Below are 57,671 nucleotides of genomic sequence, written 5' to 3' on the forward strand. Positions count from 1 at the left end.
ACGGAAAGAATCAAACCAGACGCTGACTTTTTCCAAATACAGGGCAATCCCGTGACTGAAGTCCGCACCCTGCTCCTTCGGTCGTCCATAACCTTCAACAGCATGACCGCCATGCGGTTGAACCCATTGATCATTCATTCGCTGCGCTCCTTTTTAAACCGCTCTAATAGCCCAATCAAACCTTTTGGCAGGAATATCGTTACCACAATAAACAGCGCACCTAAAATCAATAACCATGCCTCTGGATAAGCCACCGTAAAATAGGTCTTCACCCCATTGATTAAACCTGCACCCAAAATTGGGCCAATCAGCGTACCGCGTCCCCCTGCAGCCACCCACACCGCCATTTCAATCGAATTGACAGGGTTCATTTCACTCGGGTTAATAATGCCGACTTGAGGGACATACAAAGCACCAGCAATCCCTGCGATCACGGCAGACAACACCCATGCAGAGAGCTTGTACCATAAGGTGCGGTAACCTAAATATTGCAAACGGTTTTCACTGTCACGAATTGCACCGAGTACACGACCATAGGGTTTATTCATCAGGTGGCGTAAACCGACAAAACAGACCAGCAAAGTCAGTGCAGTGAGGAAACACAAGGTTGCGCGCATTGGTGCAGAGGTAATATCTAGACCTAAGATGGTTTTAAAACCGGTAAAGCCGTTGTTACCGCCAAAGCCGGTTTCATTGCGAAAAAATAGTAGCGCAGCGGCAAAGGTCATGGCTTGGGTAATAATTGAAAAATACACGCCTTTAATTTTTGAGCGGAAGGCAAAGAAGCCAAAAATGAAGGCAATCAGTCCTGGGACCAAAACCACCAAAGCCAATGCCCACACGATATGTTCAGTACCCATCCAGTACCACGGTAGCTCGGTCCAACTCAAAAAGCGCATAAAGTCGGGTAAGCCATCGCCTGCCGCTTCACGCATGAGATACATACCGAAGGCATAGCCGCCCAAGGCAAAGTACAGACCATGCCCTAAGCTTAAAATGCCGGCATAGCCCCAAACCAAATCTAAGGCCAATGCCACCAAGGCGAGACACATAATTTTGCCAATGAGCGTGACCCAATACGCTGATAAATGCAGTGCTGAATCGGCGGGTAATACATGTAACCAAGGTAAAATCAGCAAAATGGCAAAGCACACGGCAATCGCCATACCGCTATAGGGTTTATCTGATAATAACGAAGTGATTTTCATGCGCTTACTCCACAAAACGGCCTTTGATGGCAAACAAACCTTGTGGACGTTTTTGAATAAACAAAATCACAAGAACCAGTAGAATAATTTTCGCTAAGACTGCACCCATGCCGATTTCCAGCACTGTGCCACTGACACCTAGACCTAAAGCCGCCAATACTGCGCCCCATACTTGGCCAACACCGCCAACCACAACCACCAAGAACGCATCGATAATATAGTTTTGTCCTAGGTCAGGACCGACATTGCCGACTTGTGCTAAGGCACAGCCTGCTAGACCTGCAAGCCCCGAACCTAAACCAAAAGCCATCATGTCAATGCGGCTAGAACGGATACCTACGGCCTGTGCCATTTGACGGTTTTGCGTCACGGCACGAACAAATAAACCAAAGCGGGTTTTATTTAGTAAATAAACCAGCAACAACAGTACCGCAACGGTAAAGCCAATAATGGCAATACGGTTATAAGGCAGCATCAGGCTTGGTGTCACAGCAATGCCCCCTGACAGCCATGAAATATTCGACACCTCAACGTTCTGCGCACCAAAAACCATGCGCACCACTTGCATTAAAATTAAGCTCACACCAAAGGTGGCTAATAGTGTTTCCAATTGACGGCCATACAAGGGACGAATAACAGTACGTTCAATCAACATGCCGATCAAAGCACTTACAATAAATGCAGCAGGAATCGCGGCAATCAAGTACCAATCGACATAGCTACTGAGATGACTCTTAAACAGGCTTTGCACCACATAAGTGGTATAGGCCCCGATCATGATCAGTTCACCATGCGCCATGTTAATCACGCCTAGCAGACCATACGTAATGGCTAAGCCCAACGCCGCCAGTAGTAAAATACTGGCCGTGCTGAGACCTGAAAAGACATGTCCAGTCCATTCACTGGCCTGAATACGAGTTTTAATATTGCTCTTGGCTTCTGTCAGTGCGGCTTTTAACTCGGGATGCAGGTTGGCTTGTTGTAATTCCTGTTCCACCATCGCCAACACATCGGGACGGTTAGAATCTTGCAGCACTTTGGCCGCCTGTATTTTTTGTAAAACATCAGGGTTTTGATAATCCAAGCGTGCTTTGAGCTGCGCTAAACGGGCTTTAACTTTGTTATTTTTTTCATTTAAATACAATTGATTAATATTTTTAACATCCAACTCAGCCAAGTTATTTTCTAAAATATCAATTGCATCCAAACGTTGGTTTAAATCATCCGATTGCAGCTTTTCTTTCGCTTGCGCAAACGTTAAGGCTTTACGAAGGGTATTCACCAAGGTGACTTGAGATAAATCGGCAGGCCAATCCGTCACGGTTTGCAAATCTGGATAGCTCAATAATTTTTCGTCAGTTTCTAAAATATAGGTTTGACCGCTTTGACCACTATATAACTGGTCTTTTTCGACCAATGCGGCCAACTGATCTAAGGATTCAATATCGGCCGGCCATTGATTCAGTAAACTACGTCGCTCGGTAAAACTACCGCGAACAAATTGCTGAATGGCATCACCTTGCTGCACAGATTGCACCGTAGGCACGACATCCGCTGCAGTTTCTGCATGCACGATTTGCAGACAGAATAATTGGCTCAGGAATAGAAAAAGGATCGGGAAATTGCGTAATTTTTTCATCTTATAAGCATCCCTATTGAGTAATAGAACAACCCCTTCTAGGGATCACATCAAAAAATGCCTGTTACACAATGGCAGCAGGCATTCGGATTGAATTATTTAGGGATGTACGGGCTCCATGGCTCTGCAGCAATGGTTTTTGCCGTTTTGTGCACCACATCAAACTGACCATCGGCACGGATCTGACCAATCATGACTGGTTTATGCAAATGATGGTTCGACGCATCCATTTGCAAGGTATAGCCCGATGGCGCTTTAAATTCTTGGCCGGCCATAGCCTCACGCACTTTATCGACATCTGTGCTTCCTGCTTTTTCTACCGCTTGTTTCCACATATTGATACCGACATAGGTAGCCTCCATCGGGTCATTGGTCACAAATTTATCGGCATTTGGCAGTTTGTATTCCACGGCATACTGCTTCATTTTGTTGGTGAATTCAGTATTCACTGGATTTTTCACTGACATGAAGTAGTTCCACGATGCCAAGTGTCCGACCAGCGGCTTGGTGTCGATACCGCGTAATTCCTCTTCACCTACAGAGAACGCCATCACTGGAATATCCGCAGCTTTGATGCCTTGGTTACCCAATTCACGATAGAACGGCACATTTGAATCGCCGTTAATGGTCGAGATCACAGCCGTCTTTTTCCCTGCCGCAAACTTCTTCACATTGCCCACAATGGTTTGATAGTTGCTATGACCAAATGGGGTATATTCTTCCATGATGTCTGCATCGGCAATGCCTTTCGACTTCAAGAATGCACGTAAGATTTTGTTGGTAGTGCGTGGGTAAACATAGTCCGTGCCCAACAGTACAAAGCGTTCTGCCTTACCACCCTCTTCACTCATCAGGTATTCAACAGCAGGAATCGCTTGCTGATTCGGTGCCGCACCTGTGTAGAAAATATTTTTAGATTGTTCCTGACCTTCATACTGAACAGGGTAGAACAATAAGCCATTTAATTCTTCAACCACGGGTAGAACCGACTTACGAGATACCGACGTCCAGCAACCAAAAATCACGGCTACTTTGTCTTGGGTAATCAACTGACGGGTTTTTTCCGCAAATAATGGCCAGTCCGATGCCGGATCAACCACCACAGGTTCTAGTTTTTTGCCCAATACCCCGCCATTGGCATTAATTTCATTAATCGCCATCAAGGCCGTATCTTTAAGAGAAGTTTCTGAGATCGCCATCGTGCCTGACAGCGAATGTAAGATCCCGACTTTAATAGTATCGCCACTTGCTGCAGCCGCTTTTGGTTCAGATGCAGCACTTTCTGTTTTTTCTTCTGCAGGTTTTGAACAGCCCGTTAAAGCAATCGCCCCAGTCATCGTTGCCGCTAAAATACTTTTAGCAAATACATTGCGTTGAAACATTATTCACACTCCCAACCTAAGCTTGTAAGTCACATTTTTAAAATGCATTTGTTGTCTTTCATCACAACAGAGCAATTCAATAACTGTGCCAAGCCTTATTTTTTATTTTGATTGAGTGCTTTTATTTATTTTTAAATATTATTTTTCATATAGTTACAATCATAAAATCTGCTTTTAATTTTTTATGGGTCGATTCAAATACCATAAAATCACCGCAAAGATGCATACAAACTTGTATCCAACATTTGACCTATAATTGAACAATTTTGCGACGTTTTTCAAAAAATACGGTGTTTTAGCACACAAATCATGCAGCTTTTCCTACATTTGAAGCAAAAAAAAAAACCACTTGCGTGGTTTTTTTCTTATCGCAATTTTAAACCGCCAAATCGGCCAAATTACCCTTCTGTTCCAACCAATGTTTACGGTCTGAAGAGCGCTTCTTCGCCAATAATTTGTCGAGTAAACCTGAAGTAAACTGTACGTCATCCAAGTCTAGTTGCACTAAACGACGTGTATCGGGATCCATGGTGGTTTCACGCAGCTGACTCGCGTTCATCTCGCCCAATCCTTTAAATCGTGTGATTTGAGGATTTTTGGTTTTACATTTCTTCAAGATGCTTTCTAGTTCATCTTCATCCAAGGCATAGTGCACATCTTTATTGTCATCTATACGGAACAGCGGTGGCATCGCCACAAACAGATGTCCTTCCTCAACCAAAGTATGGAAATGTTTGACGAATAGTGCGCAGAGTAAAGTCGCAATGTGCAAACCATCCGAGTCGGCATCGGCCAAGATACAAATCTTGCCATAACGTAGTTCTGACAAATCATCACTGCCCGGATCTACACCAATCGCAATCGCAATATCATGTACTTCTTGCGATGCTAAAACTTCATCAGAAGACACTTCCCAAGTATTTAAAATCTTACCGCGGATCGGCATGATCGCTTGGAAGTTCTTATCACGTGCTTGCTTTGCAGAACCACCTGCAGAATCTCCTTCCACAATAAACAGTTCTGATTCTTCGAGGGTATGCCCCACACAGTCAGCCAATTTACCTGGTAAAGCTGGACCTGAAACAATCTTTTTACGTTCAACTTTTTTCGCAGCTTTTAAACGGCGACCGGCCTTGGCAATCACCATTTCTGCCAGTTGCATAGCAATATCGGAGTTTTGATTGAGCCACAGTGCAAAGGCATCTTTGGCAATATTTAACACCACACTAGAGGCTTCACGGCTTGAAAGTCGTTCTTTAGTTTGACCCGAAAATTGTGGCTCTTGGAATTTTAAAGACAGGATAAAGTTGACACCATCCCACACATCTTCGGCAGACAGCTTCATATTACGCGGCAATAAATTCCGTAATTCACAGAACTCACGAATCGCATCTGTCACACCCGAACGTAAACCGTTGACATGTGTACCGCCTTGCGCAGTTGGAATCAAATTGACATAACTTTCTTGAATCTGTTCGCCGCCTTCAACGTTCCAGCAAATGGCAAATTCAGCACTAGCACGTTCAGCTTCACCAGTCGCCACAAATGCAGGTACAGGCACAATGTCACGGTCTTGTAGCTCATCCATCAAATAGTCGACCAGACCATTTTCAAATTGCCATTCGATCTTTTCGTTGTTGATTTGATCGATATAAATAATCTGCAAGCCTGCCGCCAAAACAGCCTTGGCTTTTAAGTTGTGTTTTAAGGCTTTCAGCGCAAATTTAGGCGAATCAAAATATTTGGCTTCAGGCCAAAAATGCACGGTAGTACCCGTTGCACGTTTAGCGCATTTACCTTCCAACACCTCAAGCGGTGCCACAGGAACGCCATGTTCAAAGGCCATTTTATATAGATTGCCTTGACGCTGAACTTCCACTTCAACACGATCTGACAGTGCGTTCACCACCGAAATACCCACACCGTGTAAACCACCTGAAAATTGGTAGTTATCGGTACTGAACTTACCACCGGCATGTAATTTGGTCAGAATAATTTCAATCCCGCTTTGGCCATACTCAGGATGAATATCAACAGGCATACCGCGTCCATTGTCTTCTACCGACAAAGAACCATCTTTATAAACCGTCACAGTAATTTTGTTGGCATGACCTGCAAGCGCTTCATCGACGGAGTTATCTATCACTTCCTGCGCCAAATGGTTTGGTCGTGTAGTGTCTGTATACATCCCCGGACGACGACGTACCGGATCTAGGCCAGATAAAACTTCAAGTGATTGAGCCGTATATTGCGTCACGTTGCAAAATTCCCTGCTTTTTGGTTAAAACATTTCTTCGAGCGCTACAGTATATGCTTTTTTATTAAAATGCATATCTCTTGCGATCAGCCGCCATTTTCTTAAACAATTTAAACGTCAAATGATGTCGTAACTGCCTATTTGTGTATGTTGAATCTAGCTTTTCAGCATTTGTATTGGATCATTTTATTTAGGCATATTTTTGACAGCATCAGATAAAAACTGCAAGAGCATCGGTATTTTTTCTGCAAAATCATCCATGCCATGCGTTCCATCCACCTCAGTGATCAGCATAGCCGTGCCGGCTTGAACCGCACTATAAAACCTAGTGGCATCACGATAATCCAAGGTTTCATCACCTTGTTGGAGCAAGACCAACAGTTGATCTGCGTTCTCAACCTTAGATACCGCCAAAGCCTGCATTTGATTGAGCTGTGCATCATCCAAGCACCACGTTTCAGTCACCTGATAGGGCAATGCCGTCTCGCCAAATAAGTCACGAAATAATTGCCATGGATAGACCGCAGGATTGATGAGCACTGCAGGAATGTGATGGCATGCCATCAACTGCGTCGCATAAAAGCCACCTAAGCTGCTGCCCACTAAAACCACATCATCTAGACCGTCAATCAGCTCTGACATCTGCTGCATCACCTGTAGCGGTGGCATATTCAAATCTGGCAAATGCACGTGCACACCATTTAAGTCTGCGCAATGGCGCCGCAGTATCTGTCCTTTCACTGAATTTGAGTTACTTTGAAAACCATGCAAATACACAATATTCATCATTTTGATTCCAAATTGATCTTTAAATTGCTTTAAAAGTGGCATATAAGTGCTAACTGCGTCACATTTTCTAAATTTGAATTTTTAGTAAAATTGTCAGACAAAAGGCATTCACCGACAGGTCTGTTATCGGTATTGTAAAAGCTGTTCGTGAGAATTTGATAAAATAAACAATGAAACTTCAGGCTATTCCAGTAATAAATACAATCGAGGGATAGCATTGAATGTAAGGATAGGAACATTATGCCTAGCTTAACACCATTGCATGAAACCTATTGTAAATGGGACCGCACACCACCCAGTCAAGCAGATGTGCTGGAAGGTTTGGCACAACTCGTGACAATGCGTTTTAGTGATGTCGTGCATGACTTGATCAAAAACATTCAACGTGAAATTTTAATCAGTATTTTTGGAATGAGCGAACAAGGCTCGAAAGCCTTTCATAAGCAGCCGACCATTGCACGGATTTACGAATTTTCTTACAACACTTTTTTCAATTATGGCAATTATTTACTTGCACCAACGCTGCGTAGCATTATAGAAAAATTCCCACGCTTACACGACAAACCTCTCACCCCGTCTTTACATTTTTTAGTGGGCGCACTGAATGGGGTCTTAGGCGACTATTTACTGAAATATCACAACCCGATGGCCTTACCGATGGTGGTTTACGACCATTATGGTGCGGTACAAAAAGGCGAATTAAACGGTCGTATTACCCTGTTAATTCATGGGCTGTGCATGAATCATCTGTCATGGTCGACAGCCAAATATGGCGGCATTGGTGAAAAATTACTGTCACAACGTGACCACAACACCATGCTGTATTTAAATTACAACACGGGTCGTCGTATCTCGACCAATGGTCGCAGCCTTGCCAATACATTAGAAGATTTGGTCCGTCGCAACCCGGGTATTACCAGTATCGACTTAATTGGTCATAGTATGGGGGGCTTAGTGTCCCGTAGTGCCATTTTTTATGGCAAACAAAATATGTATCAATGGATTCATCAAGTCGAAAATCTAGTCTGCTTAGGCTCACCGCATCATGGTGCTGTGCTTGAACGTATCGGATTTCATCTGCAAGATCAATTGGGGCGTTTCCCCTTGGTCAAAATCGTGGGCCACGTGGTGAATATTCGCAGTAACGGCATTTTAGATTTGCGCTATGGCAGCGTGCGTGATGATGATTGGGAACATAATGATGTCCGTATTGGACTCATGGACGACAACCGTAAACCAGCCCCGATTCCATCGCATATCAATACCTACCTCGTTGCAGGGACCATCGAATATGAACATCGTCGCAATAAAACGCGACATGTGATTGGAGATTACTTGGTCAGTGTGAAAAGTGCGTTAGGAGAACACCCAAATGCACGGTATCAACTGAAAGTGCCAGATTCACATAAAGCAATTTTTTATGGCTTGAACCATTTTGAAATTCAGCATCATCCGCAAGTGGCCGAGCAAATCGTGCATTGGTTCTATCCAAATAATGACGATAAAGCTTGTGATCATATCTATGAATTTATGATGGACTTGGAAAGTATGGAAGGCATTGCCCTGACCTAAGGTAAACTTCCCCCATTCAGACTCATAAAAAAAAGCCCTCAGTTGAGGGCTTTTTTTGCATCATAAAATTAAAATTTATCACGTAAACGTGGCACTGGTCTGCTTGGATATTTACGCAATAACTGCCAAAGACTGAGCAAGGTTAATACCGCAAAAAACACCAATGACCAAACCGGTAACGATTGCCCCAAGAACGTCCAATCCACTTTGGCACATTCACCAGAACCCGTCAGTACTTGCTCAAAGACCGATTTTAAAGGCAGCGTTTCTACCCAATAATCCAGTCCCGGACCACAACTCGGTACTTTATCTGGCGGTAAGTTTTGCAGCCAAATATGACGCGCAGCCACCCCAGCAGACCATAGAATTGACAGTGTCCCCAACAATGCGTAAATGCGTTTACCCCAATTCGATGCTGGATTGTGAATCAACGCAATCAATGAAATGATGCCGAGTCCAATCAAACCAATACGTTGGAATACGCACAACGGACAAGGTTCTAAGCCTTGTACATGTTCTAAAAACAGCGCAAAAGACATACCGATCACGCTGGCTAAAAACAACAAACCACTCACGAAGCGGAAACTCCATTTCATGGTAAATCCTCTTAAAATTTTTTATCTAAAGTTTTTCAAATATTCTTCAAAACTCAAGGTGCAGTCTTGCTCAAGTTCAGCCTGTTTTTCTAAAGACTGCTCAGCAACTTGTGCAAAATATGCTGCAATTTCTGGGCTCAAGACATGCTGCTCATACACTTCAGCATGTTGTAAGGCCATAAAGCTACCAAAGCCCCAAGTTCCACCTTGTTCTAAAGTATCGCTAATCATACGTGCCGACAATGTTTCATCGACTTCATCGATGCGTGATTGCATCACAGCCATTGCCTGAGTGTAAATATCTGTATTGTAAGAATCATCCAGCAATTCAGCCAACGGTTGCATCGCAGCGACATGTGTACGACACCATGTTTCAATTGGAATCGCTTGCCCTTGCTGTAAAATCACTGCGTTTGGCGCACGACCACGGTTTACCACTTCCGCCTGATTTTTCTCAATTTCATTTTGTTCGGCATCTAACAACGCTGGACTGTCTTGCAATAAACAGTACAAAGCCACCACTTCGAGCAAGCCTGCCGTGTCTTCATTGATCCCAATCGAGCTATAAGGATTGACATCTACCGCGCGTAATTCAACATAACCTACGCCACGATTTTGCAGGGCTTCAGACGGTGTTTCACCATCCTGCGGCACTTGTTTCGGACGAACCAAACTGTAGTATTCATTTTCAATTTGCAATACATGGTCATTAATTTGAATCGGATCACCGTGTTCATCATTTAAACCTAAATGACTAAATGCGGCATACGGGGTATGGACCGCTTTTTGCAAACCTTCCAAATACGCCTGAATGTCGTTGTAGTGAATCCCTAACTGTTTTTGTGCTGAATTTTGATAGCCAAAATTTCCCATACGCAGTGCCGTCGCATAAGGTAAAAATAGCGTGCCTTTTAAAAGCGGTAACAGCTGATGTTCACGTCCAGTCATAAAACATTTACACACCGACGGACTCGCCCCAACCAAAAACATCACCAATGGCGTTAAACGAATAAAATTACGGATCAGGCCAAAATAACGATGACTGCGATAATCCTGTAAGCTCAATGCTTTAAGGGCATCGTCAGTTTCGTGTTGTTGTAGTGCTTCAAAGAAATGATCTGGGAAAGATAAATTATAATGCACCCCTGAAATGGTCTGCATCCGGCGACCATAGCGCACCCCTAAACCACGACGGTACAAGGTTTTAAAACGTCCTATATTCGAGCTGCCATATTGCGCTAAACGAATACTGTCTTCGTCTTTATCCAACATGCATGGCATCGACAACGGCCAAAGTTTTTCACCATGTTCTAAATGCGTATGCGCAACAGCATGAATATCTTGCAGATAGTTCAACGCCTCTGTAATAGTTTCTTTTGGTGGCGTGATAAATTCCATTAAAGCTTCAGAATAGTCTGTCGTAATATGCGGATGAGTCAAAGCCGCACCCAAAGCTTGGGGATGGTCGGCCTGAGACAAGAAACCGTTGCTTTGCATACGCAAGCTTTCACGCTCAATACCGCGCAACATTCCTTTAATCAGCGAAGAATCTACCCAAGTCGGTAAAATGTCTTGAGAGGTCGATTCGGGTTGACTCATTGCTATCTCGCTTAAATGGAAGAAACTACTAAAATAAAATCATCAGTTTATATCAGTATAACGCGATTTGAAGTGGGCAAATGACCCACTGTATAGTTTTGAGACAAACCGTGATTTTATTTTGGCAATTTTTTATCACAAACTTACTCTATATGACATTTGAAATTTGTGATTTTATAAACAAATATATGCTAATAATGCTTAAAACTTATGAATTATCAAGATATTCTCGAATTTTGGTTTAACCCAGAAAATCAGCCTAATTGGTTCGCTAAAAGCAATAATTTTGATGTTTTAATCGAAAAAAAGTTTAAAGACATCCATCAAGCGGCCAGTCAAGCAGAACTGTGGCAATGGCGTACGACTGCCGAAGGTCGATTGGCTGAAATTATTGTTTTAGATCAATTTTCTAGAAATTTATTCCGTGACTCTGGCTTGGCTTTTGCCCAAGATGCACTGGCTTTGGCGCTTGCACAAGAAGCCATCGCGCAGGGTTTAGATCTACAATTAAGCTCTGAACAGCGCTCATTTTTATATATGCCCTTTATGCATAGCGAATCGACAAAAATCCATCAAAGCACGTTAAAATTATTTGAGCAACTGGGCAATCCGATCAACTTAGAATTTGAGAAAAAGCATAAAGTGATTATCGATCGATTTGGACGTTACCCGCATCGCAATGCGGTATTGGGCAGAACATCTACAGCAGAGGAATTGGAATTTTTAACTCAGCCCAATTCTAGCTTTTAATTGACGGCTTTTGGCCAGTATCTCCCCTTGCCATGAACCGATTAAACAGGAGTATGCGCATGAACAAACTCATTATCGCAGCAGCCATAACCGCAGCACTCGGTTTAACTGGCTGTGCCACAACCCCATCAAAACCTTTGACCTTTGAACAACTCGGTCAATATTCTGCGACACCATTAAATGCTCAAAGCTATCGGATTAGCTTCCAAGCTAGACCCAATATGAGCTATGGTACTGCCGAAGAAATCACCTTGGTTAAAGCCGCTCAAACCACCCTACACAATGGCTTTCAATATTTTAAAGTCATGGATGACCCGAGTAATCGGAGTCAAAAACCGCCGCGCCAAGCGGTGATTTACCCAGACCCAATGCCTTATCCATATGGCTATTACCGTCGCCATCCTGGTTTTTGGCCAGGCCCGTTTTATGACGTTCCACAGGTGGTCACACTCGATCCAACTCAAGTTTCCTACAGTATTACTTGCTATAAAGATCGTGCCAAAGCCCCTCAGGATGCCTTTGATGCTCGCTTGATTTTGCAATCACTCGGGGCTAAATATGGTTTAGACAGCCAAGGAAATCCTTTACCTGTAGCCGCTGAGCCTACCGCCAAATAAGTCAACCCATAGAGACCCGATCATTGATGAACCCAACTGAACAGCCCGCTGTTTCACCCAATCTGCAACGCAGTAAACGCTTCGCCACCATTGCTTTGGTCGTGGCGGTGCTGGCGTGGATTGCATTGATGATCGCAGCTAAATTACTACCCGAATATGTTTGGCTCATTCATATTTTGATGCTTTCAGCAGAAGCTGGCGTGGTTGGTGGTTTGGCAGACTGGTATGCGATAACCGTTTTATTTCGCAATCCCTTTGGTCGGATTCCGATTCCTAAATTTTTACGTGACCACACAGAAATTATTCCTCGTAATAAAGCACGCATTGCCGAGTCGATGGGCCGCTTTGTTCAGGAGAATTTTCTTTCACCACAAGTGGTTGAAAAAAGCTTAGCGGAGACGGATCTCTCTCTTGCCGTCGGGAAATGGTTGGCCAATCCGCACAATAATGCGCAAGTGACCCAAGTCATTCAGCAAACGGTACCGAAAATTTTCGAATTTGTCGGTCAGGAACAAATTGGACAATTTATCCAAAATAACAGCGTGCAATGGGTACGCAATACGCAAGTCAACCATCTTGCCAGTGAAATGCTACGGGCAGTTTTAGAAAATGACTTCCATCAAGATGTCCTGCAACGTGGACTGGATTTAGCCCATGATTGGATGTTACAGCACCCCGAACAAACCCGTGATTTATCTCGTCAATTGTTTAAAGAACTCGGGGTTTGGAAGCTCGCCAAAGGTGCGAGCTGGATTGGTATTGATGTACAGCAGCGCACCATTGATTCACTGGTCAGTCGTGTTGAGTCCATGCTTGCTGACCATGAACATCCGTGGCGCCGTAAAATCGAAGACATGGCACAGCAGCTCATGCAGCAACTGGCGGACAATCAGAGTGTTGCCAGCCAACGCCTGAATAGCACCAAAGACGCCATGCTCGATAGTCCACAAATGTTGAATTTTATCAGTGGTGCGGTGGTGATTTTATGCGATGCCATTCGTTCTGATTTAGAAAAGCCGGACTCAGGTATTGCACAAAACCTACGCGTCGCCATTCAACAAGTGGGCGAAAATATTGTCTCTAACGTCGCTGTACGCCAATTGTTGAATGAAAAAATGAGTGATATTGCCATCAATCTCTCCGACCAATACAGTGAAAAAGTCATTCGGTTTATCAGTGAACGTATACATGAATGGGACTCACGTGAAATGATCGATAAGATCGAAAACGAAGTCGGTGGCGACTTGCATATGATTCGAGTCAATGGTGTCGTGGTCGGTGGTTTTATTGGCCTCGCACTAGGGATTATTCGTGCCTGTGTAGAATGGCTGCTTTAGCCGCCTGCAGCAGTCCTCCTCACAGGTTATAAGCCGTAGGTTTGAGCTTTATGCGTAGAACCGTTAAACTTTGCCGATCCGAAAATTTAATAGAACAATAAAATCTATGCACTTACCTGCCATCTATACACTACCATTCATTCTAATCATCAGTAGCTTAAGCGCTTGCCAGACCATTTCCAAAACCAGTAGCACAGTCAGCGACAAAGTGATGGGCATGCTCGGTAAAGAAAAAGCCCCTGAAATCGATAAAAAAGGCACAGTCGATATCAGCAAAAGTACCCAACAACAGTTAGAAACCCTACTGACCAATATGCCGAAAAATCAGTGGGTCTATATTGAAAATGATCAACAAGGCATATCTACCCTCAAAAATAAATCGGCAGACAATTTCACCTTGAGCCTCAAATTGAATTGCAAAATCAGCACTCAGCGCCCAACTTTCAGTATAAGCAACGCGGATGGCCAAGAGATCCTAAAAGCACATGATACAAATGTGGGGCAAATTCAAATTCTGCTCGACAATAAAAACTTTGGAAATCCGTTTGAGACAGCCCATCAGCAAAAGTTCCAAAGCTTTAAAACCGCTGTCGCTCAGGCCAAAGTCATTAAAGTGTTTAATTCCTCAAAACTCTATACCTTTCAAAACAACAAAGCCGAATTACTCTCTAAAGCAGTAAGTTGTCGCGATAGCCTATAAATATTTAAAGCGAAATGCAGTAAGTCACCGTTTTACTCAACTGTGACTTACATGCAGGCTTATTTTGCAGGTGGCTGTGGCCCTGACATATCGACCAACAGGCCTGTAAATTTTCGAACAAACGGCAATAAAATCAGCACAATGGGAAAAGCAATAGCCCAAGAAATCATCCAATTATGCAGCCATAGGGTAAGAAAACCCTCAAACCAACCTAAATTTCTGAGCATATTAATAAACGAAATAATGCCGCTCATGAGACAAGACAAAATAAACGGCACGATAATCAGCGCCCAGCGTGCAGCTAACTTCGGCACATTGCCAAAAATTTTAGGGGTGGGTTGTGACATGTCCATATACTCAAGCAGTGATCCTGAATCGCTAAACCACTTATATCGTTTTACTTCGATATAAGCAATGCTTCACTTTTATCGAATATTTTTTATTCGCAACAAATGGGTTCACCTAAAGAGCCTGAAATTTGCTATATTTACCGTTTTTCTGCGACATTTATTTTTCGACTGATTATGAATACGGCAATACAAGCAGCGCTCGATCATGCAGTGCAATCCCTTCAAGCTGAAGGTGTACTCCCAACTGACTGGAACAATACTAGCAATTTGACCCGAACCAAAGACCGAAGCCACGGTGACTTTGCGTCAAACATTGCCATGATTGCCTCTAAAGCTGCAGGTATGAAGCCGCGTGATTTAGCCGAAAAAATTCTGGCAAATCTTCCAGAAGTCGCAGATATCAGCAAAGCAGAAATTGCAGGTCCTGGCTTTATTAACTTCTTTTTAAATGCTGACCAACGTTTTGCTGTCTTAGACCAAATTCAAGCTCAGAAAGATCAGTTCGGTCGCACACAGGCCAATGCTGAAAAACGTGTTCAAGTGGAATTCGTTTCAGCCAACCCAACGTCTAGCCTACACGTGGGTCATGGTCGTGGCGCAGCTTACGGTATGACCGTTGCCAATCTCCTTGAGGCAACAGGTGCCAAAGTTGACCGTGAATACTATGTCAACGATGCTGGCCGTCAAATGGATATCTTGGCGACATCGACTTACTTGCGTTATTTAGAATTGACCGGTCAACAACTGGTCTTCCCTAAAAATGCATACCAAGGCGACTACGTTAAAGAAATCGCACAAAGCATTATCGACAAAGATGGCGATGCTTATGTACGCCCTGTTGCCGACATCTACAAAGATGTTCCTGAAGATGTGCAATATGCTACTGAACTCGATAGCGAAGGCAATAAAGTCGTTGTTTCAGGCGATAAAGAAAAACACATTGATGGTTTGATTCATAATTCACAAAACCATTTGGCTGTGGGTTACCGTGTGTTCCATCAAGCTGCGCTGAAAGCCATTCTTGATGACATTAAAGATGACCTCGGTGAATTTGGCGTGACTTTCAATCAATGGTTCAGCGAAGCAACCTTGACTGAAAAAATTGATGAAGCATTACAAATGCTCGATCAACGTGGTTTCTTATACGAAAAAGATGGCAACATCTGGTTCAAATCAACTGATTTTGGTGATGAAAAAGACCGTGTTGTGAAACGTCGTAATGGTCAAACTACATACTTCGCATCCGACATTGCTTATCACTTAAATAAACTACAACGCGGCTATACCGATATCATTGATATTTGGGGTTCAGACCACCACGGTTATATTGCACGTGTGAAAGCAGCGATTGATGCGCTTGGCTATGATTCTAAAAAATTGACCGTACTTTTGGTTCAATTTGTGAGCCTATGGCGTGGCGGCGAGATGGTTCAAATGTCATCTCGTTCAGGTCAATTCGTGACTTTACGTGACTTACGTAAAGAAGTGGGCAACGATGCTGCTCGTTTCTACTACGTCATGCGTAAATCAGAACAACACATTGACTTCGACTTAGACCTTGCTGTGTCTCAAAGTAAAGACAATGCGGTGTACTACATCCAATACGCACACGCACGTATCTGCCGTATGCTCGAAAAAGCTGCTGCGACAGACGTTCAATTCTCTGCTGAAGCTGCGCGTCAATTTGCAGCTAAACTTGAGTTAGAAGCTGAAACTGAAGTTCTTGCTAAACTTGCGGCTTACCCTGAAATTGTGGTTCGTGCAGCAAACAGCTATGAACCACACCAAGTGGGTAACTACTTGAAAGAGTTGGCGGCGTTGTTCCATGGTTGGTACAACGAAAATAAAGTCTTGGGCGATGATGCAGAACTGACTCAAGCGCGCTTATTACTGTCTGTAAACGTACAGCAAGTTTTACGCAATGGTCTTGAATTATTGGGTGTGAGTGCGCCTGAATCTATGTAAGCCATTCTTAGCATACATTAGAATCCGTCCATGTATGACCATATACATTGACGCATATACAGGCTCTTTATGAGCCTGTATTTTCATGGATATTCAGTCATCTTTTAATGAAAAATTGAAGATGTTGAAATTGTGAAAATTAAACATAAACAGCATGACAGTCATGTAATATATAATAATCAGAACTTGGTTTTGGGTCAGTTCCCACTAGGTTCGTAACAATTACAATTAAAGAGGTTTCCTCGTGTTTGGAAAAACGCAACGCGGTGTATCAGAACGGCCAAATCAGCCTAAAAAACCATTGATTCCTGTATGGTTAGGTACACTTGTGATCATTTTAATCGTGTTGAGTTTCTTAGTGGCCTTGATGTTATGGAAGCCATGGGAGCCGGTAAAACCGAAAGGTCAAATTACCTCTGAACACTACCAAGAAGAAACCAATAAAGATTACCGTTTTTATGATCTGTTGCCTCAGCAACAAGTCACCCCGATTCCAGATCAAGCTGTGCCTGAAACAGATACCAAAGAAACTGTGGTGATCGTTGAAGCACCTGAAACGGCTACCACCACGCCGACTGAGCCGGGTATTGAAGCCACAGAAACAACACCAGCTCCTGCTAGCTATATTTTGCAAGTGCGTAGCTATGATGACCCTGACCAAGCTGATGCCCGTCGTGCGGAAATTATTTTAAATGGCTTATCTGCCGATGTGATCCAAAGTAATGAAAATGGCAAAGTTTGGTATCGCGTTGTATCTGGTCCCTATGATTCACAAGAAGCTGCCGTGATTGCACAGCAAACTTTACGTCATAGCAGTATCGACTCGATTGTCGTAAAACGCTAAATATTGAAATTAAAAAAAGCGCCTGAAGGCGCTTTTTTTTATTCCTTCCTTTAATAAAGGGAGGTTAGAAGGGATTCTTTTTTGAATACATCAGCTTAGCTCAAAAACCTCTCCCTAACCCTCTCCTAAAAGGAGAGGGAATTGCTTAAATGGTATGCCCTATAGCTTCGCCCATCACCACAGACGAGTTGGCTTTAAAGGTCGCATCCCATTGCATTTTGTTTTCTTCAAACAACACTACCGCTGTTGAACCTAAATAGAAACGGCCCAATTCTGCACCTTTTTCTAAAAATAAATCGTGTTGATTCAGTTCCAAACGCCCTGTAGGTTTAACTTTACCTGTAGCCACGGTTTCAATACCTGCCACGATCATTGCGCCCACTAATACAACCGCCATACGACCGACTTCTGTATCAAATAAGCAGACCATACGTTCATTACGGGCAAATAAACCCGGAATATTTTCAGCAGTGGTCTGGTTTACTGAGAACAATTCACCCGGTACATACAGGGTTTCTGTCAATGTTCCTGCAAATGGCATATGTACACGGTGGTAGTCTTTTGGTGACAAATAAACCGTAGCAAACTGCCCATTTTTAAACGGCTCTGCCAATTGTGGATCGGCAATCAGGTTTTCAACAGTGAACTTCTGCCCTTTGGCCTGAAATACATCACCATTTTCAATTTTACCCAGTTGTGAAATCGCACCATCTGCGGGTGAAACAACACTGTTGGCATTTGCATCAACTACACGTACGCCTTCTTTTAAAGAACGAGTGAAAAATTCATTGAATGATTTAAATTTCAGGGCATTACTTTGCTCAGCAATCGACATGTCGATGCCATACTGTGCTTTAAATGCGGTAATCACAGCATTTTTCACCACAGGGTTTTCACTCGCAGCCAATTTACCGACGATACGTGATAATTTGTGCTGCGGAACAACACGCTGAGCTTGAATAAAAATTTGTTTTTTTAACTGAGATGTAAGGCTCAAGACGGCAACTCTCCGGTGATCACAGGACTATCGAGTCGGTTGCCCCACTCGCTCCACGCACCATCATAAGCTCGAATATTCCAACCGAGTAAACGTCCCAGTATATAAGCTAGGCCCGACCGATGATGGGACTGACAATATACCACCACAGGTTCGTTTAAATTGAATCCCAATTGTTCTAAGCGTTGTTGTGTGCGTTCTAAAGGATGCAATTTTAAATGATTTTCTCGGTTAAGGGCAGTACTCCATTCGAAATGTCGTGCCCCCGGAATGTGACCGCCGCGTCGCGCTGCTAATCGTAAGCCTGTATATTCATCTTCGGTACGGCAGTCCCATACTTGGATCTGCTCCTGCTGCACACGAGCCAATAGCTCATCATAATCTGTTTGATACTGAGCACGCGCCTCTGCACTGACTTCAACCAATGGGCTCACGGGTTCAAATTGCTCAATTTCAGACGAGGTCGGTAAGCCTGCCCCAAGCCAAGCATGGATGCCACCATTGAGGAGACTGGTATTTTCAAAACCGAGGCAATGTAAGTTCCAAATCAGTCGACCAGCCCATGCCCCACCTTCATCGTCATAAACTACTACATGATGTTCTGGACTGATATTCAGATAGCGAATGAGCTGTTCTAAACCGGCTTGGTCAGGTAAAAGCCCCATCGCTTGTTCTTCTTGGCGCACTAACAGTTTCGGCTGCACATGCAGTGCATGTGGAATATGCAATTGGTCATACACCGAACGACGACTCAAATCGACGATCCGTAGTTTTTCATTACCAAGATGTGGAACCAATTCTTCCGCTTCAATCAGCAGACCAAAATTCAATGTAGATGCTGTCATCGTTGTTCGTGTTGTATTTTGTGCGATTAAATTCGATCTTAGCATAAGTCATTTTCACTATTATTCTGAATTTTTGCATTCCTTTAGCAATATTTTAGATATAAAAAAGCCGAATCATTGATTCGGCTTTTTTAGTTTTATCTAATGCTGTGTTTAAGCGCTAACTTCAGAGATGTCAAACACCTGACGTAGATACGCTAAGAAAGTATCATTATCCGTCATGGTTTTACCCGGACTATCTGAAATTTTTGCCACAGATTGACCATTACATTCAACCAGTTTCAGTACGATATTCAGCGCAGTTTGCCCCATATCATTGGTCAAGTTGGTGCCAATACCAAAGCTAACTTGGAAACGGTCTTTGAAGTAATTATGCAAATCCCACGCTTTTTCAATGTTCAAGCCATCACTGAAAGTCAGCATTTTGGTTTTACTGTCAATTTTAAGCTTTTTGTAATGTGCATAGGCTTTATCGCCCCATTCATACGGGTCGCCACTGTCATGACGTAAACCGTCGAATAGTTTGGCAAAATACAAATCGAAGTCACGTAGGAACGCATCCATACCGACAACGTCCGTTAAGGCTATTCCTAAGTCACCGCGGTATTCCTGCACCCATGTTTCTAGCGCAGACTTCTGGAAGTTACGTAGACGAACATCAAGCGCTTGGAATGCTTGTAGGAACTCATGCGCCATTGTACCAATTGGAGTAATGTTCAAGTCTTTGGCAATCAGAACATTACTTGTACCGCGGAAAATATACGGTGAAGCCTGATTTAATTCTTCAATTACATGCTTTTGCCATGCATAACTATAACGACGACGCGTGCCAAAATCAGAGACCAAGAATGGTGGATCCTTTGGATTTTGCCGTGCTTCATACTGCTTCAGCAAGGCAATCTTATGTTGCAAACGGCGCTCACCTTCGGCTAAAACTTCGGGTGTACGAATACGTTGGAAATATAATTCATTGACGATGGCTAAAACAAAGATTTCAAACATCATCGCTTGAACCATTGGGCCTTCTACCCAAATGTCCAGTCGACCTTCATCATCAATACCCGCTTTAATAAAACGGCGTTTAAGCTGAAATAATTCAAGATAATCAACAAAATCGCTTTTAATAAAACGTAAACTGCGTAAATACTGCAATTCATCATCTTTAAACTTCAACTGACAAAGCATGTCGAGCTGCATGTTTAAATCATCCAAAATTTCAACCAGTGGATAGGCTGTATCATCCAAGTTACGGCAACGAAAGTGATACACACTATGGGTTTGCGGAAATTTGTGTAACACCACCTGAAGCATGGTGAATTTATACAGATCTGTGTCTAATAAGGATTGGATGATTGGAGACATAAAGACTTTCAGTTTTTATCAACTCTTTGCATTAAAGCATACTTTATTGATAAAAAGCCGATTGATTTAGTGGAATAACTTATAAATCACCGCGATTCATCGACTTTTTTCAATTTTTTTGCTGAAGCTGAGCGCGATCAAGCTCACTATTTTTTGAGTAACTGTCGATATTTTTCTTCTTGACCAAATTCACGCGCAAACTGTTCTGCAGTCTTTTGCCCCATTTTTTTGGCATTTGCATCGCAATCCACTTGGCGTAATTGCTTTGCAATCGCCCATTCTAATTTAAACATGGCACCCATCAATGCGGTGTTGCCTTTATTGTCACGTGCGCAGCGGTCTGCACCTTGTTCCAGCAAACGAGTCACAATATTTTGATGACCGTAATAGGTCGCCATCATCAGTGGTGTAAAACCCGAAGCATTGCGCACATCGACCGGAAAACCGTGCTTAAGAAATTCATTGATGACTTCTTCATTGCCAGTTTTGGCTGCAGCAAAGAAAATTGCGATCAATTCCTGTTGTGAGGTCATCTGATCGCTTGCAGTTGCTTTAGCGGGGGAGATATCTTCCGCGATTGCCACGTTTGTAAATGCGGAACCAAACGCTAGAAGACTGGCTAAAGTCAAATGTTGCATAACTTTCATGATGAACTCCAACAGAAATCGAATGTAGAATTGAATTAGAAATAATTCATTTCATAAAAATGAATATTTAAGGAGTGCCTATGAAACTCCCCCTAGGGTGCAGGAAAGGTATGGAGCTTCATAGGACTTTTTTGAGGTAACGTTCTAGACCCTAGTTACCAATCCTTCAGACTGATCGAAATTAGTCTTTCAGTTGTGCTGCTTTAGCTTTTACAGTTGCAAGGTTACCGTTTACTGCTTTAGTCATACGTGTACCGTAGTCTGCATCTGCTTTATAGAAGTAAGACAACATGATGTGTTTCGTTTCCGAATCTTTCACGTTGCCAAGGTCAGCCGCCAAGTTCATGATTAAGTTTTCTTTCTCTTTCGCAGAGTATGAACGATAAAGCTCACCCGCCTGCTTGAAGTTTTGCTCTTTCACGCCTTTTTGCTGAACTGTGCCAAAAAGCGGCGTTTCAACCGCACGCGCTTTCTCAGTGGCAGCTTTAGGCTCTTTACGGCTTGGCTCGTAGTTCACGTCAGAATCACGCTCGCTAACATTCATGTAGCCATCTTGGTTGTTGTTGTTAACAGCAACAAGCGGACGGTTTACTGGAATTTGCTGGTGGTTCGCGCCTAAACGGTACATTTGTGTATCTGAGTAAGAGAAGATACGGCCTTGCAGCAGACGGTCTTCTGATGGCTCGATACCTGGGACTAAGTTACCTGGAGCCAATGCCACTTGTTCCGTTTCCTGGAAGAAGTTTTTCGGCATACGGTTCAGCGTCAATGTACCCACTTTAGTTTCTGGAACTAGGTTCGTCGGCCAGATTTTTGTTGGATCAAGCGGGTCAAAATCAAAGCTGTTTAAATCTTTAGGATCTAACACTTGGATATAAAGATCCCATTTCGGGAATTTACCAGCATTGATGTTGTTATAAAGATCGTTAGTCAAGTGATTAAAATCTTTACCTTGTTGCTCAGCAGCTTCTTTAACGTTCAGACCTTTCACGCCTTGTTTAGAGCGGAAGTTGAACTTCACGTATTTGTATTCGCCTTTGTCGTTATAAAGCTTGTACGCATGTACACCAAAGCCGTCTTGTTCGCGGTAGCTGGTAGGCACGCCTTGGTTACCATACACATAAGTCAACATGTTGGTTGCCCATGGCTGGCTAGACAAGAAATCAAATACGCGGTTTGCGTCTTGAACGTTGTTGATTGGGCTAGGCTTCATGGCATGGATGAAGTCTGGGAATTTGATCGCATCACGGATGAAGAATACTGGCGTTTGGTTACCCACTAAGTCCCAGTTGCCTTCTTGTGTATAGAACTTGATCGCAAAACCGTGCGGGTCACGTAAAGTTTCTGGAGAACCTTTACCATGAATTACAGTCGAGAAACGTAAGAAAACTGGAGTCTTAGTACCTGCTTTGAACAATGAAGCAATGGTGAGATCAGATAAATCTTTAGTTGCAACGAATTCACCATACGCACCTGTACCACGGGCATGTACCACACGCTCAGGAATACGCTCACGACCAAAACGTTGTAATTTTTGAACCAATTGTACGTCTTGAAGTAGAACTGAACCATTTGGACCCGCAGTAATCGAGTTTTGGTTATCGCCTACTGGTGCACCATTGTCTTTGGTTAATGGCGCTGCTTGAGTCGCCGCTGTTGCTGTTGCTAACATCGCAACCAATAAAGAACGCTTAAACATCGTCTTAATCTCTCTGTTAAATACCTTTCCTGCCCCGCAAAGATACTGATATTTAATAAATAGATAAAGCAGATTATTTTTATAAATTCAATCGTATTATTAGATTTATAAAAAATATACAGTTCATTTTCAAATGTTTGAGTCCAAAAAATTCTACACATCGCCTCGAAAGAATGCTGCATTTGCTACAATCCCTGCCCTATGTTCAATTTTCTACTCGGAAGAAGTTATGCGGGCCTTGTTACAACGTGTTTTAGAAGCCAAAGTGGTGGTCGATGGTGAGATCACGGGTGAAATTAATCACGGTATTTTGGTGTTTTTAGGCCTTGGCAAAGCGGATGATTTAGAAAAAGGCAAAAAACTGATCGATAAGATCTTGAAATACCGTTTTTTTGATGATGAACAAGGCAAGATGGGCTGGAATGTCAGTCAAGCAGGCGGCGGTATCCTCTTGGTGTCTCAATTTACCCTGATGGCGCAAACGCAAAAAGGCCTGCGCCCCGATTTTGGCCCAGCCATGCCGCCAAGCGATGCCAAAGCGCTGTATGAACAGCTGGTCGATTACGCCAAGAGCCAATATGACCATGTACAAACAGGCATCTTTGCTGCCGACATGAAAGTGCATTTAGTTAATGATGGGCCGGTCACTTTTAATTTAGAAATTGAATAAAAACGAAGTAATAAAAAAGCCCTCAGTTGAGGGCTTTTTTATTACTTAAATTAAATCTCAGCTTTTACAGCGTTGTAATTAATTTTGCGCGTTGCATCATATCTACTGGAATATCTTTCACAAGCATAACTGTTAATGATTGCTCATTTTTCTGTGCAGCAGTTGTTTGATTCGCATCTAATACCGCATTTACATCAGACGGATTCAATGTATACATTGCACCCGTTGCTGGATCAACAATTAACAAACCAATAAGTCCGCCAAAAATAATATTAGCGACATACCAACCATTTACCGTTCCTGTTACCTGTACAGTCTTTGTTTGATAGCCATCTTTTTTAAATGTCACCTCATAAGCTGCAGGTTTAAAGTATCCAGTGCCACGTTTTAAAGTAACAGTTGCAGGTGTGATGCCAGTATGTACTTTTTCTCCAGCTTTATTTGTAATCGAAATCGATGCTTCATCTGGCACTGACTTAAACGTTAAAGTTTGAGTTGACCCCGAAATAATGCTTGCGCAACCTGTCATTGTTAATGATGCGGCAATTAAACCCGATGTAATTAATTTTTTCATAAAAATACCCCCTAAAAAGCGGAGGTATTCTTACCAAAAAAGCGTTAAATTTCAATGAAAATTAAATTTATTTACCGGTTTTCTCTTTAATAAATGCACGTGCCAGTTTGATTTTTTCTTTCACTGGTTTTGGAAGTTTAGGTGGAATCAATTTGGCAACTTGGTTAAACCAAACCAATAGGCCAAAATCACCTTCCATTTTAATACTGCCATTTTGCATACCTGTCATAAATGCAGTTGGATCGCCTTTCATTAGCGTTTTCACACCCTGCTCACTGTCTGCAAACTGTAAAACGAAATCAGCTTTTTCCGCATCACCAGCAACCGTATCAATCTGACCATTATTTACAATAATTTGACGTGCTAGCCCCAAGTCCGTACCAATTTGTATACGGAACTGACGTTCATGCACCAATTCAATAAATTTTGGGCTAGTACGTGCTAACTGTTTCATACGAAGAGCCAGACCTGCCACGAGTAAGTCTAATGGATCTGTACTGACATCAACCAAAGGAAGTTTTACGACAGGAATGGATGATAGTTTCATGACTTGAAGCCTATTGTAATTGTTGGAAAATTGACTGGCTTCATCCTACCATAACTTCGGTTTTCAGAAGTAAGCCTTTGTATCTCTATACTCACTGATGAGTTCATAAAAAATGCGCCCTTGGGCGCATTTTGTTTTGTTATTTTTTAAATTAACGACTAGAGCACTGCTGTTCTTCATCATAGACCGGTGTATGTTCAATACATTGGCGTTTTGCTAATGCGCGTTCAGCACGACGATCTTCACGTAATAACACCAAAGTGAAGACCACCATAGCTGCCATTAGCGCTGTTAAATAACTATAGGTCACAGGCAATTCGAACATGGTTTGTGTGCCATAACGAATCACTTCAATCAGCCCCCACACCAGCATCCCCGCTAGCATAAAACCCAACCAGCGACGATAAGGCGAGAAGAAAACAGCAATCACAGCAGCCGATACCAAGCTCAGGCCAACGATGGTTGCTAAATTCGCTGTTAACATAAAAACCTCCGTCATGTGACAGGTGACATCTCTTGTTGTGACAGGATGCTGACCTGTCTCACTACTGTGTATTCAGTAAATAGATTTGGTCGATCTCAATCTCTTGCAAGCATTATGCTGAGTTTTTTGCATAAAAAAAGTCTGTATTTTTGTCCTTGCGACACACCTTGTCGCAACATTATTTTGTCATTACATTTTTTCTTTTTAGATAATTTCTGGAACAATGATGACATCTCGTCTCGCGTGTCATTACAAAAAAAACCATGCTTTTTTGCCTAAATAAATTAATTTTTCGAATGCTGTTAATCGTTGTTTTTATCAACAATTTTTATTTACCACTCATCGGACAGCGACTTGAATTGGCATAAAAAACGCAGCAAGAATGCTGCGTTTAAAATGTCAAACCAAACTTATTTAAGCACGGTTTAAATCTTTATCATGTACACCCAATAGGTAAAGCACCCCATCTAAGCCAACACTTGAAATGGCTTGATTGGCATTTTGGCGTACCAATGGCTTAGCACGGAACGCCACGCCAAGACCTGCCAATGACAACATTGGTAAGTCATTGGCACCATCACCCACAGCAATGGCTTGCTCCAGTGAAATTCCCATTTCCTCAGCAATTTGAGTCAATAAATATGCTTTACGTGCACCATCCACAATGTGGCCTTTTACTTCACCTGTCACCACACCATCTTGCACATCAAGCACATTGGCGTGCACTTCATCAATGCCGAGTTTAGCTTGAAGATATTCAGCAAAATATTGGAAGCCACCCGACAAAATGGCGGTGCGGTAACCCAATGCTTTCAAAGTTGAAATTAAGCGTTCAGCACCTTCGGTCACGGTTAGACGTTCAGCAATTTTTGGCAGTACAGATGCATCCATACCTTTAAGTAACGCCACACGTGCACGGAAGCTGGCTTGGAAGTCCAATTCACCTTGCATTGCACGCTCAGTGATTTCAGCCACTTGCGCACCCACGCCTGCTTCAATGGCAAGTTCATCAATGACTTCTTGCTCAATTAAGGTAGAGTCCATGTCGAAACAAACCAAACGGCGGTTACGACGGTAAGCATTGTCTTCCTGAACTGCTACGTCTACGCCCAATTCAGTAGACAGACGTAAGCAAGCAGCACGCATTGCGGTTGCATCTAACATTTGCCCTTTCAGACCAAACTGAACACAGGCACGTTTCGGCCCCTCAACAGCTCCCTCTAACTCAGGACGACCCGATAAACGGGTCACAGTTTCAATATTGAAGCCTTGGCTCGACACAATATTTGTAACTGCCTGTAAATGAGAAGCCTGCAATTCTGGCGCAAGTGCCGTCACAATATAGCGTGTACGGCCTCCCTCATTTACCCATTGTTGATATTCTGTTGTAGAGATTGGTTTAAAGCGCACTGTTAAGCCAATATCATGTGCTAAAATCAACATTTCCTTCATGGCTAATGCTGTCGCAGTCTGATCTTCCGACGAAACAACAATACCTAAAGTCAGCTGATTATGGATGACTGCTTGTCCAACATCTAAAATCTGTAAGGAATGTGCGGACAAAACCTGCATTAATCGTGTAAATTGATTAGGTTGGTCAGGTCCTAAAAGTGATATAAGAATGATTTCTCGCATGAATTGACTCGGGTCTGAGCTACAACTAATGTAAGAATCATAATCTAAATTGAATAGAATTGCCTTGGAAGTTTACGTTGAATGCGCCTAGACAAGGGCTATTTGCTAGCCTATTAGTAGTTTGTTTTGCTTTGCATACCTTTTTATTGGTATTGGCAACAACCCACCAACTGAACGAAAACCGTGCCAGTCAGGGACAACTGATGACCAGTCAATTGGTTACAGACAGCCTATCTGAGCTTGAGCCGGCCAATACTGTATCATTAGCCTTACTTGCTGACCGCTATGCAACCAACCCGAGCGTGGCTTCCATCCGCATCTTAAATGCCAATAATCAAGTTTTAGCCACAGGCGGTTTGACCAAAACCCGTGACGGTGAAATCTTTGTTCGAGATGCCCTGCAAAACGAAAAGAAAGTCGGAACGGTTGAAATCACCTTAATTAAACCAAGTATTGGTGAAATCTTACGTACGCAATGGGCTGCGATTCTATTTTCATTATTCTTACATGGCTTGTTATGGTTGGCGTATCGCGCTATTGCACGTCCAAGTCGTACTGAATATTTAGCGCGAATCAACAATGAATCACGTCTAAAACATGAAATTCAAACGCTAGCGCAGGCTTTAGAACAAGAAAAACATAATGCCGCTGTGGCGATTGCTCAAGCGCAGCAAAATGCGCAAGCAAAAGCAAAACAGCATAAAGACATGAAACCAGTGGTTCTCGACAGCAACAGCTTGGCATTAAATATTCAATTTTATGATCCGAAACAGCTGCTCGATAGCGTCAACAAAACCGTGTCTGTGCCGTATTTTAATCTCTGCCAAATTTTCTTAAATAAAACCACAGAACTCTGTGTTCAACATTATAAATTGAACAGTTCTGACATCAGTACGGTACATAAGTTTGATGAACATGGCGCAACCATCAGCATGACCGCTGACACTCCAGATGCGCTGCGTTGCCTCACCATGATCAGCTCAGTATTCCAATTGCTTTCAGATGTTTTATATAAACGCTACCGTGAAGAAAAACGTTTCGTTTTACAAACCCGTAGCGCGATTTCAAGCTCTGTCGAAGCCATGCAATTGTCTTCTGTGCAAGCGGCTGAACGTTTAGTCCAACAATTGGTTGCTAAAGAAAGTGCCATTCATGTGCCGACAACTTTGCTCAAAGAGATTTCAGATCATTTCCAATTGGTCAGTTTGCCAAATCCGACCAATGTGCTCACTCGTCATGCATTTATGCTCAATGGGATGGACAGTGATGCCGCTGAATTGGCTCAAAACTTCAGAACTGAAATTTTAAAATCCAAACAGGCAAAAGCCTCGTAAAGGTTTGAGCGAAATCAAAAATCCCGACTTAAGTCGGGATTTTTTGTCTTAAACAGTCGAAATTTTCTGTGCAATCAAATATTTTTGCGCGTTATGCGGTTCGGTACCTGCTTCAACCGCGACTTTCTCCCATTGCCCATTCGACTGCATTTCCCATGCATTTTGATTATCTTCCAAATAGTTAAGTAAACAATCTTTCATAATACGTTTTTTCAAACGGCTTTCTAAAATGGGAAAACAGGTTTCGACCCGTGAAAATAAGTTACGTCCCATCCAATCGGCACTGGCACAGTACAATCGTTTTTCGCCTGCATGCTCAAAATAATACACTCGAGTATGCTCTAAGAAGCGTCCGACGATAGATCTCACATGAATATTCTCAGACATCCCTTTGACCTGAGGAATCAAACAACAAATCGAACGGATAATTAAATCTACACGCACCCCTGCTTGCGATGCGCGATATAAAGCAGCAATCAGTTGCGGTTCCGTGAGTGCATTGACCTTCACAATAATTCTTGCGTATTTTCCCGCTTGTGCAGCAATAATTTCCTGTTCAATCAGTTTCAGTAATTCAGTATGCAGGGTAAATGGTGCATGCAATAACGCTTTCAGCTTCGCCATCTTGCCCATGCCTGTCAGTTCCTGAAACATGCGATGCACATCTTCGCAAATATCGGGATGCGTCGTCATCAGGCCATAATCGGTATACATCCGCGCATTGCCTGCGTGGTAATTACCTGTTCCCAAATGGGCGTAGCGTAACAACTGATTATTTTCACGGCGTACAATCAAAATCATCTTGGCATGGGTTTTATAGCCCACAATGCCATACACCACGACAGCGCCCGCTTCTTGCAATATATTGGCCACGGTAATATTGGATTCTTCATCAAACCGCGCCCGAAGTTCTATAACTGCGGTTACTTCCTTACCGTTGCGAGCCGCCTCCGCCAAAACTTGTACGATGTCCGAATCTGGCCCACTGCGATAAAGCGTCTGCTTAATGGCTAAAACCTGAGGGTCTTTTGCAGCTTCACGTAATAGGTTAATAACCGGTTGAAAGGAGTCAAACGGATGATGTAACAACACATCTTGTGTTTTTAATACATCAAAAATCGCGGTTTGTTTACGAAAAACTTTAGGAATAATCGGTGTATAGACCGGATATTTCAGTTCAGGCCGATTAAAACTGGCACTGAGACGCGATAAATTGATCGGGCCGTCAATGCGATAGAGCTCCTGCTCACTCAAATCAAATTCATCTAACAAATAATCAATAATGCATTGGGGACAATCAGCTTCAATTTCTAAGCGAACTGCCCGACCAAAACGCCGTGAAGACAATTCATCTTTTAATGCCACCGCCAAGTCATCCACATCTTCAGCCAGAACTAAATCTGCATTGCGTGTCACTCGAAAGGCATAACAGCCCGTCGCTTTCATCCCCGGAAATAGGTCATTGATGTGTTGCTGAATAATGGCGGTCAGGAAAATTTGTGTCTCTGCACTGCCTTCAACCTCGGCGGGCATTTTGATTAAACGCGACAACGAACGTGGCGCAGGCACAATTGCCATTTCAATGGCACGACCAAAGGCATCTTTACCTTCTAGGCTCACAATGAAGTTGAGGCTTTTATTGACCAAGCGCGGAAACGGATGCGATGGATCTAAGCTAATCGGTGTTAAGACTGGTTGAACTTCTTTACTAAAATAATGGCTAATCCACGCCCGATGTTTTTCTAAAATATCTTTAAATTGAATAAAGCGAATACCTTCACTTTGTAATGCAGGCAATACAGCATGATTGAGGGTCTGGTATTGCTCTGCAACCGTGTCATGAATCACTTGGGAAAGTTCATCTAAGACCACTTCAGTCGGAATGGCATCTGGCGTCCGTGCAATCGCATTCAAATCTCGTTGTTTCATCAGCCCCGCAATGCGAATTTCAAAGAATTCATCTAAATTGCGTGAAAAAATGATGAGAAAATTCAAGCGTTCAAGTAAAGGTAAACTTGAATCGAGTGCCTGAGCCAAGACCCGTCGATTAAAATCTAAAAGTGACAATTCACGATTATAATAGGTCTCTGATGAATGCTGAAAATGTTGCATACCCTCTCAATGCTGTTTGAAACAGTCTATATCTAAAGTGGTTGCCGGCATGTTAGGCAGCGGAGATGACACTTATGTTACAAATAGCATTAATCAATTAAAAAGGCATGCAATTCCCTAAAACACTGTTCATCAAATCGTAAAATTTATTTTCGACATAAAAAAAGAGGGAGATTACCCTCTATTTTACTGAATTGTTTTTTGTTTATTGCACAGGCTTGTCTTGTTCCAATGCTTTGGGCTCACTCGTCCGCGCTGCCCAATAGGTTGCCAGTGCAGGACCCGAAATATTGTGCCACAAACTAAAAATCGCACTCGGCACAGCGGTCAGAGGTGAAGCGGCAAAATGGGTCGCCGCCAATGCCACACCCAAACCTGAGTTTTGCATCCCGACTTCAATTGATACTGCTTTACAGTCTGCATAGGGCAATTTAAATAGTCGGCTGGCCCAAAAACCCAATAGATAGCCCAAGCCATTATGTAAGGCCACTACCCCAAGAATCAGTAAACCTGATTGCAAAATCTGTGTTCGACTACCCGCAATGATTGCTGCCACAATCGCTACAATTGCCACAACAGAAACCAATGGCATGACCTGTATATAGGCATCCACTCGGTGCTTAAAGACAGTTCGAATCATTAACCCCACAATGATCGGAAATAAAACCACTTGTAAAATTGAAACCAACATCGATGCCGCATTAATTTCAATCCATTGGCTTGCTAACAAATAGAAAATCGCAGGGGTTAAAACCGGTGCGAGTAATGTCGAAACAGAGGTACAGGCAACAGATAATGCGGTATTACCTTTTGCCATATAGGTGATGACATTAGAGGCCGTTCCACCCGGACAGCAACCGACAAGAATAACCCCGATCGCGATTTCTGTCGGCAGTTGTAATAATTTACATAAGAAAAAAGCCAATCCCGGCATCACAATAAACTGTGCCAAAACCCCGATCATCACAGCTTTAGGACTTTGCAATACACTTTTAAAATCTTGCAGTGTCATGGTCATGCCCATACCCAACATAATGATGCCTAGCATCCATGGGATATATGCTTTTAACCAAACAAATACATCGGGAAAAAACATGGCGAGCGCTGCAAACAGCACCACCCAAATCGCAAATGTTTTCTGCACAAATTGAGTGAATTTTAAGAAAGCCGACATAGGCATCTTCCATTTAAAAACAGGGACAAAAAAAGGCACACCCTTGTGCCTTTTCTCAACTGAGCCCACTGGGTCATGCCAAAGATAATGCCTGTGCATGCTGCTGCACAATATCTTTCAGGTAAATACGCTTCACCCCATTCGCCAACATGTCTTGCCATGCATGCTGTAAAGAACCCTGTAAATCGATCCCTTTGGTCAAATCAGCAATCACAAAAGTTTCAAAACCAAGCTTACGTGCATCCATTGCCGTCCATGCAACACAAAAATCCGTGGCGATCCCCACCACAAAGACTGTATCAATACCGCGTTCGCGCAAATAGCCCGCCAAACCTGTTGAGGTTTTCTGATCTGCTTCCATAAAAGCAGAGTAGCTGTCGATATGCTGATGAAAACCTTTACGGATAATTAGCTGCGCCGTTGGTAAATTTAAATCAGGATGCAATTCGGCATCCTGTGTGCCTTGTACACAATGCGTCGGCCACAATACTTGCGTTCCATAATTCAGCTCTATGCTGTCATAAGGTACATGCTCAGGATGATTTTCAGCAAAAGAGATATGGTCGGCTGGATGCCAATCTTGAGTCAGCACAATATTCGTAAAGTATTGCCCCAGTTGATTAATCCCTGGAATAATTTGATCGGCATTGGCAACAGCCAACTGACCTCCTAGGGTAAAACCATTTTGTACATCGACCACAATCAGCGCTGTATTTTTTTGCATATCTCTCCATCCGTTGTCATGCATTTTCGGCGACTCTACTGATTCGCTCATATTTTAAAAGCCTTAGTATTCAGTCCTGTGCATAAAAATAAAATGACTGTCCTTCCTGACAATACCGATACTTGGGCAAATGCTCAACCAGCCGCTGTGCAAATCGTGGGTAAATACGGGCTTTTCGCCGAGTCGAAGCATGAAAATAAAAATATCGCGGTTGATGTTTAAAGATATATTTTAATAAATGGCTGCGTGTCTGTTGCATGACCTCAAATGCATTAATATTTTCAGCAACATCTTCTAGGGTAGGTTCATCGGCAAAGGCCAACCACGCATTTTTTCTCGGCTGTTGGCGATTTCTTTGAAATACAGGTTTGAGTTCCAAGATAAATTCGTATTGATGTAGATACAAACTGAATTCACGTTGATCAACTTTAAAAATTGCGACCAGTTTTCTTGCTGACATAGCCCCTCTACGTTGATTTTTTGTTTTCTCTTTCTGCTGTATTTTTACATAAAATACATTTATTTATATTGGTTTAGAGCATTAGTGCGACTTCTATTGTCGCCATAAAAAAGCCCGCAATATGCGGGCTTTTTTTGATATGGCATGTTCCTTATGATGGAATACGACGTACCAATAACAACATAAATATTGCAGAGATTGCGATACATGGAATTGCCGCGGTAATCACCCCTGCCGCACCAAAACCTGCTGCCAATAACTGACCCGCAATTGCAGGGCCTAACATTGCACCGACACGACCAACGGCTGAAGCGACACCAACACCCGTACCACGTAACTGTGTCGGATACACGATACCACCGAAGGCATACAATACACCTTGGCAACCAATCACGAATGCACCAACTAAAGCTGACGCCATGTACATTTGAGTCAATGAACCTGCACCATTCAGCGCAAATAGACCTGCCAAAATACCGCCGTACATCAAAATGATCACATAAGCTTTCTTCCAACGATCAGTCAACATACCTAAAATGATCGTACCAATGGTTGCACTCACCATGAAGTAGAACTGCGCAGTTGCACCATCTTTACGAGTGAAACCGAGTTCGGTGAACAACGACGGTAACCAGCTCAACATGATGTACACCACCATCAAGGTGAAGAAGTAGCTCACCCAAATTGAGAAAGTACGTAAACGGTTTTCTGTGTTAAAGAGGTTTTTGAAAGCACCTTGTTGCACTTCGCCATTGGCGGTCGCTTGAACCGCTTGATCTTTGGCTTTCAAGAATTCACGCGATTCGGGCAGGAACCAAATCATCAATGGAATCACAACAATCGGTAATAAACCGCCTAAATAGAAAATATTTTTCCAGTTTGCACCGAAGTCCGTCATTGCAACTAATGACAAGATTGCCGCACCCACAGGCATACCACAGTACATCAAACCGACTGCACGACCACGATTTTGTGGTGTTACCGCTTCAGATGCCAAGGTAATTAAAATTGGCATTGCTGCACCTAAACCTGCACCTGCAAGAAAACGTACAGCGAGTAAGCTATGGAAGCTATTTACCCATACCGTACATAAGGTAAAGATGGCGAACATCCCCGTAGACCAAATTAATACTTTTTTACGGCCCATTCGGTCTGCAATCCGACCACCCACCAAAGCACCAGGTAATAATCCTAAAATACCGGCACTAAAAAACACCCCTAGCTGCGAGCTATCCAGCCCGAAATATTCACGAATCCCTGCTGCTGCAATACCTGCAGCCTGAATATCCAGACCTTCGATTACGGCAATAAGGAAGCAGATTGCTACCGTGACAATAGCATGCTTATTATCTGACTTTTCCATTGGAGAATCCTTGTTGTCATCAGCGTTCAAATTAAGTCGCATCATCGCTGAGCCTTATAAAGGATATAACTACCAATAAGTTGAAGCCTTTCGTCCAAAATTGGATTACGTGCATGGTGTAATAGTTTTTGTGCTTTAAGTCACAAAGTCGTAAAAACAATTAAAAATTTAAAATAAAAAAATATGAATCGTGCAATGAACAGTCAAATCAAGCGATCTTTTTAAACACTCATAAAAACATGTCTATTTCTATTAGATATAAAAAAGATTATTACCCAAGTTTTTAACAATCATTTGTAATAAAACCCGAGCGAATTGATATAGTTTTTAAATCTTTAGTCATTGTTATTTAATCTTAAATTCTGATTAAAAAGCACGGAATACACATAGATCAACCTTTTGCTGATGATTTAATTAATCACATCAACCATGCCAACCCTCTCGATTGAATAAAACATTTTCAAGATTCAGCCCTTGCTGAACAATTTTCAGGCTGCAAAAAAACCGCTATTTTACACTTGATTGTTTTAAGTTTGATTTGTATAAAGAATTTTATGGCTTTGACCAAAGCATATTGTTCTTATGCGTTTGATCAGTCATAATTTGCGTAAGCATTATTCAACTTGGGTATAGCCCAATGAACATGCTACAAATCAAAATTCGAAACCATCCAGAAATCAATATTTCATCTTGTCGGATGGACAAATAGGATAGCTTTTCAAAATGACTCAGCAAGCTCAGACCATTCAAGGTTCAATTGTCGCAATCGTCACCCCAATGTTTGAAGATGGCAGCGTAGATTGGAAGAGCCTCGAGAAGCTGGTTGAGTGGCATATAAAGCAAGGCACCAATAGTATTGTTGCTGTAGGGACTACAGGTGAAGCTTCTACCTTGAGCATGGCCGAACACACTCAGGTGATCAAAGAAATCATCCGTGTGGCGAACAAACGCATTCCAATTATTGCCGGCACAGGTGCAAACTCAACCCACGAAGCAATTGAACTCACCAAAGAAGCCAAAGAATTAGGTGCAGATGCGGCATTATTAGTTACACCATACTATAACAAACCTACCCAAGAAGGCCTGTATCAACACTACAAAGCGATTGCTGAAGCTGTTGATTTACCTCAAATTTTGTACAATGTACCTGGCCGAACCGGTGTAGACATGCACAACGACACCGTGATCCGTCTTGCTGATATTCCACAAATCGTGGGCATTAAAGACGCCACTGGCGATGTTCCTCGTGGTCAAGAACTCATTGAAGGCCTTAAAGGCAAAGATATGGTGGTGTACTCAGGTGATGATGCAACGGCTTATCAGTTAATGGGTTTAGGTGCTAAAGGCAACATTTCGGTTACTGCGAACGTGGCGCCAAAAGAAATGAGCGAAGTGTGTGCAAGCGCTTTGGCGGGTGACGCAGTCCAAGCCGAGCAACAAAACAATACTGTTGCAAATTTACATCAAATTTTATTTTGCGAATCGAACCCAATTCCTGTGAAATGGGCACTTCATGAGATGAACCTGATTGAAACAGGCATTCGCTTACCATTAACACCCCTTGCAGAACAATATCGTACTCCGCTTCGTGAAGCACTCATCACTGCGGGCGTTATCAAATAAAGAAGAGCAAACATCATGCAATTACGTTTAGGACTTAGCCTGGCACTTTCAGTATTTACATTAGCCGGTTGTAGTTCACTTGCCTTTAATAATGGCACACTGGACTATAAACAAACCACAGATGTTGAACCGCTGAAATACCCTGAAGGGTCAATGGTTCGTCCTGCAACGCCTTTGTATCCTGCTCCATCAGTTGACCCGCTAGCAATTGAGCATGCACCAAAGCTTGAAAATAAGCGTGGCAATCGCTATGCCCTTCCGCGTCCAGCCGCGGAAAAAAATAATGTCGTCGCAGATTCCTCAACAGACAGTACAAATATTAGCCGCCCTCAACTATTGGTGGATGGAAATCAAAATCCACTGATCAAAGTTGAAGGAAATTCTGCTACAATTTGGCAATACACACTTGCTACCCTCAGCAGCCTTAACCATACCATTGTTGGTCAGAGCAAAAACCGTTACGAAGTAACCGTCAAGGTCGATCAGCAGACCTATGTCTTAAGACTTTCTTCTGTAGGTTCAAGCAATAACATCGCTGTGTTCAATGCCGATAACAGTTTTGCAGACAAAGAAAAAGCTGCAGATCTGTTAGCTCAGATTTACCAAAATTGGCCAGCCTAGTCGTACTAGGCATTTTTTCTCGAAAAAGGTTCCCTCATGTTAAAACAAACCTTGCTCTATACTGGTAAAGCGAAATCTGTTTATGAAACAGATAGTTCTGACCACCTCATCCTAGTTTTCCGTGACGATGCTTCTGCATTCAACGGTGAAAAAATTGAACAACTGGATCGCAAAGGTAAGGTGAACAACCGTTTTAACGCCTTTATCATGGAAAAATTGGCTGCGGCTGGTATCGAAACTCATTTCGAAAAACTTCTTTCTCCAACTGAAGTTTTAGTGAAAAAATTAACCATGGTTCCTGTAGAGTGCGTAATTCGTAACTATGCAGCAGGTTCACTTTGCCGTCGTTTAGGCGTTGAAGAAGGTAAAGAACTTACTCCGCCAACTTTCGAATTGTTCTTCAAAGACGATGCGTTAGGCGACCCAATGGTGAATGAATCACAAGCGATTGCTTTAGGTTGGGCGACTGCTGAACAACTCGCTCAAATGAAAGAATTGACTTATAAAGTAAACGAAGTACTTAAAGGTCTATTCGATGCAGGCAACATGCTGCTTGTTGACTTTAAACTTGAATTTGGTGTGTTCCACGACCGTATCGTACTGGGTGACGAATTCTCTCCAGACGGCTGCCGTCTATGGGACAAAGACACTAAGAAAAAACTCGACAAAGACCGTTTCCGTCAAGGTTTAGGCGGTGTGGTTGAAGCTTATGAAGAAGTTGCTGCGCGTTTAGGTATCGACCTTTCTGATATCTAAGTCGTTCATCGATTTGAAAAACCGAGCTCTTTAGCTCGGTTTTTTAATGAAATATTACTCGATTAATCTATGATCGAAAAAACAAATGTTAACCATAAAAATCCTCTGTTTCACATTTAGCCAAGTTCACACTAAGATAGCCACATACCAGGCAGCACCAGGATCTATAAGTTTCCAATGTGTATGCCGACCAGATTTTCCATCTACCCTCTAGGATGTATCTCCCCAAAGACATCCTATTTTTTCAGCCCAGCTCGCCTTGAGTTGGGCTTTTTTTTGCGTGAAATAGACATAAAAAAAGGCGCCGCAGCGCCTTTCCATTATGATCATTCAAATCATTGTTGCTGTTGTTGTTGCATCCAACGACGTTGCTGCAAACGCTCACCTTCGACTTCACGTTTATTGCGTGCAGACTCATACAGCTTAGTGCCTTTCAGTTCAGGCGGCATATAGTCTTGCATGACAAAATGTTCAGGATAATTATGTGGATATAAATAGTCCACGCCATAGCCTTGCTCTTTCATCAATTTGGTTGGTGCATTTCTCAAATGCAATGGCACGGGTAGATTCGAGGTTTTTTCTGCCAAATCTAAAGCTTTGTTTATGGCCAAATAAGTGCTGTTACTTTTTGCACTGGTTGCCAAGTACACCGCACATTGCCCCAAAATGATTCGACACTCAGGCATACCAATTGCCTGCACAGATCGGAAGCATTCTCCTGCCAACAGCAAGGCATTTGGATTTGAGTTGCCAATATCTTCTGATGCCGCAATCAACATACGACGAGCAATAAAGACAGGATCTTCACCACCTTTGAGCATTCGAGCCATCCAATACAAAGCGGCATCTGGATCACTGCCTCGAATCGACTTAATAAAAGCCGAAACTAAATCGTAATGCTGTTCGCCCGATTTGTCATAGCGTGCAATATTTTGCTGCGCAACTTTGACTACCACCGCATTGTTAATGATATTTTCTAAGTCTGGCTCAAACGTACTGGCGATTAAATCTAAAAGATTTAATGCTTTACGAGCATCACCTGCGGCAAATTGAAATAAAGCTTCATATTCTTCGATTTGAATATAACGCTCTTTTAAAAACGAATCTTGGTGAATGGCTTGATCCAATAAGCGCTGAATTGCGTCATTATCCAGAGCATTTAAGGTATACACCTGACAACGCGACAATAAGGCATTGTTAACTTCAAATGAAGGGTTTTCTGTGGTTGCACCAATCAGGGTAATTTTGCCCTTTTCGACAGCATTCAGTAAGGCATCTTGTTGTGACTTATTAAAACGATGAATTTCATCAATAAACACCACAGGTGTCAGTAAATCTCCACCATCGGCGATGATTTCACGTAATTCTTTCACCCCAGTATTAAGCGCAGATAAACTAATAAATGGTCGGTCAACAGCCTGCGCCAACAACAACGCAATCGTGGTTTTACCTACACCCGGTGGTCCCCAAAAAATAATCGATGGTAAATGCCCTTGGTCAATCATCTGACGTAACGGTGCATCTTCACCTAATAGGTGATCTTGTCCAATAATTTGCGATAAATCATGAGGACGCATGCGTTCAGGAAGAGGAATTTGGCTGTCTGACATCTTATTATTTCGTTTCCGGCAATTGGGGACGTTTTTTCTATTCTAACACTGCCTTGGCAGAATCTTTGCTTTATTCGATATTCAATTTAAGAGGCTGGTTTGATGTCGTTATTTAAGTATCTTGCATGTAAAAATCCTTAGGCGAATGTTAACTATAATGTAACAAGAGATCCTATCCCTTATCGATCAAATTAAAGTATGATCGGCTAGATATCCCATTTTAGACTTGCCTGACCCAATTGGACAGATTGTATGAAGCAATCAACAAAGCAAAAGCGAATCGTTCAAGTTCAACAAGGCATTGATCTACCTATAAATTTATTTCAAAAAATGCCCCAAGCCAAGAATATACAATTACAAGATAATCAATTCGCTGAATTACGAGAAAAACTGAATAGTCGTAATCAAATGTTAGATGCTAGTGTCGACTGTATAAAATTATTAAGTCTAGACGGTCAAGTTCTGCATATGAACCGCGCGGGATGTTTAGCTCTGGGCGTACCTCTAACTGAAACTGAGTTTGGTATGTCTTGGCATAAATTACTGCCTGAAGAAGTCCGTGACGCGTGTTTGAATGCTTTTGCCGAAGCCAAAGAAGGCAAAATATCTCGCTTTGTCGGCATGAGCCAAGTAGCAGATGAACCCTTGGCTTATTGGGATAATATGCTCAGCCCAGTATTCAACGAATATGGCCAAGTCAAAGAAATCCTCTGTGTATCACGTGATATTACGATACAGCGACTTGCAGAAAATAAACTTCAACGCATCATTGAACAAGATGATTTAACAGGTTTATTAAACCGCCGTGCGTTTAGTCGAGTCTTTAAAAGCCAATTAAAAGTGGCGCGAGAACATCAGCAACAACTGGGTTTGTTATTGATCGATCTAGATTATTTTAAGCATATTAACGACACCTTAGGTCATAGTGCAGGAGACCATTTACTGCATACCCTTGGGCAGCATTTTCAGCAATGTTTTGATACAAATATTGTAGTTTCACGTTTAGGTGGCGATGAATTTGCCATTTCTATTCCAAATTTAAAATCGCAACAACAATTACAGAATTTTGCCAGCATCGCTTGTCAGCAAATGGACATGCCCATTTTCTATAATGGGCAAAGTATCAATATTGGTATGAGTATTGGCTGTGCGATCTACCCACGCGATGCACAAAATACCTCCAATTTACTTAAATGTGCTGATATTGCGCTAAATGATTTAAAAAGCAGTGGTCGTGGTGGTGTACGAATGTTCAACCATACTATGTTAAAAACCCTTGAAAATACTACTCGCCAATTAACGCTTGCACGCAGCTTGATTAAGTCCAATCAAATTATTCCGTTTTATCAGCCCAAAGTTCGTCTTTCTGACAGTCAAGTTATCGGCTTTGAAGCCTTGTTACGTTGGTATGATAAAGACCAACAATTACAATTACCTTCTCAAATTTTTGCTGCATTTCAAGATTATGAATTGGCTTCACGCATTAGTGAAACAATGCAAATTAAAATCTTTCAAGATATTCAAAAATGGATTGAACTTGGACTGCAACCGCTACCGATTTCAATAAATGCTGCACCTGTCGAATTTTTACGTGATGATTATGCGGAAAAACTACTAAATCGCTTAAAGCAGTTTGGTATATCACCAGATATTATTGAGGTCGAAATTACCGAGCAAAGCCTGTCAGAACGTGGCTCAAATTATGTGATTCGCGCTCTCCATTTATTAAAAGAGCATGGCATACACATTTCTCTAGATGATTTTGGTACAGGTCATTCATCATTAACACGTTTGAGTAATTACCCTGTCGACTGTATTAAGATAGACCGTAATTTTGTGGAACGCATGCATACCGACTGTTCAGCACTTGCCATTGTCAAAGCGATTACCCAAATTGGTGCGAGTGTTTCCCTGAATATATTAGTCGAAGGTATAGAGAAACCGGAACAGGTCGATACCTTAAAAGAATGTAATTGTCATACTGGACAAGGTTTTTACTTTTATCGTCCGCTCAGTTATGACCATGCGATGGAACTTTTGAGTCACTAAAACTTGTGGAGCAAGACACGATGACACTGAAGTATTTAGTCAGTGCCTGTCTGGCAGGCCAACCCGTTCGTTATGATGCCAAATCAAATACACAACAAGCAATTTGCCAACTGATGCAGACTCACCAAGTCATTACGGCCTGCCCAGAAATGATGGGCGGCCTTAGCTGTCCACGTTTTCCTGCAGAAATTCAAAATGGTCAAGCCACTGATGTGCTCAATGGTACAGCCCAAGTCAAAGATGTCTTGGGCACAGATGTCAGTGCTGAATTTATCGCGGGTGCCCACCGCATGTTGGAATTGGCCCAATTGCATAAGGTTGATGTGGTGGTCTTAAAAGATCGTAGCCCGTCGTGCGGCAGTCATTATATTTATGATGGCACCTTTACGCGTACAAAAATTGAAGGCTATGGAGTAACCACAGCACTCCTCAAACAGCATGGTTTTCAGGTTCTGTCAGAACAAGACTTTCTGGCCATGATACAAGATCAACTCTAGCCCCAAGATAGAGCGTATCTATGTCCTTTAGCGTACCCAACGCACAATATAATCTTCAATATCATCAGGGTTGACCTGTTCTTCACTGATGCAACGCCCTGCGGCAGACTTTCGTGCCTTCAAAATATTGTCACGACTTCCCGTCACTAGATGATGCCAGCGCGGTAAATCTTTACCTTCAGAAATTCTACGATAAGCACAGCTCGGCGGTAGCCAATGAAATTGGTGAATTTGTTCAGGTGTCAGCTGTATGCAGTCTGCAACGTGTGATTTGCGATTTGGATAATCGGAACAACTGGCGGTTTCACAATCTAAAAGTTTGCATGCCACTTTGGTGTAAGCCACCTCTTGCGTATCTTCATCTTCAAGCTTGATTAAACAACACAGCCCGCAACCATCACAGAGGGACTCCCACTCCAAATGAGTGAGTTCAGTCAAAGCATGCTTTTTCCAAAAATGTGGGCGTAGAGTATCGGTCATCTTCTCGCTCGCAACGAAGGTGGCAGGCATATTAACTGAACCCGCACATAAATTCCTTGTTTAAGTTACCGAATATTGAACATTAAATAAACAAAAGAATACATAGCATGCTTTCTGTGACTTCTATACTGATGAGACAGAATAAAAAATCACATGGAGATAAAACTATGTTCCGCTGGGCTATTATTTTCGCTGTAATTGCATTGATTGCGAGTCTGCTAGGTTTTGGTGGTGTTGCAGGCTTATCCAAAGACTTTGCTGTTATTCTTTTGGTTATTGCAGTCATTCTCGCAATTGTTGGTTTCCTCTCTCGAGGAAAAGTTTAGGCGACTGAGTGACTGATTCAATGTCGTTTTAAACTACAAATTACTCCCCTCAGACTCATGAATCAGAAACCTATGTTTTTATCATCTTGAGTCTCAATCAAAAAATAAGAGCCTATGGGCTCTTATTTTTTTACATCAACGGCAAACACACTACGTTGTATGGTTATAGCTAGATAATTTTGGCTTTATGGTTTTAAGTGACGTGGTCTAAAACCTGTTGCAATTAAGGCAATACCATAAGCAGCAATACCAATCACACATAAGATGATCACTTCCGCGACACGCATCCACGCAGACACATCACCGTTGTACCATGTTAAGCCATACCACAGTGCAGCAATCATCACAGCATTGGCAATCGCAAACTGAATCACCAACTTTTTCCAATGTGCACCAAAGCGAAAAATATTGCGCTTATGTAAATAAAAATACAGCATCCCTGCATTCACTAATGCGGAACCTGATGATGCCAATGCCAAGGCCATATGCTCAGCATGCCAATCAATCAGTTTAAAGAACCCAATAAACACCACGTTCAGAATAGCATTGGCTGCGACCGCCATTAAACCTACACGTACTGGAGTTTTGGTATCTTGCTGCGCATAAAACCCTGGTGCAAACACTTTGATGAGCATGAATGAAATCACACCAGCACTCATACATTGCAATGCCAATGCAGTCATTTGTGTATCTTCAAAGCTAAATTGACCACGTTCAAATAAGGCCTGAATAATAGGTGTCGAGAGCATGAACAGCGCAATACTGGCAGGCACACCCACCAAGATAATGACTTTAGCCGCCCAATCAATCATACGGCGGAATTTGTCCTGATCCTGTTCAGCATGGCGTGCAGACAATGACGGTAAAATCACGGTACCAATGGCCACCCCAATCAAACCTAAAGGCAGCTCGGTCATACGCTCAGCACTATACAGCCATGATACTGAACCATCTTGCATGAAAGACGCCCAAATGGTGTTCAACAGCAGGTTGATCTGCGTCACTGAGACACCAAACAGCGCTGGCAGCATCAACTTCATGATGCGATCAACACCTTCATGTTTGAAGTCAACTTTCGGTGGAATCAGTAATTTTTTACGCCATAGCTCTGGAATCTGAATCGCCAATTGCAAGAATCCTGCCGCGACAACAGACCAACCCAAAGCCATAATTGGCTCAGCCATATAAGGGGTTAACCACAGCGCACCGGCAATCATCGCGACATTGAGTAACACTGGAGCGAACGCAGGTGTACTGAATGAGCCATAACTATTCAAAATACTGCTGGCAAATGCCGTTAGGGACATAAACAATAAGTAAGGAATCGTTAGGCGGAACATATCGGTAGCTAACGCAAACTTGTCTGCATCACCATGGAAACCCGGTGCATAGATATAAATAATCGCGGGTGCCGCCACCATCGCGATGAACGTCAAACTAGTCATCACCAGACCTAAACAGCCAAAAACACGGCTAATCAGAATCTGGACTTCGGCATGGGTTCGACTGGTTTTATATTCAGTCAATACAGGAATAAAGGCTTGTGAAAATGCCCCTTCTGCGAATAAACGCCTAAAAAAGTTAGGAATACGAAAGGCAACCACGAAGGTATCGAAGTCTTTACCTGCACCAAATACATTTAACAGGACAATATCCCGTACCAGTCCCAATACACGGGACAACATAGTCATTGCACTGACAATGACTGTCGAACGCCAAAGCGCCATCGGTATTTCTCACTTTTGAAAGTGCGCCTATTGTAATGAAACTCGTCAAGGAATTTCATTGGTTTATTAAACGCAGTATGTATTGTTTATTTGTTTTTAAAATGATGTAGCTGTTGACGAAAAGCGTTCCACTCAAAAAATGGACCCGGATCAGTTTTACGTCCCGGTGCAATATCTGAATGCCCTGCAATATGTTGTTGAATTTTAGGATAAGCCTGTTGTAAACACGCCACGACCTCGGTCAGCACGGCATATTGTGCAGCTTCAAAAGGTAAATCATCACTTCCTTCGAGTTCAATGCCTATCGAATAATCATTACATTCTTTTTGTGCTAAATAGGTTGAGCGACCTGCATGCCAAGCCCGATCATTAAAATTGACAAACTGTAGGACTTCGCCCGTGCGCAGGATCAATAAATGTGTCGATACTTGCATCCCTTCAATGGTCTGAAAATAAGGATGTTTCGACCAATCCAACTGATTTTGGAAAAATTGTTCGATATAACCACCGCCAAACTGAGAAGGTGGCAAACTAATATTATGAATGACGACAAGCTGAATTTCGGTATCTTCAGGACGCTGGTTAAAATTCGGTGATGGAATTTGACGCGCACCTAGCAATTGCCCATCCTGCACCTGAAATGTTTTTGCTTGTGACATAAAAGAATCCTGTGTCTAAGCCGGCCTGCAATGCTGCAGATCAAAACGCCGAGCCCTACTTGAAAGTTTTAATGCTAAAACTTTCACATTGAAATCTCAATTCAAGTCTGTGAAAGTAGTTAAAAATCGCTCATTTTTCAGGAACAATGCTAATATAACGCGCACATTTTCCTGGGTTAAAAAAGATACGGAACTTCTTATGAGCATATCGCAATCTTTGCTTGAACAATCAATCCAAATCAATATTCAACACGCACTACAAGAAGATATTGGCGAAGGCGATATTACTGCCCTATTAACTCCAGAAGATGAACAAGCCACTGCAACGATTATCAGCCGTGAAGAGATGATCTTGGCAGGTCAGCCTTGGGTCAATGCACTCATTCAGGCTTATGATGCCACTGTCCAAGTCACTTGGTTGAAAAATGATGGTGACCGTGTGGCCGCAGGCGAAGCCTTTTTAAAACTCGCAGGTTCTGCGCGTAGCTTACTCACGGTTGAGCGTCCAGCCTTAAATTTTGTACAAACCTTATCTGCGGTTGCGACCAAAACCGCTGCCTATGTTCAGCAGCTTGAAGGTTTGCATACTCGTCTACTCGATACCCGTAAAACCTTACCAGGCCTACGTATTGCACAAAAATATGCAGTTGCTGTCGGAGGTGGTCAAAACCATCGCTTAGGTTTATTTGATGCGTTTTTAATTAAAGAAAATCACATCATGGCAGCAGGTGGCATCCAACAAGCGATTGCCAAAGCACACCAAATTGCACCGGGTAAACCTGTGGAAGTTGAAGTCGAAACTTGGGATGAACTCAACCAAGCGTTGGAAGCAGGTGCGGATATTGTGATGTTGGATAACTTTAGTCAGCAACAAATGATTGATGCCGTCAAACATGTGAATGGTCGCTGCAAACTTGAAGCCTCAGGCAATATCACTATTGCAAATTTACGTGAAGTGGCAACAACGGGTGTCGACTATATTTCGATGGGTGTTTTAACCAAAGATGTGAAAGCAATTGACCTGTCTATGCGCTTTAATGCTTAAACGTTACAAAAATTAAATCCATTTAAAAAAGGGTGCTCATCAGCACCCTTTTTAAGATGATTCCTTTTAATCATCATCTTTGTCTTTTGAATTCTCTTCTCGCTCTTCATCGTGATCTTGATCAGCTTTAGCATCCCGATCATCATCATTTTGCTCATTGTCATGATCACGATCTGATGACAAAACAGAGCGCTCTTTATCCTCATCCTTTGAATTAGAACCATCACAAGCGCTTATCGCTAAAAATCCCAATAATGAAAAACCGATCAATAACGCTTTCATTGTTTTCTCCTTGTTATTGTGTTCTTCACACTGTGCTGAAACTTTGCTGTCAACAATAGCGCTTTTAAGTTTTAATTTGTCAGTTGATATTACTCATCCGACTTAAAAATAAAAAAAGCACCCGAAGGTGCTTTTATCAACTTAAGCTTTAGTCATATTACCAACCCAAAGCTTCTTGTTGTTTCTTAATTAACTCTTGAATGCCTTTTTCAGCCAATTCAAGCATTTCATTACACTGTGCACGCGTAAATGGTTTGTCTTCAGCTGTGCCTTGAAGTTCAATGAACTCACCTGCTTGTGTCATGACCACATTTAAGTCAGTTTGGCAGTTTGAATCTTCTTCATAGCAAAGATCAAGTAATGCTTCATCTTGATACATACCTACAGAAACAGCTGCAACTAAGCCTTTAAGCGGATCTTGTTTGATTTTTTTATTTTCAAGCAAGACATTCATCGCATCGACCAAAGCAACAGCTGCACCTGTGATTGATGCTGTGCGTGTACCGCCATCTGCTTGAATCACATCACAGTCGATGCTAATTGTATTTTCACCCAATTTTTTCAAATCAACCATGGCACGTAAGCTACGACCAATCAGACGTTGGATTTCTTGTGTACGGCCACTTTGTTTACCACGTGCTGCTTCACGGTCACTACGGGTATGTGTAGAACGTGGAAGCATGCCGTATTCCGCAGTTACCCAGCCTTGACCTTTCCCTTTAAGGAAACGTGGCACTGAGTTGTCGACACTTGCAGTACAAAGAACTTTTGTATGACCAAATTCAACCAATACAGAACCTTCCGCATAACGTGTGTAGTTACGGGTAATTTTTACTTCACGTAATTGATCTAATGCTCGTTGGTCGATACGCATAATGAGTCCTTAATCTGACAAAATTGATTGCGGTACATTATAACAGAAGGTACAGCCAGATTCGGGACGCATTCGTGTGCATTTATAAAATCCATTCAACCAAGTTTTGATAGGCCCGTCGTACGTCATCAGGAAATTTGTTAGACTGAAGCCACGCAAAATTCAGGACGAATTGCATGTCGATACGGGAAGAACGTAAGCAACAAAGTCGTAAAGCTATCCTTGATGCAGCGCTTGCATTGAGTACCACAGGCCGTTCTTTTAGCAGTCTGAGCTTACGCGAAATTTCCCGTCATGTCGGCTTGGTTCCTGCTGCGTTTTATCGCCATTTTCAAGACATGGACGAACTCGGTTTGGAACTAGTCGACCAAATGGCCCTGCACCTTCGGAATGTCCTCAATCAACTGAGTCAGCAATGCTTTCAAGCACCAGATGCACGCACACGACAGAGTCTGGATTATTTATTTCATGCCGTTGAGCAATTTCCTGAGGCATGGATGTTTCTCATTGCAGAGCGTTGGGGTGGTTCAGCTTCCTTAAGACAAGCCATTACACGTGAATTTAATTTTCTCAGTACTGATTTGGCCCATGCACTGGCTCAAGTTGAAGCGACTCAACACATTCAATCCGAACAAGACCTCAAAGTATTGGGACAAATTTTGTTTGAATTGGCCTTAAGTTGGGCAATGCAGTGGATTGACTTACATCGACATATTGACCTTCCACAACGTACGGATGCGCTACAACAATTTCGCCGCCAAGCTCAGACTCAAGTTCAGCTCTTATTTCGTGGCATCTTACATTGGGATCGATCTTTGGCTCAAATCGCTGATCCGCAAAATTTATCGACCTAAAACGCAAAATGTACCGTCATAAAAAAAGCCGCATCGAGTGCGGCTTTTTTATGACATCTGTTATTTCGCTTTGCGTTCTTTATCAACAAGGAATTTCACGATTTCAACGGTACGTGCATCTTCACCTTGTACGATGTATTTACCATTGACGGTAATCGCAGGCACGCCGCTCAATTGATATTGAGCCGCTAAGCTTTTCGCTTGAGCAATTTTTGAAGACACAGCAAATGATTTAAATGTGCTGTTAAATTTCGCTTCAGGAACACCATAACGGGTGTAGAACTTAGCAAATGCGCCTTGTTCTAAGATATTTTTTTGACCCACATGAATGTCATGGAACAATTGTAAATGTGCTTTTTGACGAACACCCAGTGCTTCCGATGCATAGTAAGCACGCGCGCCTTGTTCCCAAAGTGGATTCATTGCTGCAGGTGTACGGACAAAACGTACATCTTTAGGCAATTGCTTTAACCACGTTTGCATATGCGGTTCTAATGTAAAACAATGTGGGCAGCCATACCAAAAGAACTCACGGACTTCGATTTTACCCGGACGTTCGACTTTAATCGGTTTTGGAATAACTGTGTAATCAGTCCCCGCGACAAATTGCGCTGCCATCGCACTGCCAGAAAAAGCCAAAATAGCTGTTGTAATCGTGCCTAAAAGGAATTTTTTCATTGAACTTATCGTCCTCAAAATCATTATGATTAGTTTATGGCAACACTATAAATCAAATCTGTCGATTTCGTTTTCATTCTGTGAACTTTTTTAAGGCTTTTATCGCTTTTTTTTCAGGACGCGCTACACTAACTCCCATAAACTTTTTTCTAAAATATAAAGACTTGATTGAGGTGCAACCGATGTCGCAATTGAATGTTGATCCACAAGAAATTGCCAAATTTGAAGCTTTCGCAGCCATATGGTGGGATCAGCATTCTGAGTTCCGCCCTTTGCACATGATTAATCCTCTGCGTTTGAACTGGATTGATGAGCATTCAAATGGCATCACTGGCAAGAAAGTATTAGATGTGGGCTGTGGCGGCGGTATTTTAGCTGAAAGCATGGCACGTCGCGGTGCGCAAGTATTGGGTATCGACATGGGTGAAGCGCCATTGAATGTTGCACGCCTACATGCCGAACAAGAAAATGTGCAAAATATTGAATATCGCCAAGTGCCTGTAGAGCAATTGGCAGAAGAACAAGCCGGTCAATATGACGTCGTTACCTGTATGGAAATGCTCGAACACGTACCCGATCCAGCATCAATCATTTTAGCCTGTCAAAAGCTGGTAAAACCGGGTGGACATGTGTTCTTCTCGACCATTAACCGTAATCCTAAAGCCTATTTGTTTGCGATTATTGGTGCGGAATATGTTTTACGCATGTTGGCGAAAGGCACACATGATTATTCGAAGTTTATTAAGCCTTCAGAATTAGCTCATGATATTCGTCAAGCCCAGTTAAAACTCAAAGATATGACGGGTTTACATTATAACCCAATCACCAAACGCTATTGGCTCGCACCGAATGTGGATGTGAACTACATGGTTCATACGGTGAAAGAAGCCTAATGAAAGCTGTACTCTTTGATCTTGACGGTACACTGATTGATACCGCGGCTGATTTTATTCGTATTATTCAAGACATGTGCCGTGACAAAGGCATTGCGGTGGTCAGTGCAGAAGACATTCGTGTACAAGTATCTGAAGGCGCGCGTGCGATGGTCAAACTGGTCTATCCAGAGTTAGACGTTGAAGATCCTGTCTTTCTGGCACATCGTCAACGCTTTCTAGATCTGTATGGTGCTGATATTGCAGTTGATACCGATCTGTTTGAAGGCATGTATCCACTACTCGCAGAGTTAGAACAACATCAAATTCCGTGGGGCATTGTCACCAATAAGCCGCGTTCACTCAGTGAAGCGTTGCTCAAAGCGTTGAATTTGACTGAGCGCTGCTCGGTATTGGTTTGCCCAGACGATGTCAGTAAAACCAAGCCAGACCCAGAGCCGATGTATTTAGCAGCCAAGCACATTCATCTAGATGCTCAAGACTGTATCTATGTCGGTGATCATCCACGTGATATCGATGCCGGTCGTAATGCGCAGATGTACACAATTCTAGCGGCTTATGGCTATTTACCTTTACAACACAAAGATGACTTAACAGCTTGGCATGCAGATTGTATAGTGAAGACTGTTGCTGAATTGCATGAAGTCATTCATGATTTGATCATCAAACCGAAAACGCTAAACACTGCGACTTTATAACGATAGAACACAACACAATAAAACGAGGAGGTACGGATGAAATATTCAGAATATCAACCTCGCCCCGATCTGCTCAAAGATCGCATTATCCTGATTACAGGTGCGGGCGATGGTATTGGCCGTGCGGCTGCCCTCAGCTATGCCTTACATGGCGCAACCGTGGTTTTACATGGACGCACACTGAATAAACTAGAAGTGATTTACGATGAAATTGAAGGATTGGGTGCCCCCCAACCGGCGATTTTACCGCTACAACTGTCTAGTGCCTCTCCTCGTGATTATGAGCTATTGGTCGATACCTTAGAAAAGCAATTTGGTCGCCTTGACGGCATTTTGCATAATGCCGGGATTTTGGGTGAGCGAACTGAACTAGAACATTATCCTGTGGATGTATGGGATGATGTCATGGCGGTGAACCTTCGTGCGCCTTTTGTACTGACTCAAGAGCTAATGCCATTACTGCAAAAATCTGAGCATGCCTCTGTGGTCTTTGCCAGTTCGGGTGTGGGACGTGAAGCCCGTGAACGTTGGGGCGCGTACTCGGTCTCAAAAATTGCCATTGAAGCCGTGAGTACATTGTTCGCCAAAGAAAATGAGCATCCCAATATTCGTTTTAACTGTATTAACCCCGGTGCGACACGTACTGCCATGCGTGCAAAAGCTTATCCAGACGAAGATCCAAAAACTTTGCCTACGCCTGAAAGCATCATGCCTGCGTATTTATATTTGATGGGTGATGACAGCTTGCATTTAACCGGTGCCAGCATTGATGCTCAAGATGAATAGGCCGCAAAGCCGATTAAAAAAAGGAAGCGCAAGCTTCCTTTTTTTATGTATTGAATGCTTACAAGACATCATTAACCGACTGATTTCGCGGTGTCCACGCGAAAGTCGACTTGAGTTTTTAGCAAATTTGCCGATACTTGAGGCATTCTTTAAAAACATTGGATTGATACATGTCTGACTTTAGCAATATTACAGTGACTCCAACTGAGGATGGCATGGTTAACCTACTGGTCGATGGTCAACCGATTTCAGCAAAATATGGCATGAAATTCGACCCGAGTATCATGGACGATTTAAAAGGCTTAGATGTCGGTCAAAATGCAAAATTATTTGAACAATTTATTTTTTCGCATACTGACTTAAACTTTGAGCATGCCTATTTCTATGTCACTTGCATTCAAAAGCAAGAAGCAGGCTTTCAAGTGATCACTAACTTTGTTTATCGCATCATTGCGCAAGATCAAGCACCGTTTGAGCATGTGATTACCAAACAAGGTGCAGCAATGACACCTGAAGATATTAATGAATTTATTCAAGCTCATATTCAAAAATCATTAACGGATTATACCGACCTGAAATACGCATACTAATTAAGTTCCAAGTGACACATTTAGAACTAAAAAGGGCCATTTGATGCCCTTTTTTTAAACCCTTAGATTAGCATTTGAAATTCAACAAGCTTTGATCAATAGACAGCTTCATTACCCAACTTTCCATTGATCGTATTTTTAAATTATTTTTATAATAATATTCGGTTTTTCAAATTAAGTATAAAAGCATAGACTGCTTGCCATGACATAGACCGACGGCAAGGAGACCCAAATGGCTGATCAAACACGTAAAATTGAAACCATTCGTTCAATTGAAACCTTACAACTGACTGAAAATTTGATCTCTGCAATGGACGATGCCGAGCAAGCTGAATCTGTGGCTCAAGCGATTTATTCACTCCAATGCCTCAATGAGCAGTGGTACTAAAACCCGAATTTACCCACCGTTTTCATTCCAGTATCTCTACCATATTTGCCCATCAAGACTTGATGGGCGTTTTTGATCGTGCTTACAATAGACATCAAATTTAATCAAAGCTGAATTGCAAGGATAAAAAGCGCGCATTATCGGACCATCTCTTCCAAGATGGAAAGATTGTTCTCAGCACGAAATTTATCGCATAATATCCGCAATCTCTTCGTTTTATTTAAAGAAATATTCATCTTTCTTCACAGTTTCTCTGCATTTAATGCGTACAGTAGTGATATTGAAGATAAATTACTCATGAGGGTTGAACATGAAAAAGATTTTGCCAATTTTGGCTATTTCTTTCAGTGCTTTAATAGCAAGCAGCATCACGTCTGCAGCGCCTCACTTCAAGAACGATGAACGTGGCTTTGATGGCCCACGCGGCAATGCATATGGTCAAATGAAAAAAGATCGTGATTACCGTGGTTATCAGGACGATGACGATCTTGAAGATCGACGCCGTATGCGTGAACAACGTGGAGTCAAACGTTTGCAACAACATAAATGGCAAACGGGCTATGTGATGCCACAGCATTATCGTGGTAATGGTTATAAAGTCGATTATAAAGACCATAACTTACCTAAACCATCGCGTAATCAGCAATGGTATAAAATCAATAATGACTACATATTGGTCAACTCAGATAGTAACAGTATTCTGAAAATTTTAGGTATGTAAGCCGTTTTGAATTTAATTTCGCCATATTTTAAAGCCCAGATCAACTCTGGGCTTTTTTTATGAGGTTTTTTTAATGTTTAACCGCAAAAGCTGATGCTGCCTAGCGTTCAGATCATTTACACACCTTCAAATTTCCTCCATACATTTCACAATTCAACTATATTGCCCCCACGCTTTCTCTGAACTTTCTCGCTAATTTTGAATCATCGAAAAACAGATTAGAAATGTATAGAGGTGTCCCATGAACAAAATCGTATCGAGTTTAGTTCTTTCCGTATCGGCTTTGATGGCAACAACAGCCGCCATTGCTGCGCCAGACCATCGTCAAGATGACCGCCGTTACCATCCGTCATACCAACATCAAGACAACCGTTGGGACAAAGATCACCGTCCGAGCAATTGGAATAACAACAACCGTTATGACAATAGTCGCTACGACCGTAATGACTTTCGTCGTGTAAATCCAAGCCGCGATTGGCGTGTTGGTCAAAGCTTTCCTCGTTATTTCGATTCAAGCCGCTACAAAGTGAGTGATCGTGAAGCGCGCCGCTTACCGAACACCGGTCGTTATCAACAATGGTACAAAATCAATGGTGACTACGTGCTAGTCAATGATCGTACCGATCGCATCATTCGCATTAAGAATGGCTAATCATTCGACGATCTCTTAAGTCCCTTTCCCAACACCTGAACACTGTTCAGGTGTTTTTTTATATTTGCTTTCCGCTGTCATATGTTTTTGTTTAGAATCATCCATACCAAAGCGAATAAACAGGCATAGGCATGCAAACGAATATCACTGAACCATCTTCCAGCACAACCTTACAGTATGTGCATTGGTTCCGTCATTCTGCACCCTATATTAATGCGCATCGCAACAAAACCTTTGTCATCATGTTTGATGGTGAAGCGCTGCAACATGAAAATTTTCAACACATTATTCACGATATTGCCTTATTACACTCGCTTGGTATTCGTCTAATTTTGGTGCATGGTGCCCGTCCGCAAATCAATCATAATTTACAAAGCAGCGGCATCCAGACACCATTTCATCATCATCGTCGCATCACCACTCGCGAATCTTTACCTGCTGTGATGAATGCTGTTGGCTCCATTCGTCTGCAAATTGAAGCCCTCCTATCTATGGGTTTAGCCAACTCACCGATGTACGGCGCGCGTATTGATGTGGTCTCAGGTAATTTAGTCACGGCAAAACCGTATGGCATTCGTGACGGTATCGATTTTCAACTGTCTGGTGAAGTTCGTTCCGTCGATATCGATGCAATTCAACGTCATTTAGAGAGCCAAAACATTGTGGTGCTTGGGCCGACAGGTTATTCCACTACAGGTGAAGTGTTTAATTTATTGGCTGAAGAAGTTGCGACCAAAACCGCGATCAGTTTAAAAGCAGATAAGTTGATTTTCTTGGGCAAACAACACGGTTTGCACAATGAACATGGGCAGCTACAACGCGAAATTACACCTCATCAACTTGATCAGCATATTTTGCAATATCAAGATTCTAATCCCGATATTGCCCTGCATTTAAGCGTTGCTAAAGATGCCTCGTTACAAGGCGTACACCGTGTTCATCTTATTTCATATGCCTATGATGGCGCATTGATCGAAGAATTGTTCACACGTGACGGTTCTGGCACCATGATCACTGATGCGCATTATGAAGAAGTGCGTACTGCCGATATTCAAGATGTGGGTGGCTTAATCAATCTCTTACGCCCTCTCGAACAAGAAGGCATCTTGGTTTATCGCTCACGCGAACGTCTGGAAAATGAAATTGGACAATTTGCAGTGATTGAACGTGACGGTACGATTTTGGCCTGCGCTGCGTTGTACCCGATTCCTACCACAGGGGATGAAAAACGCTCTGCTGAAATCGCATGTGTGGCTGTGCATCCGGGTTATCGAAAATCGAATCGCGGTAGCCAAATTTTGCATTATTTAGAAGAAAAAGCGCGAGATTTAGGTATTGAACAATTGTTTATTTTGACCACACGAACAGCGCATTGGTTCCTTGAACAAGGTTTTGAACAAGTCAGTGTCGATGACTTACCGAATGCCCGTCAGGCCTTATATAACTACCAAAGAAACTCATTGGTTTGTAAAAAGTCACTTTAAAGTGGCTTTTTTTATGCGCTGAATAGCATTATTTTGCATAAGGTTATGCCGAATCCCTTGGCTATCCCCTCAAATCACTTTGCAAGCCATAGAATAACCATATCTACCATTTAAATAACCCAAATAAATAAAATAATTTCAATAACTTAAAATAATACTTCGACACATTATATGTTTTTCTAAAATCATAATTTCTCATAAGTTTTGCTGATTTTTATTTATCTTTTTTCCTGATTTTAAATTTAAGTTTTCTTATTTTTTTCGAAAAAGAAAACTCTTTAGCTTATGTGTTTATAAATCAACAGTTCTGCACATTTAGACCTTTATAGGAGCAACACATGCGTACTCACAAAGCAAAACTCTGGACAAAAACACTTGTACTGTCTACAGCGGTTGTGGGTGCCATGATGATGTCGGGCTGTGGCAAAAAAGAGGCTGAAGAAAATGTCACCTTAAATATTGGTTTCCAAAAATATGGCTTATTGCCAATTTTAAAAGAACGCGGAACTTTAGAAACAGCCTTAAAAAGCCAAGGTGTAAATATCAAATGGGTGGAATTTCCTGCTGGCCCACAGCTGCTTGAAGGTCTCAATGTAGGCAGCGTGTCATTTGGTGAAGTCGGTGAAGCACCGCCTATCTTTGCTCAAGCCGCTCAAACCGATTTGGTTTACATTGCCAACCAACCTGCTGTTCCAAAAGCTGAAGCTTTAATTGTGCAAAAAGATTCGGCTATTCACAGTATTCAGGACTTAAAAGGTAAACGTGTGGCCTTAAACAAAGGCTCAAACGTGCATTACCTGTTGCTCAAGTTGTTGGAAGCCAATCAGCTTAAATTTAGCGACATCAATGTCGTGTATTTACCGCCTGCCGATGCACGAGCTGCCTTTGAAAAAGGTGCAGTCGATGCATGGGTAATTTGGGACCCGTTCCTTTCTGCCGCTGAGCATCAACTTAATGCTCGCACCATTGCCAATGGCGAAAACTTGGTGAAGAACTACCAGTTCTATTTGGCCGATCGCAAATTTGCTCAGGAAAATCCAAAAGTCCTGCAAGCTGTGGTGAATGAGTTGAATTTGACCACGCAATGGGTCTCAAAAAATCAAGATGAAGCGGCCAAGTTACTCGAAGGCAAAACCGGCTTAGGTCTAGATGTACTTAAAACATCAATTTCTCGCTTAGGCAATCAAGTGACGCCGATTACTGCACAAGTGGCGCAAGAGCAGCAGCAAGTCGCTGATGCGTTTTATAACGAAAAATTAATTCCAAATAAATTAAATATTGAGTCGGCCATTATCAAATAAGTCGACTACAGCATAAGGGCGATGCCATGCGTATTCTAAGAACATTTTCCATACTGACTTTAGCCACTTTGGCCCTTGGACTCAGTGCCTGCCAAAAACAAGAAACAGCACAGCAGGATGGTGAAAAACCAGCTGAAACAGCCGTAAAAACCTTGGTTATCGGTTTCCAAAAATCAGCCTTAAATTTACTGGTTGCCCGTGAACAAAAGCTCTTTGAACAACAATTTCCCGGCGCTCACATTGAGTGGAAGGAATTCCCTGCTGGCCCACAAATGTTAGAAGCCCTTGCGGTCGGTGCGGTGGATTATGGCTATGTCGGCAACACCCCGCCTATTTTTGCCCAAGCTGCCAATAAAGACCTGAATTATATTGGCTATGAAGTGGTGCCTGAACAGTCGCTTGCTGTCGTGATTCCAGCGGACAGCTCAATCAAAACCATTCAAGAATTACGTGGTAAACGCGTTGCTGTACAAAAAGGCTCGAGTGCGCATGAGTTATTAGCCAAGACTTTAGAAAAAGCCGGTTTGACGTGGAGCGACATCCAACCAATTTGGATTCCACCAGCAGATGCACGAGCCGCATTTGATAAAAAATCAATTGATGCATGGGCCATTTGGGACCCGTTTTTATCTGCAGCGGAGTTGGATGCTCAAGCTAAAGTGCTGATTCAATCTGGTGATTTTCCAAAGACCTATTCATTTTATGTGGCAAATCCAAAAGTCGTTCAAGCGCACCCTGATGCCCCAGCTAAATTTTTAAAGGCCTTAGACGCTTCCGATCAGTGGATTGTGAAGAACCAAAATGTAGCTTTAGAGATTTATAAAAACAGCACAGGGCTACAAAAGAATATTGCTGCGCAAGCCTTTTCACGCCGATCTAAACCATCTCCTGTGCGCTCGCTGACACCCGAGGTCATACAAGCACAGCAAAATATTGCGGACTTATTTAAACAAGTCCAACTGATTCCAAACAACATTCAAGTCCAAACGCAAGTTTGGACACCTTCATCACATTGATACCCGAGCCATCAAAAATACAAGGAACTGAACATGAAAATTTTCTGGTTTATCCCTACCCACGGTGACAGTCGCTACTTAGGAACAAGTAAAGGTGCACGCCAAGTCGATCATGCCTACATGAAGCAAATTGCAGTAGCGGTGGATAATCTTGGCTATGAAGGCGTTCTGATTCCGACAGGTCGTTCATGTGAAGATCCATGGCTTACAGCTGCAAGCTTGATTGATGCCACTAAAAATCTAAAATTTCTAGTCGCGCTACGTCCGGGGGTGACAACGCCTGCACTGACTGCACGTATGGCTGCAACTTTTGACCGTTTATCTGGCGGTCGTATCTTACTAAACTTAGTCACAGGCGGTGATGAGCAAGAACTCAAGGGTGATGGTGTCTATGAAGATCATGCGACGCGTTACCAAACTGCCGCAGAATACACCACGATTTGGCGTGAAATTTTAACCCGTTCACATACTGGTGAAAGCTATACCTTCCATGGTGAACGTCTGAGTGTGGACGACGCAAAATTACTTTATCCACCGGTACAAAAACCGTATCCACCACTATGGTTTGGCGGTTCTTCAGAGGCAGCTGTTGAACTGGCAACGGATCAAGTTGACACCTATTTGACTTGGGGTGAGCCACCTGCTGCGGTAAAAGAAAAAATTGCAGTGGTGCGTGAAAAAGCCAAAGCCAAAGGACGTGAACTGAATTATGGCATTCGTTTACATGTCATAGTGCGCGAAACCAATGAAGAGGCATGGAAAGCAGCAGAAGAGCTGATCCAATATGTCGACGATGCCACCATTGCAGCCGCGCAAGCCAAGTTCAAAA

General features: G+C 42.5%; 58 protein-coding genes (2 of these 58 running past the window's edge). 28 read left to right on the forward strand and 30 right to left on the reverse strand.

Annotated features, from left to right (window positions below):
- From urtD to AC4CU0_RS14505, 6 genes are all read right to left on the reverse strand, one after another.
- Positions 1-138: the 5' end (the start) of an urea ABC transporter ATP-binding protein UrtD gene (gene urtD, locus AC4CU0_RS14480; RefSeq protein WP_111885123.1), read on the reverse strand. The gene continues 684 nt to the left of window position 1, outside the view; 138 of the gene's 822 nt are visible here — the first part of the coding sequence; it begins with the start codon at positions 136-138; its stop codon lies beyond the left edge, outside the window.
- The gene (gene urtC, locus AC4CU0_RS14485; RefSeq protein WP_180049715.1) at positions 135-1,208 is read right to left on the reverse strand and encodes an urea ABC transporter permease subunit UrtC; all 1,074 of its coding nucleotides are present in this window, start codon (positions 1,206-1,208) and stop codon (positions 135-137) included. The genes urtD and urtC overlap by 4 nt, the downstream gene beginning before the upstream one ends.
- A 4-nt stretch (positions 1,209-1,212) precedes the next feature.
- Positions 1,213-2,847 (reverse strand): urea ABC transporter permease subunit UrtB, encoded by a 1,635-nt coding sequence (gene urtB, locus AC4CU0_RS14490; RefSeq protein ID WP_490743393.1) that lies wholly within the window; start codon positions 2,845-2,847, stop codon positions 1,213-1,215.
- 95 nt (positions 2,848-2,942) lie between these two features.
- On the reverse strand, positions 2,943-4,229 hold the full coding sequence (urtA, locus tag AC4CU0_RS14495) for an urea ABC transporter substrate-binding protein (RefSeq protein ID WP_180078537.1): 1,287 nt from the start codon (positions 4,227-4,229) through the stop codon (positions 2,943-2,945).
- 376 nt (positions 4,230-4,605) lie between these two features.
- Positions 4,606-6,486 (reverse strand): DNA topoisomerase IV subunit B, encoded by a 1,881-nt coding sequence (gene parE, locus AC4CU0_RS14500; protein WP_180066486.1) that lies wholly within the window; start codon positions 6,484-6,486, stop codon positions 4,606-4,608.
- 186 nt (positions 6,487-6,672) lie between these two features.
- A complete protein-coding gene (locus AC4CU0_RS14505; protein WP_490743518.1) occupies positions 6,673-7,272 on the reverse strand; it encodes a YqiA/YcfP family alpha/beta fold hydrolase in 600 nt (199 codons plus the stop codon).
- Between the two features lie 243 nt (positions 7,273-7,515).
- On the opposite strand from AC4CU0_RS14505, the gene AC4CU0_RS14510 reads away from it, so the two are divergent.
- Positions 7,516-8,847 carry a PGAP1-like alpha/beta domain-containing protein gene (locus AC4CU0_RS14510; protein ID WP_490743394.1) on the forward strand — a complete coding sequence of 444 codons (1,332 nt, stop codon included), beginning with the start codon at positions 7,516-7,518 and terminating at the stop codon, positions 8,845-8,847.
- 68 nt (positions 8,848-8,915) lie between these two features.
- On the opposite strand, the gene AC4CU0_RS14515 is transcribed toward AC4CU0_RS14510, so the two are convergent.
- Complete coding sequence (locus tag AC4CU0_RS14515) at positions 8,916-9,443, reverse strand: disulfide bond formation protein B (protein ID WP_180073350.1); 528 nt, start codon at positions 9,441-9,443, stop codon at positions 8,916-8,918.
- A gap of 21 nt (positions 9,444-9,464) precedes the next feature.
- Positions 9,465-11,042: a glutamate--cysteine ligase gene (gene gshA / locus AC4CU0_RS14520; protein ID WP_490743395.1), complete on the reverse strand. Its 1,578-nt coding sequence runs from the start codon at positions 11,040-11,042 to the stop codon at positions 9,465-9,467.
- Positions 11,043-11,252: 210 nt separating this feature from the next.
- Between gshA and AC4CU0_RS14525 the strand changes: the two genes are divergently transcribed.
- The 4 genes from AC4CU0_RS14525 (at position 11,253) to AC4CU0_RS14540 (ending at position 14,446) form a co-directional block, all read left to right on the forward strand.
- On the forward strand, positions 11,253-11,792 hold the full coding sequence (locus AC4CU0_RS14525) for a DUF924 family protein (protein ID WP_490743396.1): 540 nt from the start codon (positions 11,253-11,255) through the stop codon (positions 11,790-11,792).
- Between the two features lie 59 nt (positions 11,793-11,851).
- Positions 11,852-12,409 carry a CC0125/CC1285 family lipoprotein gene (locus AC4CU0_RS14530; protein ID WP_180092677.1) on the forward strand — a complete coding sequence of 186 codons (558 nt, stop codon included), beginning with the start codon at positions 11,852-11,854 and terminating at the stop codon, positions 12,407-12,409.
- Between the two features lie 26 nt (positions 12,410-12,435).
- The gene (locus AC4CU0_RS14535) at positions 12,436-13,746 is read left to right on the forward strand and encodes a DUF445 domain-containing protein (protein WP_490743519.1); all 1,311 of its coding nucleotides are present in this window, start codon (positions 12,436-12,438) and stop codon (positions 13,744-13,746) included.
- A gap of 106 nt (positions 13,747-13,852) precedes the next feature.
- Positions 13,853-14,446 carry a YfjT/YkfB family phage-associated protein gene (locus AC4CU0_RS14540; protein WP_490743397.1) on the forward strand — a complete coding sequence of 198 codons (594 nt, stop codon included), beginning with the start codon at positions 13,853-13,855 and terminating at the stop codon, positions 14,444-14,446.
- Between the two features lie 59 nt (positions 14,447-14,505).
- On the opposite strand, the gene AC4CU0_RS14545 is transcribed toward AC4CU0_RS14540, so the two are convergent.
- Positions 14,506-14,793, reverse strand: a complete 288-nt coding sequence (locus AC4CU0_RS14545) for a DUF2798 domain-containing protein (RefSeq protein ID WP_372491143.1) — start codon at positions 14,791-14,793, stop codon at positions 14,506-14,508.
- A gap of 177 nt (positions 14,794-14,970) precedes the next feature.
- Here AC4CU0_RS14545 and argS point away from each other — a divergent pair, with 177 nt between their 5' ends.
- Positions 14,971-16,761: an arginine--tRNA ligase gene (argS, locus tag AC4CU0_RS14550; protein WP_490743398.1), complete on the forward strand. Its 1,791-nt coding sequence runs from the start codon at positions 14,971-14,973 to the stop codon at positions 16,759-16,761.
- Positions 16,762-17,005: 244 nt separating this feature from the next.
- The gene (locus AC4CU0_RS14555; protein ID WP_490743399.1) at positions 17,006-17,605 is read left to right on the forward strand and encodes an SPOR domain-containing protein; all 600 of its coding nucleotides are present in this window, start codon (positions 17,006-17,008) and stop codon (positions 17,603-17,605) included.
- Positions 17,606-17,750: 145 nt separating this feature from the next.
- Here the strand turns inward: AC4CU0_RS14555 and asd are convergent, their stop codons facing one another.
- The 5 genes from asd to AC4CU0_RS14580 form a co-directional block, all read right to left on the reverse strand.
- Positions 17,751-18,602 (reverse strand): archaetidylserine decarboxylase, encoded by an 852-nt coding sequence (asd, locus tag AC4CU0_RS14560; protein ID WP_180092672.1) that lies wholly within the window; start codon positions 18,600-18,602, stop codon positions 17,751-17,753.
- Entirely contained in the window at positions 18,599-19,447 is an 849-nt protein-coding gene (locus tag AC4CU0_RS14565; RefSeq protein WP_180011651.1) for a sulfurtransferase, read from the reverse strand. The genes asd and AC4CU0_RS14565 overlap by 4 nt, the downstream gene beginning before the upstream one ends.
- Before the next feature lie 153 nt (positions 19,448-19,600).
- Positions 19,601-20,809, reverse strand: a complete 1,209-nt coding sequence (pncB, locus tag AC4CU0_RS14570; protein ID WP_490743400.1) for a nicotinate phosphoribosyltransferase — start codon at positions 20,807-20,809, stop codon at positions 19,601-19,603.
- Between the two features lie 146 nt (positions 20,810-20,955).
- Positions 20,956-21,456, reverse strand: a complete 501-nt coding sequence (locus AC4CU0_RS14575) for an ankyrin repeat domain-containing protein (RefSeq protein WP_490743401.1) — start codon at positions 21,454-21,456, stop codon at positions 20,956-20,958.
- Positions 21,457-21,637: 181 nt separating this feature from the next.
- Positions 21,638-23,155, reverse strand: coding sequence for a catalase (locus AC4CU0_RS14580; protein ID WP_490743402.1), 1,518 nt, complete (start codon positions 23,153-23,155; stop codon positions 21,638-21,640).
- Between the two features lie 229 nt (positions 23,156-23,384).
- Here AC4CU0_RS14580 and dtd point away from each other — a divergent pair, with 229 nt between their 5' ends.
- Positions 23,385-23,825 carry a D-aminoacyl-tRNA deacylase gene (gene dtd / locus AC4CU0_RS14585; RefSeq protein WP_490743403.1) on the forward strand — a complete coding sequence of 147 codons (441 nt, stop codon included), beginning with the start codon at positions 23,385-23,387 and terminating at the stop codon, positions 23,823-23,825.
- Positions 23,826-23,889: 64 nt separating this feature from the next.
- On the opposite strand, the gene AC4CU0_RS14590 is transcribed toward dtd, so the two are convergent.
- From AC4CU0_RS14590 to serB, 4 genes are all read right to left on the reverse strand, one after another.
- Positions 23,890-24,399 (reverse strand): hypothetical protein, encoded by a 510-nt coding sequence (locus AC4CU0_RS14590; RefSeq protein WP_180057990.1) that lies wholly within the window; start codon positions 24,397-24,399, stop codon positions 23,890-23,892.
- A gap of 67 nt (positions 24,400-24,466) precedes the next feature.
- Positions 24,467-24,946 carry an SCP2 sterol-binding domain-containing protein gene (locus AC4CU0_RS14595; RefSeq protein WP_067761713.1) on the reverse strand — a complete coding sequence of 160 codons (480 nt, stop codon included), beginning with the start codon at positions 24,944-24,946 and terminating at the stop codon, positions 24,467-24,469.
- A gap of 151 nt (positions 24,947-25,097) precedes the next feature.
- Positions 25,098-25,430 (reverse strand): ciprofloxacin tolerance protein AciT, encoded by a 333-nt coding sequence (gene aciT, locus AC4CU0_RS14600; RefSeq protein WP_067761836.1) that lies wholly within the window; start codon positions 25,428-25,430, stop codon positions 25,098-25,100.
- Positions 25,431-25,844: 414 nt separating this feature from the next.
- Positions 25,845-27,065, reverse strand: coding sequence for a phosphoserine phosphatase SerB (serB, locus tag AC4CU0_RS14605; RefSeq protein ID WP_490743404.1), 1,221 nt, complete (start codon positions 27,063-27,065; stop codon positions 25,845-25,847).
- A 77-nt stretch (positions 27,066-27,142) separates the two neighbouring features.
- On the opposite strand from serB, the gene AC4CU0_RS14610 reads away from it, so the two are divergent.
- Positions 27,143-28,399 carry a hypothetical protein gene (locus tag AC4CU0_RS14610; protein WP_180116843.1) on the forward strand — a complete coding sequence of 419 codons (1,257 nt, stop codon included), beginning with the start codon at positions 27,143-27,145 and terminating at the stop codon, positions 28,397-28,399.
- Positions 28,400-28,447: 48 nt separating this feature from the next.
- Here the strand turns inward: AC4CU0_RS14610 and ppk1 are convergent, their stop codons facing one another.
- The 5 genes from ppk1 to mhpT all read right to left on the reverse strand — a co-directional run bounded on the left by ppk1 (position 28,448) and on the right by mhpT (position 34,232).
- A complete protein-coding gene (gene ppk1 / locus AC4CU0_RS14615; RefSeq protein ID WP_490743405.1) occupies positions 28,448-30,511 on the reverse strand; it encodes a polyphosphate kinase 1 in 2,064 nt (687 codons plus the stop codon).
- 205 nt (positions 30,512-30,716) lie between these two features.
- Complete coding sequence (locus AC4CU0_RS14620; protein WP_180008617.1) at positions 30,717-31,685, reverse strand: bile acid:sodium symporter family protein; 969 nt, start codon at positions 31,683-31,685, stop codon at positions 30,717-30,719.
- 73 nt (positions 31,686-31,758) lie between these two features.
- The gene (gene pncA, locus AC4CU0_RS14625; RefSeq protein ID WP_490743520.1) at positions 31,759-32,409 is read right to left on the reverse strand and encodes a bifunctional nicotinamidase/pyrazinamidase; all 651 of its coding nucleotides are present in this window, start codon (positions 32,407-32,409) and stop codon (positions 31,759-31,761) included.
- A 70-nt stretch (positions 32,410-32,479) separates the two neighbouring features.
- On the reverse strand, positions 32,480-32,869 hold the full coding sequence (locus AC4CU0_RS14630; RefSeq protein ID WP_490743406.1) for a hypothetical protein: 390 nt from the start codon (positions 32,867-32,869) through the stop codon (positions 32,480-32,482).
- A 151-nt stretch (positions 32,870-33,020) separates the two neighbouring features.
- Positions 33,021-34,232 (reverse strand): 3-(3-hydroxy-phenyl)propionate transporter MhpT, encoded by a 1,212-nt coding sequence (gene mhpT / locus AC4CU0_RS14635; protein ID WP_180004342.1) that lies wholly within the window; start codon positions 34,230-34,232, stop codon positions 33,021-33,023.
- Between the two features lie 723 nt (positions 34,233-34,955).
- On the opposite strand from mhpT, the gene dapA reads away from it, so the two are divergent.
- Genes dapA through purC form a run of 3 tightly spaced genes read left to right on the forward strand, consistent with a single transcriptional unit; the run spans position 34,956 to position 37,232 of the window.
- Positions 34,956-35,855: a 4-hydroxy-tetrahydrodipicolinate synthase gene (gene dapA / locus AC4CU0_RS14640; protein ID WP_078193262.1), complete on the forward strand. Its 900-nt coding sequence runs from the start codon at positions 34,956-34,958 to the stop codon at positions 35,853-35,855.
- A gap of 15 nt (positions 35,856-35,870) precedes the next feature.
- The gene (locus AC4CU0_RS14645) at positions 35,871-36,476 is read left to right on the forward strand and encodes a lipoprotein-34 precursor (NlpB) (RefSeq protein WP_078193263.1); all 606 of its coding nucleotides are present in this window, start codon (positions 35,871-35,873) and stop codon (positions 36,474-36,476) included.
- 36 nt (positions 36,477-36,512) lie between these two features.
- The gene (gene purC / locus AC4CU0_RS14650) at positions 36,513-37,232 is read left to right on the forward strand and encodes a phosphoribosylaminoimidazolesuccinocarboxamide synthase (RefSeq protein ID WP_078190626.1); all 720 of its coding nucleotides are present in this window, start codon (positions 36,513-36,515) and stop codon (positions 37,230-37,232) included.
- Positions 37,233-37,567: 335 nt separating this feature from the next.
- Here purC and AC4CU0_RS14655 read toward each other — a convergent pair whose 3' ends face one another.
- On the reverse strand, positions 37,568-38,842 hold the full coding sequence (locus AC4CU0_RS14655; RefSeq protein WP_180036032.1) for a replication-associated recombination protein A: 1,275 nt from the start codon (positions 38,840-38,842) through the stop codon (positions 37,568-37,570).
- 252 nt (positions 38,843-39,094) lie between these two features.
- Here AC4CU0_RS14655 and AC4CU0_RS14660 point away from each other — a divergent pair, with 252 nt between their 5' ends.
- Together AC4CU0_RS14660 and AC4CU0_RS14665 are read left to right on the forward strand one after the other, a co-directional pair.
- Positions 39,095-40,891: a sensor domain-containing protein gene (locus AC4CU0_RS14660; protein ID WP_490743407.1), complete on the forward strand. Its 1,797-nt coding sequence runs from the start codon at positions 39,095-39,097 to the stop codon at positions 40,889-40,891.
- Positions 40,892-40,911: 20 nt separating this feature from the next.
- Positions 40,912-41,388 carry a 2-thiouracil desulfurase family protein gene (locus AC4CU0_RS14665; protein WP_180004334.1) on the forward strand — a complete coding sequence of 159 codons (477 nt, stop codon included), beginning with the start codon at positions 40,912-40,914 and terminating at the stop codon, positions 41,386-41,388.
- Between the two features lie 27 nt (positions 41,389-41,415).
- Here the strand turns inward: AC4CU0_RS14665 and AC4CU0_RS14670 are convergent, their stop codons facing one another.
- On the reverse strand, positions 41,416-41,868 hold the full coding sequence (locus AC4CU0_RS14670; protein WP_490743521.1) for a YcgN family cysteine cluster protein: 453 nt from the start codon (positions 41,866-41,868) through the stop codon (positions 41,416-41,418).
- A 167-nt stretch (positions 41,869-42,035) separates the two neighbouring features.
- On the opposite strand from AC4CU0_RS14670, the gene AC4CU0_RS14675 reads away from it, so the two are divergent.
- The gene (locus AC4CU0_RS14675) at positions 42,036-42,194 is read left to right on the forward strand and encodes a DUF1328 domain-containing protein (protein ID WP_005006601.1); all 159 of its coding nucleotides are present in this window, start codon (positions 42,036-42,038) and stop codon (positions 42,192-42,194) included.
- Between the two features lie 185 nt (positions 42,195-42,379).
- On the opposite strand, the gene murJ is transcribed toward AC4CU0_RS14675, so the two are convergent.
- Positions 42,380-43,921, reverse strand: a complete 1,542-nt coding sequence (gene murJ, locus AC4CU0_RS14680) for a murein biosynthesis integral membrane protein MurJ (RefSeq protein WP_111885102.1) — start codon at positions 43,919-43,921, stop codon at positions 42,380-42,382.
- A gap of 86 nt (positions 43,922-44,007) precedes the next feature.
- Positions 44,008-44,580, reverse strand: coding sequence for a 1,6-anhydro-N-acetylmuramyl-L-alanine amidase AmpD (ampD, locus tag AC4CU0_RS14685; protein ID WP_490743409.1), 573 nt, complete (start codon positions 44,578-44,580; stop codon positions 44,008-44,010).
- A gap of 199 nt (positions 44,581-44,779) precedes the next feature.
- Here ampD and nadC point away from each other — a divergent pair, with 199 nt between their 5' ends.
- Positions 44,780-45,625, forward strand: a complete 846-nt coding sequence (gene nadC, locus AC4CU0_RS14690; RefSeq protein WP_490743410.1) for a carboxylating nicotinate-nucleotide diphosphorylase — start codon at positions 44,780-44,782, stop codon at positions 45,623-45,625.
- A 66-nt stretch (positions 45,626-45,691) separates the two neighbouring features.
- Here nadC and AC4CU0_RS14695 read toward each other — a convergent pair whose 3' ends face one another.
- Together AC4CU0_RS14695 and rph are read right to left on the reverse strand one after the other, a co-directional pair.
- Positions 45,692-45,907 (reverse strand): hypothetical protein, encoded by a 216-nt coding sequence (locus AC4CU0_RS14695; RefSeq protein WP_490743411.1) that lies wholly within the window; start codon positions 45,905-45,907, stop codon positions 45,692-45,694.
- A 157-nt stretch (positions 45,908-46,064) separates the two neighbouring features.
- On the reverse strand, positions 46,065-46,781 hold the full coding sequence (rph, locus tag AC4CU0_RS14700) for a ribonuclease PH (protein ID WP_111885099.1): 717 nt from the start codon (positions 46,779-46,781) through the stop codon (positions 46,065-46,067).
- A 176-nt stretch (positions 46,782-46,957) separates the two neighbouring features.
- Between rph and AC4CU0_RS14705 the strand changes: the two genes are divergently transcribed.
- Positions 46,958-47,635 (forward strand): TetR family transcriptional regulator, encoded by a 678-nt coding sequence (locus tag AC4CU0_RS14705; RefSeq protein ID WP_180022311.1) that lies wholly within the window; start codon positions 46,958-46,960, stop codon positions 47,633-47,635.
- A 60-nt stretch (positions 47,636-47,695) separates the two neighbouring features.
- Here the strand turns inward: AC4CU0_RS14705 and AC4CU0_RS14710 are convergent, their stop codons facing one another.
- On the reverse strand, positions 47,696-48,313 hold the full coding sequence (locus tag AC4CU0_RS14710) for a thiol:disulfide interchange protein DsbA/DsbL (protein ID WP_111885097.1): 618 nt from the start codon (positions 48,311-48,313) through the stop codon (positions 47,696-47,698).
- 182 nt (positions 48,314-48,495) lie between these two features.
- Between AC4CU0_RS14710 and ubiG the strand changes: the two genes are divergently transcribed.
- The 11 genes from ubiG to ssuD all read left to right on the forward strand — a co-directional run.
- Positions 48,496-49,206 (forward strand): bifunctional 2-polyprenyl-6-hydroxyphenol methylase/3-demethylubiquinol 3-O-methyltransferase UbiG, encoded by a 711-nt coding sequence (gene ubiG / locus AC4CU0_RS14715; protein ID WP_111885096.1) that lies wholly within the window; start codon positions 48,496-48,498, stop codon positions 49,204-49,206.
- Entirely contained in the window at positions 49,206-49,904 is a 699-nt protein-coding gene (locus tag AC4CU0_RS14720) for an HAD family hydrolase (protein ID WP_490743412.1), read from the forward strand. Before ubiG ends, AC4CU0_RS14720 begins: the two co-directional genes overlap by 1 nt.
- Before the next feature lie 36 nt (positions 49,905-49,940).
- Positions 49,941-50,690, forward strand: a complete 750-nt coding sequence (locus AC4CU0_RS14725; protein WP_078190639.1) for a YciK family oxidoreductase — start codon at positions 49,941-49,943, stop codon at positions 50,688-50,690.
- Between the two features lie 170 nt (positions 50,691-50,860).
- Positions 50,861-51,280: a hypothetical protein gene (locus AC4CU0_RS14730; RefSeq protein ID WP_180008595.1), complete on the forward strand. Its 420-nt coding sequence runs from the start codon at positions 50,861-50,863 to the stop codon at positions 51,278-51,280.
- 232 nt (positions 51,281-51,512) lie between these two features.
- Positions 51,513-51,668 (forward strand): hypothetical protein, encoded by a 156-nt coding sequence (locus tag AC4CU0_RS14735; protein ID WP_180008593.1) that lies wholly within the window; start codon positions 51,513-51,515, stop codon positions 51,666-51,668.
- 310 nt (positions 51,669-51,978) lie between these two features.
- Positions 51,979-52,389 (forward strand): RcnB family protein, encoded by a 411-nt coding sequence (locus tag AC4CU0_RS14740; protein ID WP_180022986.1) that lies wholly within the window; start codon positions 51,979-51,981, stop codon positions 52,387-52,389.
- A 241-nt stretch (positions 52,390-52,630) separates the two neighbouring features.
- On the forward strand, positions 52,631-53,041 hold the full coding sequence (locus tag AC4CU0_RS14745) for an RcnB family protein (protein WP_180145778.1): 411 nt from the start codon (positions 52,631-52,633) through the stop codon (positions 53,039-53,041).
- 131 nt (positions 53,042-53,172) lie between these two features.
- Positions 53,173-54,525: an amino-acid N-acetyltransferase gene (gene argA / locus AC4CU0_RS14750; protein ID WP_180036112.1), complete on the forward strand. Its 1,353-nt coding sequence runs from the start codon at positions 53,173-53,175 to the stop codon at positions 54,523-54,525.
- A gap of 338 nt (positions 54,526-54,863) precedes the next feature.
- Complete coding sequence (locus AC4CU0_RS14755) at positions 54,864-55,826, forward strand: sulfonate ABC transporter substrate-binding protein (protein ID WP_180024668.1); 963 nt, start codon at positions 54,864-54,866, stop codon at positions 55,824-55,826.
- A gap of 26 nt (positions 55,827-55,852) precedes the next feature.
- Positions 55,853-56,842, forward strand: coding sequence for an aliphatic sulfonate ABC transporter substrate-binding protein (locus tag AC4CU0_RS14760; protein WP_490743413.1), 990 nt, complete (start codon positions 55,853-55,855; stop codon positions 56,840-56,842).
- A gap of 33 nt (positions 56,843-56,875) precedes the next feature.
- Positions 56,876-57,671, forward strand: the 5' portion of a protein-coding gene (ssuD, locus tag AC4CU0_RS14765; RefSeq protein WP_490743414.1) for an FMNH2-dependent alkanesulfonate monooxygenase. The gene runs 380 nt beyond the window's last position; the window shows 796 of its 1,176 coding nt (coding positions 1-796); its start codon is at positions 56,876-56,878; its stop codon lies beyond the right edge, outside the window.

The sequence above is a fragment of the Acinetobacter sp. LipI_15 genome (assembly GCF_058242865.1).

What these genes read in the sequence shown, in the direction of transcription:
- AC4CU0_RS14530 (WP_180092677.1), top strand. Translation starts at nt 11,852, where the DNA reads ATGAACAAACTCATTATCGCAGCAGCCATAACCGCAGCACTCGGTTTA.
- AC4CU0_RS14735 (WP_180008593.1), top strand. Translation starts at nt 51,513, where the DNA reads ATGGCTGATCAAACACGTAAAATTGAAACCATTCGTTCAATTGAAACC.
- AC4CU0_RS14525 (WP_490743396.1), top strand. Translation starts at nt 11,253, where the DNA reads ATGAATTATCAAGATATTCTCGAATTTTGGTTTAACCCAGAAAATCAG.
- AC4CU0_RS14695 (WP_490743411.1), bottom strand. Translation starts at nt 45,907, where the DNA reads ATGAAAGCGTTATTGATCGGTTTTTCATTATTGGGATTTTTAGCGATA.
- AC4CU0_RS14730 (WP_180008595.1), top strand. Translation starts at nt 50,861, where the DNA reads ATGTCTGACTTTAGCAATATTACAGTGACTCCAACTGAGGATGGCATG.
- AC4CU0_RS14505 (WP_490743518.1), bottom strand. Translation starts at nt 7,272, where the DNA reads ATGAATATTGTGTATTTGCATGGTTTTCAAAGTAACTCAAATTCAGTG.
- purC (WP_078190626.1), top strand. Translation starts at nt 36,513, where the DNA reads ATGTTAAAACAAACCTTGCTCTATACTGGTAAAGCGAAATCTGTTTAT.
- ubiG (WP_111885096.1), top strand. Translation starts at nt 48,496, where the DNA reads ATGTCGCAATTGAATGTTGATCCACAAGAAATTGCCAAATTTGAAGCT.
- AC4CU0_RS14540 (WP_490743397.1), top strand. Translation starts at nt 13,853, where the DNA reads ATGCACTTACCTGCCATCTATACACTACCATTCATTCTAATCATCAGT.
- ppk1 (WP_490743405.1), bottom strand. Translation starts at nt 30,511, where the DNA reads ATGCAACATTTTCAGCATTCATCAGAGACCTATTATAATCGTGAATTG.
- AC4CU0_RS14630 (WP_490743406.1), bottom strand. Translation starts at nt 32,869, where the DNA reads ATGTCAGCAAGAAAACTGGTCGCAATTTTTAAAGTTGATCAACGTGAA.
- AC4CU0_RS14740 (WP_180022986.1), top strand. Translation starts at nt 51,979, where the DNA reads ATGAAAAAGATTTTGCCAATTTTGGCTATTTCTTTCAGTGCTTTAATA.
- AC4CU0_RS14545 (WP_372491143.1), bottom strand. Translation starts at nt 14,793, where the DNA reads ATGTCACAACCCACCCCTAAAATTTTTGGCAATGTGCCGAAGTTAGCT.
- AC4CU0_RS14565 (WP_180011651.1), bottom strand. Translation starts at nt 19,447, where the DNA reads ATGACAGCATCTACATTGAATTTTGGTCTGCTGATTGAAGCGGAAGAA.
- AC4CU0_RS14510 (WP_490743394.1), top strand. Translation starts at nt 7,516, where the DNA reads ATGCCTAGCTTAACACCATTGCATGAAACCTATTGTAAATGGGACCGC.
- AC4CU0_RS14670 (WP_490743521.1), bottom strand. Translation starts at nt 41,868, where the DNA reads ATGACCGATACTCTACGCCCACATTTTTGGAAAAAGCATGCTTTGACT.
- AC4CU0_RS14725 (WP_078190639.1), top strand. Translation starts at nt 49,941, where the DNA reads ATGAAATATTCAGAATATCAACCTCGCCCCGATCTGCTCAAAGATCGC.
- AC4CU0_RS14590 (WP_180057990.1), bottom strand. Translation starts at nt 24,399, where the DNA reads ATGAAAAAATTAATTACATCGGGTTTAATTGCCGCATCATTAACAATG.
- argA (WP_180036112.1), top strand. Translation starts at nt 53,173, where the DNA reads ATGCAAACGAATATCACTGAACCATCTTCCAGCACAACCTTACAGTAT.
- AC4CU0_RS14675 (WP_005006601.1), top strand. Translation starts at nt 42,036, where the DNA reads ATGTTCCGCTGGGCTATTATTTTCGCTGTAATTGCATTGATTGCGAGT.
- AC4CU0_RS14645 (WP_078193263.1), top strand. Translation starts at nt 35,871, where the DNA reads ATGCAATTACGTTTAGGACTTAGCCTGGCACTTTCAGTATTTACATTA.
- AC4CU0_RS14580 (WP_490743402.1), bottom strand. Translation starts at nt 23,155, where the DNA reads ATGTTTAAGCGTTCTTTATTGGTTGCGATGTTAGCAACAGCAACAGCG.
- dapA (WP_078193262.1), top strand. Translation starts at nt 34,956, where the DNA reads ATGACTCAGCAAGCTCAGACCATTCAAGGTTCAATTGTCGCAATCGTC.
- AC4CU0_RS14710 (WP_111885097.1), bottom strand. Translation starts at nt 48,313, where the DNA reads ATGAAAAAATTCCTTTTAGGCACGATTACAACAGCTATTTTGGCTTTT.
- pncB (WP_490743400.1), bottom strand. Translation starts at nt 20,809, where the DNA reads ATGTCTCCAATCATCCAATCCTTATTAGACACAGATCTGTATAAATTC.
- serB (WP_490743404.1), bottom strand. Translation starts at nt 27,065, where the DNA reads ATGCGAGAAATCATTCTTATATCACTTTTAGGACCTGACCAACCTAAT.
- mhpT (WP_180004342.1), bottom strand. Translation starts at nt 34,232, where the DNA reads ATGGAAAAGTCAGATAATAAGCATGCTATTGTCACGGTAGCAATCTGC.
- urtB (WP_490743393.1), bottom strand. Translation starts at nt 2,847, where the DNA reads ATGAAAAAATTACGCAATTTCCCGATCCTTTTTCTATTCCTGAGCCAA.
- rph (WP_111885099.1), bottom strand. Translation starts at nt 46,781, where the DNA reads ATGCGTATCGACCAACGAGCATTAGATCAATTACGTGAAGTAAAAATT.
- urtA (WP_180078537.1), bottom strand. Translation starts at nt 4,229, where the DNA reads ATGTTTCAACGCAATGTATTTGCTAAAAGTATTTTAGCGGCAACGATG.
- AC4CU0_RS14665 (WP_180004334.1), top strand. Translation starts at nt 40,912, where the DNA reads ATGACACTGAAGTATTTAGTCAGTGCCTGTCTGGCAGGCCAACCCGTT.
- aciT (WP_067761836.1), bottom strand. Translation starts at nt 25,430, where the DNA reads ATGTTAACAGCGAATTTAGCAACCATCGTTGGCCTGAGCTTGGTATCG.
- AC4CU0_RS14620 (WP_180008617.1), bottom strand. Translation starts at nt 31,685, where the DNA reads ATGTCGGCTTTCTTAAAATTCACTCAATTTGTGCAGAAAACATTTGCG.
- pncA (WP_490743520.1), bottom strand. Translation starts at nt 32,409, where the DNA reads ATGCAAAAAAATACAGCGCTGATTGTGGTCGATGTACAAAATGGTTTT.
- AC4CU0_RS14705 (WP_180022311.1), top strand. Translation starts at nt 46,958, where the DNA reads ATGTCGATACGGGAAGAACGTAAGCAACAAAGTCGTAAAGCTATCCTT.
- AC4CU0_RS14575 (WP_490743401.1), bottom strand. Translation starts at nt 21,456, where the DNA reads ATGAAAGTTATGCAACATTTGACTTTAGCCAGTCTTCTAGCGTTTGGT.
- AC4CU0_RS14655 (WP_180036032.1), bottom strand. Translation starts at nt 38,842, where the DNA reads ATGTCAGACAGCCAAATTCCTCTTCCTGAACGCATGCGTCCTCATGAT.
- urtC (WP_180049715.1), bottom strand. Translation starts at nt 1,208, where the DNA reads ATGAAAATCACTTCGTTATTATCAGATAAACCCTATAGCGGTATGGCG.
- AC4CU0_RS14745 (WP_180145778.1), top strand. Translation starts at nt 52,631, where the DNA reads ATGAACAAAATCGTATCGAGTTTAGTTCTTTCCGTATCGGCTTTGATG.
- nadC (WP_490743410.1), top strand. Translation starts at nt 44,780, where the DNA reads ATGAGCATATCGCAATCTTTGCTTGAACAATCAATCCAAATCAATATT.
- AC4CU0_RS14595 (WP_067761713.1), bottom strand. Translation starts at nt 24,946, where the DNA reads ATGAAACTATCATCCATTCCTGTCGTAAAACTTCCTTTGGTTGATGTC.
- AC4CU0_RS14660 (WP_490743407.1), top strand. Translation starts at nt 39,095, where the DNA reads ATGAAGCAATCAACAAAGCAAAAGCGAATCGTTCAAGTTCAACAAGGC.
- AC4CU0_RS14515 (WP_180073350.1), bottom strand. Translation starts at nt 9,443, where the DNA reads ATGAAATGGAGTTTCCGCTTCGTGAGTGGTTTGTTGTTTTTAGCCAGC.
- AC4CU0_RS14535 (WP_490743519.1), top strand. Translation starts at nt 12,436, where the DNA reads ATGAACCCAACTGAACAGCCCGCTGTTTCACCCAATCTGCAACGCAGT.
- murJ (WP_111885102.1), bottom strand. Translation starts at nt 43,921, where the DNA reads ATGGCGCTTTGGCGTTCGACAGTCATTGTCAGTGCAATGACTATGTTG.
- AC4CU0_RS14720 (WP_490743412.1), top strand. Translation starts at nt 49,206, where the DNA reads ATGAAAGCTGTACTCTTTGATCTTGACGGTACACTGATTGATACCGCG.
- ampD (WP_490743409.1), bottom strand. Translation starts at nt 44,580, where the DNA reads ATGTCACAAGCAAAAACATTTCAGGTGCAGGATGGGCAATTGCTAGGT.
- AC4CU0_RS14760 (WP_490743413.1), top strand. Translation starts at nt 55,853, where the DNA reads ATGCGTATTCTAAGAACATTTTCCATACTGACTTTAGCCACTTTGGCC.
- argS (WP_490743398.1), top strand. Translation starts at nt 14,971, where the DNA reads ATGAATACGGCAATACAAGCAGCGCTCGATCATGCAGTGCAATCCCTT.
- dtd (WP_490743403.1), top strand. Translation starts at nt 23,385, where the DNA reads ATGCGGGCCTTGTTACAACGTGTTTTAGAAGCCAAAGTGGTGGTCGAT.
- gshA (WP_490743395.1), bottom strand. Translation starts at nt 11,042, where the DNA reads ATGAGTCAACCCGAATCGACCTCTCAAGACATTTTACCGACTTGGGTA.
- AC4CU0_RS14755 (WP_180024668.1), top strand. Translation starts at nt 54,864, where the DNA reads ATGCGTACTCACAAAGCAAAACTCTGGACAAAAACACTTGTACTGTCT.